General features: G+C 65.8%; 45 protein-coding genes, 3 tRNA genes and 1 pseudogene (1 of these 49 running past the window's edge). 23 read left to right on the top strand and 26 right to left on the bottom strand.

Annotation, left to right across the window (positions count from 1 at the left end):
- Positions 1–74: 74 nt before the first annotated feature.
- Both C489_RS16115 and C489_RS16110 read right to left on the bottom strand, forming a co-directional pair.
- Complete coding sequence (locus C489_RS16115; RefSeq protein WP_006432386.1) at positions 75–578, bottom strand: PaaI family thioesterase; 504 nt, start codon at positions 576–578, stop codon at positions 75–77.
- 92 nt (positions 579–670) lie between these two features.
- A complete protein-coding gene (locus tag C489_RS16110; protein ID WP_006432385.1) occupies positions 671–1,564 on the bottom strand; it encodes a hypothetical protein in 894 nt (297 codons plus the stop codon).
- A gap of 56 nt (positions 1,565–1,620) precedes the next feature.
- Between C489_RS16110 and C489_RS16105 the strand changes: the two genes are divergently transcribed.
- The 3 genes from C489_RS16105 to C489_RS16095 all read left to right on the top strand — a co-directional run bounded on the left by C489_RS16105 (position 1,621) and on the right by C489_RS16095 (position 3,670).
- Positions 1,621–2,343 carry a lipoyl protein ligase domain-containing protein gene (locus tag C489_RS16105; RefSeq protein WP_006432384.1) on the top strand — a complete coding sequence of 241 codons (723 nt, stop codon included), beginning with the start codon at positions 1,621–1,623 and terminating at the stop codon, positions 2,341–2,343.
- A gap of 93 nt (positions 2,344–2,436) precedes the next feature.
- The gene (locus tag C489_RS16100; protein WP_006432383.1) at positions 2,437–2,991 is read left to right on the top strand and encodes a methyltransferase domain-containing protein; all 555 of its coding nucleotides are present in this window, start codon (positions 2,437–2,439) and stop codon (positions 2,989–2,991) included.
- Between the two features lie 160 nt (positions 2,992–3,151).
- Positions 3,152–3,670 (top strand): DUF7529 family protein, encoded by a 519-nt coding sequence (locus C489_RS16095; protein WP_049890957.1) that lies wholly within the window; start codon positions 3,152–3,154, stop codon positions 3,668–3,670.
- A gap of 3 nt (positions 3,671–3,673) precedes the next feature.
- Here the strand turns inward: C489_RS16095 and nadC are convergent, their stop codons facing one another.
- Genes nadC through nadA form a run of 3 tightly spaced genes read right to left on the bottom strand, consistent with a single transcriptional unit; the run spans position 3,674 to position 7,220 of the window.
- Positions 3,674–4,540, bottom strand: a complete 867-nt coding sequence (nadC, locus tag C489_RS16090) for a carboxylating nicotinate-nucleotide diphosphorylase (protein WP_006432381.1) — start codon at positions 4,538–4,540, stop codon at positions 3,674–3,676.
- Positions 4,541–4,545: 5 nt separating this feature from the next.
- Positions 4,546–6,084 (bottom strand): L-aspartate oxidase, encoded by a 1,539-nt coding sequence (locus C489_RS16085; protein ID WP_006432380.1) that lies wholly within the window; start codon positions 6,082–6,084, stop codon positions 4,546–4,548.
- A 2-nt stretch (positions 6,085–6,086) separates the two neighbouring features.
- Entirely contained in the window at positions 6,087–7,220 is a 1,134-nt protein-coding gene (gene nadA, locus C489_RS16080; RefSeq protein ID WP_006432379.1) for a quinolinate synthase NadA, read from the bottom strand.
- Positions 7,221–7,424: 204 nt separating this feature from the next.
- Here nadA and gfo6 point away from each other — a divergent pair, with 204 nt between their 5' ends.
- The gene (gene gfo6 / locus C489_RS16075) at positions 7,425–8,495 is read left to right on the top strand and encodes a D-xylose 1-dehydrogenase Gfo6 (protein WP_006432378.1); all 1,071 of its coding nucleotides are present in this window, start codon (positions 7,425–7,427) and stop codon (positions 8,493–8,495) included.
- Positions 8,496–8,589: 94 nt separating this feature from the next.
- Here gfo6 and C489_RS16070 read toward each other — a convergent pair.
- Positions 8,590–8,661, bottom strand: a tRNA-Thr gene (locus tag C489_RS16070).
- Between the two features lie 97 nt (positions 8,662–8,758).
- Positions 8,759–9,508 carry a DUF7114 family protein gene (locus C489_RS16065; protein ID WP_006432377.1) on the bottom strand — a complete coding sequence of 250 codons (750 nt, stop codon included), beginning with the start codon at positions 9,506–9,508 and terminating at the stop codon, positions 8,759–8,761.
- Positions 9,509–9,568: 60 nt separating this feature from the next.
- On the opposite strand from C489_RS16065, the gene C489_RS16060 reads away from it, so the two are divergent.
- Positions 9,569–10,273, top strand: a complete 705-nt coding sequence (locus C489_RS16060) for an enoyl-CoA hydratase/isomerase family protein (RefSeq protein WP_006432376.1) — start codon at positions 9,569–9,571, stop codon at positions 10,271–10,273.
- Positions 10,274–10,378: 105 nt separating this feature from the next.
- On the opposite strand, the gene C489_RS16055 is transcribed toward C489_RS16060, so the two are convergent.
- On the bottom strand, positions 10,379–11,173 hold the full coding sequence (locus C489_RS16055) for an NAD+ synthase (protein WP_006432375.1): 795 nt from the start codon (positions 11,171–11,173) through the stop codon (positions 10,379–10,381).
- Between the two features lie 353 nt (positions 11,174–11,526).
- Here C489_RS16055 and C489_RS16050 point away from each other — a divergent pair.
- A tRNA-Gly gene (locus C489_RS16050) sits at positions 11,527–11,597 on the top strand.
- A gap of 82 nt (positions 11,598–11,679) precedes the next feature.
- Here C489_RS16050 and C489_RS16045 read toward each other — a convergent pair.
- The 5 genes from C489_RS16045 to C489_RS16025 form a co-directional block, all read right to left on the bottom strand.
- Positions 11,680–12,645, bottom strand: coding sequence for a transcription initiation factor IIB (locus C489_RS16045; RefSeq protein ID WP_006432374.1), 966 nt, complete (start codon positions 12,643–12,645; stop codon positions 11,680–11,682).
- 108 nt (positions 12,646–12,753) lie between these two features.
- The gene (locus C489_RS16040) at positions 12,754–14,271 is read right to left on the bottom strand and encodes a hypothetical protein (RefSeq protein WP_006432373.1); all 1,518 of its coding nucleotides are present in this window, start codon (positions 14,269–14,271) and stop codon (positions 12,754–12,756) included.
- 191 nt (positions 14,272–14,462) lie between these two features.
- Positions 14,463–14,891, bottom strand: a complete 429-nt coding sequence (locus C489_RS16035; RefSeq protein ID WP_006432372.1) for a universal stress protein — start codon at positions 14,889–14,891, stop codon at positions 14,463–14,465.
- Positions 14,892–14,971: 80 nt separating this feature from the next.
- Positions 14,972–15,334 carry a hypothetical protein gene (locus C489_RS16030; RefSeq protein ID WP_006432371.1) on the bottom strand — a complete coding sequence of 121 codons (363 nt, stop codon included), beginning with the start codon at positions 15,332–15,334 and terminating at the stop codon, positions 14,972–14,974.
- 1 nt (position 15,335) lies between these two features.
- Entirely contained in the window at positions 15,336–15,575 is a 240-nt protein-coding gene (locus C489_RS16025; RefSeq protein WP_006432370.1) for an amphi-Trp domain-containing protein, read from the bottom strand.
- 391 nt (positions 15,576–15,966) lie between these two features.
- On the opposite strand from C489_RS16025, the gene C489_RS16020 reads away from it, so the two are divergent.
- Positions 15,967–16,803: an NAD(+)/NADH kinase gene (locus C489_RS16020; RefSeq protein ID WP_006432369.1), complete on the top strand. Its 837-nt coding sequence runs from the start codon at positions 15,967–15,969 to the stop codon at positions 16,801–16,803.
- 11 nt (positions 16,804–16,814) lie between these two features.
- Here the strand turns inward: C489_RS16020 and C489_RS16015 are convergent, their stop codons facing one another.
- The 3 genes from C489_RS16015 to C489_RS16005 form a co-directional block, all read right to left on the bottom strand.
- Positions 16,815–17,483: a DsbA family oxidoreductase gene (locus C489_RS16015; RefSeq protein ID WP_006432368.1), complete on the bottom strand. Its 669-nt coding sequence runs from the start codon at positions 17,481–17,483 to the stop codon at positions 16,815–16,817.
- Positions 17,484–17,609: 126 nt separating this feature from the next.
- Positions 17,610–18,377 carry a hypothetical protein gene (locus C489_RS16010; protein ID WP_006432367.1) on the bottom strand — a complete coding sequence of 256 codons (768 nt, stop codon included), beginning with the start codon at positions 18,375–18,377 and terminating at the stop codon, positions 17,610–17,612.
- A gap of 413 nt (positions 18,378–18,790) precedes the next feature.
- Positions 18,791–19,711, bottom strand: coding sequence for a nucleotidyltransferase domain-containing protein (locus tag C489_RS16005; RefSeq protein WP_006432366.1), 921 nt, complete (start codon positions 19,709–19,711; stop codon positions 18,791–18,793).
- Between the two features lie 176 nt (positions 19,712–19,887).
- On the opposite strand from C489_RS16005, the gene C489_RS16000 reads away from it, so the two are divergent.
- Both C489_RS16000 and mptA read left to right on the top strand, forming a co-directional pair.
- On the top strand, positions 19,888–20,091 hold the full coding sequence (locus C489_RS16000; RefSeq protein WP_006432365.1) for a hypothetical protein: 204 nt from the start codon (positions 19,888–19,890) through the stop codon (positions 20,089–20,091).
- Positions 20,092–20,335: 244 nt separating this feature from the next.
- Complete coding sequence (gene mptA, locus C489_RS15995) at positions 20,336–21,262, top strand: GTP cyclohydrolase MptA (protein ID WP_006432364.1); 927 nt, start codon at positions 20,336–20,338, stop codon at positions 21,260–21,262.
- Here the strand turns inward: mptA and C489_RS15990 are convergent.
- Positions 21,259–22,062 carry a TrmB family transcriptional regulator gene (locus C489_RS15990; protein WP_006432363.1) on the bottom strand — a complete coding sequence of 268 codons (804 nt, stop codon included), beginning with the start codon at positions 22,060–22,062 and terminating at the stop codon, positions 21,259–21,261. The two genes, mptA and C489_RS15990, sit on opposite strands and share 4 nt — an antisense overlap.
- An 81-nt stretch (positions 22,063–22,143) precedes the next feature.
- On the bottom strand, positions 22,144–23,796 hold the full coding sequence (locus C489_RS15985; protein ID WP_006432362.1) for a DUF255 domain-containing protein: 1,653 nt from the start codon (positions 23,794–23,796) through the stop codon (positions 22,144–22,146).
- Between the two features lie 139 nt (positions 23,797–23,935).
- Between C489_RS15985 and C489_RS15980 the strand changes: the two genes are divergently transcribed.
- From C489_RS15980 to C489_RS15970, 3 genes and pseudogenes are all read left to right on the top strand, one after another.
- Positions 23,936–24,535 (top strand): FxsA family protein, encoded by a 600-nt coding sequence (locus C489_RS15980; protein ID WP_006432361.1) that lies wholly within the window; start codon positions 23,936–23,938, stop codon positions 24,533–24,535.
- A 77-nt stretch (positions 24,536–24,612) separates the two neighbouring features.
- Positions 24,613–24,686 (top strand) — tRNA-Ile (locus C489_RS15975).
- A 1,073-nt stretch (positions 24,687–25,759) separates the two neighbouring features.
- Positions 25,760–26,927 (top strand): annotated as a pseudogene (locus C489_RS15970) (M20 family metallo-hydrolase).
- A 167-nt stretch (positions 26,928–27,094) separates the two neighbouring features.
- On the opposite strand, the gene C489_RS15965 reads toward C489_RS15970, so the two are convergent.
- The 4 genes from C489_RS15965 to C489_RS15950 all read right to left on the bottom strand — a co-directional run bounded on the left by C489_RS15965 (position 27,095) and on the right by C489_RS15950 (position 30,614).
- Positions 27,095–27,454 carry a hypothetical protein gene (locus C489_RS15965; RefSeq protein ID WP_006432358.1) on the bottom strand — a complete coding sequence of 120 codons (360 nt, stop codon included), beginning with the start codon at positions 27,452–27,454 and terminating at the stop codon, positions 27,095–27,097.
- A gap of 166 nt (positions 27,455–27,620) precedes the next feature.
- Positions 27,621–28,019, bottom strand: a complete 399-nt coding sequence (locus C489_RS15960) for a hypothetical protein (RefSeq protein ID WP_006432357.1) — start codon at positions 28,017–28,019, stop codon at positions 27,621–27,623.
- A 466-nt stretch (positions 28,020–28,485) separates the two neighbouring features.
- Positions 28,486–29,262 carry an IclR family transcriptional regulator gene (locus tag C489_RS15955; protein WP_006432356.1) on the bottom strand — a complete coding sequence of 259 codons (777 nt, stop codon included), beginning with the start codon at positions 29,260–29,262 and terminating at the stop codon, positions 28,486–28,488.
- A gap of 188 nt (positions 29,263–29,450) precedes the next feature.
- Positions 29,451–30,614 carry an acyl-CoA dehydrogenase family protein gene (locus C489_RS15950; RefSeq protein WP_006432355.1) on the bottom strand — a complete coding sequence of 388 codons (1,164 nt, stop codon included), beginning with the start codon at positions 30,612–30,614 and terminating at the stop codon, positions 29,451–29,453.
- Positions 30,615–30,873: 259 nt separating this feature from the next.
- On the opposite strand from C489_RS15950, the gene C489_RS15945 reads away from it, so the two are divergent.
- The 4 genes from C489_RS15945 to C489_RS15930 all read left to right on the top strand — a co-directional run bounded on the left by C489_RS15945 (position 30,874) and on the right by C489_RS15930 (position 37,107).
- Positions 30,874–31,950, top strand: coding sequence for a TAXI family TRAP transporter solute-binding subunit (locus C489_RS15945; protein ID WP_006432354.1), 1,077 nt, complete (start codon positions 30,874–30,876; stop codon positions 31,948–31,950).
- Positions 31,951–31,958: 8 nt separating this feature from the next.
- A complete protein-coding gene (locus tag C489_RS15940) occupies positions 31,959–34,151 on the top strand; it encodes a TRAP transporter permease (RefSeq protein ID WP_006432353.1) in 2,193 nt (730 codons plus the stop codon).
- 108 nt (positions 34,152–34,259) lie between these two features.
- Positions 34,260–35,834, top strand: coding sequence for a long-chain-fatty-acid--CoA ligase (locus tag C489_RS15935; RefSeq protein ID WP_006432352.1), 1,575 nt, complete (start codon positions 34,260–34,262; stop codon positions 35,832–35,834).
- Positions 35,835–35,967: 133 nt separating this feature from the next.
- Positions 35,968–37,107 carry an acyl-CoA dehydrogenase family protein gene (locus C489_RS15930; protein WP_006432351.1) on the top strand — a complete coding sequence of 380 codons (1,140 nt, stop codon included), beginning with the start codon at positions 35,968–35,970 and terminating at the stop codon, positions 37,105–37,107.
- 181 nt (positions 37,108–37,288) lie between these two features.
- Here the strand turns inward: C489_RS15930 and C489_RS15925 are convergent, their stop codons facing one another.
- Positions 37,289–38,431 (bottom strand): thiolase family protein, encoded by a 1,143-nt coding sequence (locus tag C489_RS15925; protein ID WP_006432350.1) that lies wholly within the window; start codon positions 38,429–38,431, stop codon positions 37,289–37,291.
- Positions 38,432–38,952: 521 nt separating this feature from the next.
- Here C489_RS15925 and C489_RS15920 point away from each other — a divergent pair.
- Positions 38,953–39,837 carry a 3-hydroxyacyl-CoA dehydrogenase family protein gene (locus C489_RS15920; protein WP_006432349.1) on the top strand — a complete coding sequence of 295 codons (885 nt, stop codon included), beginning with the start codon at positions 38,953–38,955 and terminating at the stop codon, positions 39,835–39,837.
- 249 nt (positions 39,838–40,086) lie between these two features.
- Entirely contained in the window at positions 40,087–43,161 is a 3,075-nt protein-coding gene (locus C489_RS15915) for an FAD-binding and (Fe-S)-binding domain-containing protein (RefSeq protein ID WP_006432348.1), read from the top strand.
- A gap of 9 nt (positions 43,162–43,170) precedes the next feature.
- Here C489_RS15915 and C489_RS15910 read toward each other — a convergent pair whose 3' ends face one another.
- Both C489_RS15910 and ahbB read right to left on the bottom strand, forming a co-directional pair.
- Entirely contained in the window at positions 43,171–43,734 is a 564-nt protein-coding gene (locus C489_RS15910; protein WP_006432347.1) for a hypothetical protein, read from the bottom strand.
- Positions 43,735–43,814: 80 nt separating this feature from the next.
- Positions 43,815–44,855, bottom strand: coding sequence for a siroheme decarboxylase subunit beta (gene ahbB / locus C489_RS15905; RefSeq protein ID WP_006432346.1), 1,041 nt, complete (start codon positions 44,853–44,855; stop codon positions 43,815–43,817).
- A gap of 171 nt (positions 44,856–45,026) precedes the next feature.
- Between ahbB and C489_RS15900 the strand changes: the two genes are divergently transcribed.
- Both C489_RS15900 and C489_RS15895 read left to right on the top strand, forming a co-directional pair.
- The gene (locus C489_RS15900) at positions 45,027–46,094 is read left to right on the top strand and encodes an anthranilate phosphoribosyltransferase (RefSeq protein WP_006432345.1); all 1,068 of its coding nucleotides are present in this window, start codon (positions 45,027–45,029) and stop codon (positions 46,092–46,094) included.
- A 442-nt stretch (positions 46,095–46,536) separates the two neighbouring features.
- Positions 46,537–47,334 (top strand): enoyl-CoA hydratase/isomerase family protein, encoded by a 798-nt coding sequence (locus tag C489_RS15895; protein WP_006432344.1) that lies wholly within the window; start codon positions 46,537–46,539, stop codon positions 47,332–47,334.
- A gap of 494 nt (positions 47,335–47,828) precedes the next feature.
- On the opposite strand, the gene C489_RS15890 is transcribed toward C489_RS15895, so the two are convergent.
- Entirely contained in the window at positions 47,829–48,566 is a 738-nt protein-coding gene (locus tag C489_RS15890; protein ID WP_006432343.1) for a 3-hydroxyacyl-CoA dehydrogenase family protein, read from the bottom strand.
- Positions 48,567–48,703: 137 nt separating this feature from the next.
- On the opposite strand from C489_RS15890, the gene C489_RS15885 reads away from it, so the two are divergent.
- The 3 genes from C489_RS15885 to C489_RS15875 all read left to right on the top strand — a co-directional run.
- Positions 48,704–49,636, top strand: a complete 933-nt coding sequence (locus C489_RS15885; RefSeq protein ID WP_006432342.1) for a ferritin family protein — start codon at positions 48,704–48,706, stop codon at positions 49,634–49,636.
- 82 nt (positions 49,637–49,718) lie between these two features.
- Positions 49,719–50,882 (top strand): CaiB/BaiF CoA transferase family protein, encoded by a 1,164-nt coding sequence (locus C489_RS15880; protein ID WP_006432341.1) that lies wholly within the window; start codon positions 49,719–49,721, stop codon positions 50,880–50,882.
- Between the two features lie 76 nt (positions 50,883–50,958).
- Positions 50,959–51,509, top strand: partial view of a long-chain fatty acid--CoA ligase gene (locus C489_RS15875; protein ID WP_006432340.1) — the start only. The gene runs 1,120 nt beyond the window's last position; 551 of the gene's 1,671 nt are visible here — the first part of the coding sequence; the start codon lies at positions 50,959–50,961; the stop codon falls past the right edge of the window.

Here is a 51,509-nt window from a genome sequence, read left to right as displayed (position 1 = left end):
GTCTTGGAGTTCTTCGACAGAGATCTCGTCGAGATGGTCCATTGACTATAGCAACAATCTCTGAGCGGAAAATTCTAACGGATACTATAGTCGGAACGGAACACCCGGTACGCGCCCTGCCCGATCGCGACGGGTTTGGTCTCCCCGTCGGGAGCCGTGCTCTCGACGGTGATCTCGCTGACGCCGACGCTGCCGCCGACCCGGATCACGTCCGCGGTGGCAACAAGGTCGCTCGTCGCCGGCCGAAGGTAGTTAACGTTCAGGTTGATCGTCGCGATCCGCGCGCCGAAGGGGTCGTCCATGGCGGTCCGCAGCGCGAGGCCACCGACGGTGTCGATGAGGGTGGCCGCGACGCCGCCGTGGAGATCCGCCTGCTCGTCGGGGTCGGGGTTCGGCCGCGTGTTCGTCAGCTTCTCGTCGTAGGGAATCGACATCGTCATCGTCCCGTCGCCGACGTTGTCGACGGTCGTTCCGAGCCACGAGAGGAACTCCTGGTTCTCGTCGAGGAAGTACTGGAGCATCCCCTCGAGGTCGTCGAACTCCTCGAGCACGTCCATCGTCGGCGTGTCCTCGGCCATGGCCACCCGTCCGCCGGCGACGGTCTTGACAGCTACGTTTCTCGACGTGTCCGTTGTTCGGCGTTCATCCGATCGGGTGACCAGCGACGCGATCAGTCCTCCGTGCTCGAGCGAACCCGCACCCGAACGCGCTCCCCGCGCTCGAACGGCCGGTCCGGACAGATCAGCTTCGCGCCGAAGTCCCCGTCTCGAGCGCAGAACAGCGACAGCCCGGTGATCGGCTCGCCGTTCGCCGTGACGGTCACGTCGTCCCACGCGATCGTGCGGCCGTCGGCGACGCCGAGGCGGTCGCCGTTCAGCGAGACGACGGGGTCGCGGTCGCACTCCGCGTCGATCGATCCGCCCCGCTCGAGCAGCCCGCCGCCGTCGTAGTGTGGGAGCCCGCCGTCGAGGACGCCGCCGCTGTCGGCTCGCACACCGACGAATTCCGCGCCGGGATTCGGATGCGCCGGCGAATCGAGCACCGCGTAGGTCTCCCCGGTCGAGACGACGCGGCCGGTGCCGTCCCACTCGAGCGGCCGGACTGAAGCCCCGAGTTCGAGCGGGAGCGAGCCCGACGCGCGGTAGGGGTTCCGGTCGGGGCCGCGAACGCCGACGTGGAGGTGGTTGTCGACCCACGGCGCGAAAAACCCCGCCCGGACGAGCCGACCCAGTGAGTCGCCGCGGTCGACGCGCTGGCCGGCTTCGACCGACGGCTCGACGTGGAGGATTCGGACGGTCAGTCCCGAAAGCGGGCTCGAGGCCGCGGGCTCGAGCAGGATCAGGTGGTCGTGTTCGGGCGCGTAGGGTTTCGGCGGCGCACGGACGGTTCGGGTCTCACGGACGGTGCCGGCGACCGGGCTCGGCGCGGCAGTCGTCCGCCCGTCGACCAGCGTGCCGGGATAGCAATCGATCGCGCAGCCGCCGTCGTGGGCGGGGTACGGCGAGTTGTACAGCGAGAAGCGCGCGTACTGCGCCAAGACGGCCTCGGGAAGGGTGACGGCCATTCGTTGTCGGTCTCTGGAGGCGGGAGCGTTTAGGCCCACCGGGACCTACGGCCGCTATGCGCGTTTTTCGCGGCCGGGCGGCATCTATCGAGGCTGATCGCGACGCGAGCCGCCGGCTGCTCTCGGTCGCCGCCGGCGGCGAGCCGGCCGTCCGCGTCTGGACGCCCCACCGGCAGGTCGCCTTCGGCCGCCGGGACACCCGTCTCGAGGGGTTCGATCGCGCCCGCGAGGCCGCACGCGAGCGCGGGTTCCCGCCGATCGAGCGCGACGTCGGCGGCCGGGCGGTCGCCTACGACGGCGAGAGGACGCTGGCTTTCGCCCGCGCCGAACCGATCGCGGACTTTCGCACCGGGTCGACGGCCCGGTACGAGCGCGCTACGGCGGATCTCGAGCGAGCGCTTCGAACGCTCGGCCTCGAGCCGAGCCGCGGCGAACCCGAGGAGTCGTTCTGTCCCGGAACGCACTCGCTGTCGGCGACGGACGCGAGCGCCGACGGGAGACGGCGAAAGCTCGTCGGCATCGCCCAGCGCGTTCGGGCCGACGCGGCGCTCGTCGCCGGCGTGGTGCTCGTGGCCAATCGCGACGAACTCGCCGGGGTGCTCGAGGGAGTCTACGACGCCCTCGGGGTGGCGCTCGATCCGGCGACGGTAGGGACCGTCGCGGGGGCAGGCGGGCCCACTGATCCCGAGCCCGTTCGGGCGGCCATCGAAGATGCTCTACTCGGGGAGGCGGACGACCCGACCGGCGCGTCAGTCGAGCACCTCGGCGACGGGGGGTAATGACTCATCGCCATCCCGAAAACGGCGCGAAACACTGTCGGACACCCAGCCGCCAACCGAGAGAGTTTTCGACCCGCGAGCCGGTGGGAGACCATGGGAGAGCGATTCGACAACGTACGGGAACTCGCCGCGTTCGCCAAGGCCGTCGCGGACGCCGAGCGGGAACCGGTGGTCGTCGTCGCTGGCTGCGGCGCGGGAGCGACGGTCAAGCGGCTGTGCGAGCACGACGTGGCGGCCTACGGCTTCGACGCGTCGGGATCGGTACTGGAAACAGCGGAGCCCCAGGTTCGAGAGCGGCTGCGCGAGGCGGACATCCGCGACGAGGACCTGATCCCGTCGCTGCGCGAGGCGTTCGGTATCGACGCGATAGACGTGTTCGTCACCGAGTGCATGCTGTCGTTCCTGTCGCTCGGGGAGGCGAAGGAGACACTGGCCCGGATTCGCGAAACCGACGGCGTTGGGACGCTGATTCATCAAGTCCGAATAGATCCGCCCGTAGCGGCTCAGGAAGGGGAGGTCGATGCGACGATTCTGCCACCGGCGGAGTGGCAAGCCGAGTGTGATCCCGACGACGAGGACGTCTGGCGTGACGCGATGGAACGGCTCGATCTTCCACGGACGGAGGCGGAAGACCGCGACGGGGACTGATCGATCCGCGGTCGCGGTGAGGGGTATCTCGGCGTCGTCGGCCGTTGTCTGGTGTCTACGGGCGTTCGCGAGACCCAGTTCGGGAGAGTGGGGTAACGTTTTTCCGCTCCGGGTCGTCGCCCTCGAGTATGACGACACGAACGCGACCGGAGGAGATCCGATGACGGCGGAGGAGTCGGTTGAGGGTTCGAAGCCGTCGGGGCCGCTGTGGGACGAACTCCTCGCCGACGCGCGGACGATCGCGGAGGAGTACCGCGAGGACGGCTGGGACGCCGTCGTCCTCGAGCCGACGGCCGTCTCGCCGGTCGACACCGAGGAGCGGCTCGGACTCGAGGTCACGGTCTCATCCGAAGCGTACGGCGTCCTCGAGGACCTCATCGAGGAAGGCGACGTTACGATCACCGCGGCCGACGTGTACTATCGGCCGCTCGCGGACGAGGATAGCGACCGGCGAGTCGCGCTGACGGTCGAGCGCGACGAAATGAGCGAGACGGCCATTTTCGTGCCGCTGACCTACGACCTCACGGACTGCAGAGCCGTCTTCGAAACGGCGCTCGTCGAGGAGGAGCTACTGACCCACGTGACCGCGGCGGGGACGGAACGGTGGGTCAGCTTCTCACACGACGACCCGTCGCTGTTCCTCGAGGAAGCAGACGTTCGCGCGTGGAACGCGGACTGAGACTCACTCGCCGGTCCGAAACGACAGATCCAGCGACGGCGCGGAGTGGGTCAGTGACCCCATCGAGATCACGTCGACGCCCGTCGCGGCGTAGTCGGGCACGTCGGCGAGGGTGATCCCGCCGCTGGCTTCGGCCAGCACGCCCTCGTAGTCGGCGAGTTCGCCGACGGCGGCCCGCGTCTCCTCGGGTGTCATGTTGTCGAGCAAAACGATGTCGGCACCGGCCTCGGCAGCCCGCGGCGCGTCGGCGACGCGTTCGACCTCGACATCGATTTTCGTCGCGAACGAGGTGCGGTCCGCGAAGTGTTCGATCGCCCCCTCGAGTCCCATCTCGGCGATGTGGTTGTCCTTCACCATGACCATATGCGAGAGATCGAGCCGATGGGTGTCCCCGCCGCCCGCAACGACGGCACGTTTCTCGAGGCCGCGGAGGCCAGGCGTGGTCTTGCGTGTCGCAGCAATTCGGACGGTCTCGCTCTCAGTGCGCTGCTCGCGGCTTTCGACCGCTCGCTTATCTGAGGCGCGTTGCGCCTCGCGGGCGGCGTCGACGGCCTCCCGCGTCCGCGTCGCGATCCCCGAGGCGTGGCCCGCGAGGTTGACCGCGACGCGCTCGCCCCGCAGGACCTCGCGTGCGGGTCCCTCAACGCGAAGAACCTCGTCGCCGGGGTCGATTTCGTCGCCGTCCTCGAGTCGGTCGGTCACGGCTACGTCGAGGTAGTCGAAGACGGCCGTCGCGGCCTCGAGGCCCGCCGCGACGCCGGACTTTTTCGCGACGAGTCGCCCCATCGTCTCGCCCGGGACCTGATTCGTCACATCGTGGTGGCCGATGTCCTCGCGGAGCCAGCGCTCGACCTGTGTGTCGGTGATCATGGCCCTCAATCGTCCGCCGTCGGTTCGGCCGTCGACTCGTCGCGCTCGGTTGCGACGTAATGGCAGCCGACCGATTCAGTGTTTTCGCTCGCAGCGCGCGCGATCAGGAGGGCCACGACGCTGGCGTTCCGGAGTTCGTAGAGGTCTCGGGCCGTCCGCGTGCGGACGTAGGCGTCGACCTCGCCCTTGAGCCGCCGGAGGACGGCGCTCGCGCGGGCGACCTCGTCGGGGTCGCGCTCGAGCCCCAGGTACTCGTCCATCGTCCGCGTGAGTCGGGTGAACTTCTCGGCGGCGAAGCGGTCAGGAAGTGCGGGATCGCTGTCGCGGAGTTCGGGGGCCTCGACGGGGTTGGGCTCGAACCCGGTCGCGTCCTCGCCGGCGCGCAGTCCCCAGACGAGGCCCTCGAGCAGGCTGGTACTGGCCAGCCGATTTGCGCCGTGGACTCCGGTGCGGGCGCACTCGCCGACGGCGTAGAGCCGGTCGAGGCTCGTCCGCCCGCGGTCGTCGACGTCGATTCCGCCACAGAGGAAGTGCTCGCAGGGCGCGACCGGGATTCGATCGCCCTCGATCCCGCGGTCGCGGCACTTCTCGGCGATACCGGGGTACTCGGCGTCGAACTCGAGCGGGCTCACGTCCAAGATGACCTCGCCGGTTTCCTCGCGCTCGGTGTCGACTGCGCGCGCGACCACGTCCCGCGGTGCGAGGTCGCCCTGCGGGTGGTAATCCTCCATGAACCGCTCACCGTTGCCATTGCGGAGCACTGCACCCTCGCCCCGCAGGGCCTCCGAGAGCAGGAACGGATTCTCGCCGCCATAAGCCGTGGGGTGGAACTGCACGTACTCCATGTCCTCGATGTCCGCGCCGGCGAGGGCGGCCATGGCGATCCCGTCGCCGGTCGCGTCGTCGGGGTTGGTCGACCGGCCGTAGAGCGCGCCGATCCCGCCGGTCGCGAGGACCGTCACACCGGCGTAGATCGGGTGGCCCTCTGGCCGTTCATCGCTGACCACACCGTGAACGCGTCCCTCAGCGGTGATCAACTCGAGCGCGGCGGTATCCTGCCGGACCTCGATGCGCTCGTGGTTGTCGACGTGGTTGAGGAACGGCCGCAGGATGTGCATGCCGGTCGCAGCGTCGACGTGGAGGATGCGGGACTCGGAGTGGGCGGCTTCGCGTGTGTAGTCGAACGCCCCGTCCTCACCCTCGTCGAAGTCAATCTCGAGCGTGTCGACGAGCACGTCCTCGACGGCCTCGTCGGCGTTTTCGACGAGGGTCTCGACGGCCGCGGGATCGGCGGTGCCGTCGCTGGCGTCGATAATGTCCGCTTTGAGCGACTCGGGATTCCCGCGCGTAGTCGAGATGCCGCCCTGCGCCCAGTCAGTGCTGGCGTCGTCCGGTTTCGTCGCTTTGGTCAGGAGGAGTACGTCCGCACCCTCCCTGGCCGCCGCGAGCGCGGCCGCACAGCCCGCGATCCCGCTGCCGACGACGAGTACGTCTGCGCGTTCGCCGTCCGTCGTCGTCTCCGTGGCGGTGATTGTTTCGGTCATGATTAGATCTCGAGCATGCGATCGAGCGCGACGCCGGCGAGTTCCTTCTCCTCGGGCGCGACCTCGATCACGTTGTGTTCGCGGCCCGCGGCGAGTTCCTCGAGGACCCACGCGAGGTAGTTGGGGTCGATCTGGCGCATGGCGTTGCAGTCCATGCAGGCGTCGCCACAGAGCGGGACGACGTTCACCTCGGGGTGCCAGCGCTGGAGGTGATTCGTGAGGTGGATCTCGGTGCCGATCGCCCACGTGTCGCCGGGATCGGCGTTTTCGACGGTCTCGCAGATCGTCGCGGTCGATCCGGCCTTGTCGGCAGCCTCGACGACCTCGCGGCGACACTCGGGATGGACGATGACGTTGGCGTCCGGGTGATCCTCGCGGACCTGCTCGATGTGACCCTCGCGGAACCGCTCGTGGACCTGACAGTAGCCGTCCCAGAGGATGATGTCGCTCTCGGCGACCTCGTTGGCGTCCTTGCCTTCGGGGTCCCACGGGTCCCACTCGGCGATCTCGTCTTCCATCCCGAGCCGGTGGGCCGTGTTCTCCCCGAGGTGCTTATCGGGGAGGAACAGGACCTTATCGCCCTTGTCGAAGGCGTACTCGAAGGCCTCGTGTGCGTTCGAGGACGTACAGACGAGGCCGCCCTGACTCGCACAGAACGCCTTCAGATCCGCGTAGGAGTTCATGTACGTGATCGGGACGATGTCGGCGTCGGGCGCGGCCGCCGTGATTTCGGCCCACGCGCTGTCGACCTGCAGGGCCTCAGCCATTCCTGCCATCGGACACGAGGCCTCCATACTCGGGAGGATCACGGACTGGTCGTCGTCCGTGATGATGTCCGCGCTCTCGGCCATGAACGTCACCCCGCCGAAGATCACGTACTCGGCGTCCGCGTTCGCTGCCTCCTTCGAGAGCTGGTAGGAGTCTCCGATGAAGTCCGCGTGCTCGACGATTTCGCGTCGCTGGTAGTTGTGCCCGAGGATCACCACGTCGTCGCCGAGTTCGGACAGCGCCGCCTCGATCCGTTTCGTTCGTTCAGCTTCCTCGAGATCCCGATACCGAGGCGGGAGTTGTTCGAGGTTGTCGTATTTGAACAGACTGAGGTCGGTTTCCAGCTCCGCCGTTTCCATTTTGACCATCTTACGTCACCTGTGGGTTATCGCATATCACGGGCGACTATTGAATAACTTTTTCCTTCGAAAGGGTGTCATGGGTGAATACCACCGGTGGATAGTAGCGTCGAAAGCGAAGCGACTGTCGTTCATCGATACCGACCAGTTCTCGGTTGAGATTCTCTCGCAGACGTTCACTGCCACCTTTTTCGCCCGAGCCCTAGAGACGGTATGGCACTCGAGGACTGCTTTGCGAACTTCACGCAGCGGGACTGGGAGCAAAAATCGGTCGCAGGCACCGTTCGGCTCGCGGTGATCGGGATCGGCGGCTTCGCCCGCCAGCGCGCGCTGCCCGCGATCGCCGCGGGCACCTACTGCGAGACGACGGTGCTCGTCACGAGTTCGCCGGACCGCGCCACGGATATCGCCGCAGAGTACGACGTGTCACACGTCATCGACTACGACGCGTTCCTCGCGGGGGACCGCGCGGACGCCTACGACGGCGTCTATATCCCGACGCCGAACGCCTTTCACGGCCGGTACGCGACCGCAGCGGCCGAGTTCGGCAAGCACGTTCTCTGCGAAAAGCCACTCGAGACCACCCTCGAGCGCGCTCGGAACATGGTCGACGCCTGTACCGACGCCGGCGTCGTCTTGATGCCGGCTTACCGACTACAGACCGAGCCGACGGTCCGCCGGACCCGGGAACTCGTCCGCGGGGACGTCATCGGCGACGTGGTGCAGGTCCACGGCGGCTTTTCGCACCCGCTGCTCAAGCACGCGAGCCCCGAGACGTGGCGGCTCGACCCCGATCTGGCCGGCGGCGGCGCGTTAGTCGACCTCGGGATCTACCCGCTCAACACGACCCGATTCGTCCTCGACTGCGAGCCCACGGGCGTCTTCGCCACCACCCACTCGAGCGGCGAGCCCTTCGACCGGGTCGAGGAGCATGTCGCCTTTCAACTCGAGTTCGAGACCGGTGTGACAGCCTCGTGTACCGCCAGTTTCGACGCCCACGCCAGCAGCCAGCTCGAACTGGTCGGCACCGAGGGGAAGATCCACATCGAGTCGCCCTTCGGCGGCGTCGTCCCCCACGAGATGGTCGTCGAGAGCGGCGACGTGCGCACGGAGTACACCGGCCCCACGGTCGACGAGGTCCGCGAGGAGTTCGACTACTTCGGCTACTGCGTGCTCGCCGGAACCGATCCCGAACCCGACGGTGCGGACGGGCTGGCGGACCTACGCGCGATCGAGGCCGCCTACGAGTCGGCCGAGACCGGGTGTCGGGTGGGGCTCGAGTGAGACGATCCTCCCGAGCAGAAATAGACGGCTAACTCGCTCCTGTTGGTACTCGAGGTGTCCTATTGAGGAACGGTTTCGCGAAGAGATCAGAAAGAGCCTAGGCCGGGATTTGAACCCGGGCTCTCGTCCTTACCAAGGACGCGCTTTACCGCTAAGCTACCCAGGCGCGCACTTCTTCGTTGACCGGAGATGTCTTTATGGGTTTCGATTCACGCGGGCTGTGAGTCGGGTTATCGCGGTGCCGTCCCACAGTTGGCAGCGGCTCACGGATCCGTCGCCGAGGTTGCCCGGTCGACGTGGTCCTCGAGCGAGTGTTCTCGAGCCGAGGGCTCGAGGTCGCAGAGCGAGTCCTCGACGGGCGGAAACGAGGCCCCGGCGCTGTCCGCGAGGCCCTCGGCGACGGCGAGCAGGTGCGGCGAGGGGGTTTCGCCGACGGCGACGGAGCCGGTGAGGACGGCGAGTTCGAGCACGTCGCGCTCGAGGTTGGCGTCGAGCGAGGCGGGATCGCCCCCGCTGGCGGCGCGCTCGGCGCGGTGGGTCTGGTCGCGACCGAACGACTGGACGGTCCGGACGGCTTTGTCCGCGGCGTCGGTGCGAGCCAGCAGGTAGAAGCCGCGGGCGACGAGGATGTCGGCCGCGAGGATCGCGAGGTCGCCGTCGGCGGCGTCGGTCTCGGCCTCGGTCGCTGTCCACGGTTCCTCGCGGGCGAGCGATCGGGTCAGTCGCAGCCCTTCGTAGATGAGTTGGACGCCCGCCGCGTGGGTGACGACGCCGTCGAGGTCGCCGTCGGCCGCTCGGGCTCGGTTCCCGTCGTCTCCGTCGTCGAGACCCGCGACGGACTCGTCTTCGAGGACGTGCTCGGCTGCCATCATCGCGGCGCTCTCGAGCGTGAGTACCCCGGGGACCATCGATGCACGATCGAGGGTAGAGTCGATATAGTCGTGTAGCTGTGGTGGTTCGACGTCCGCGACGGCCTCGGCGGCGGCACGCCGACAGCTGTCGGCCTTCTCCATTAGCGGGGGGTTACGACGGAGGAGCCAAAGACCTTTGGAAACGCCCGATCGACTGCTGACGTGATCCACAGCGACGCCGACGGCCCGATCCGAACCGTGACGATCGACCGCCCCGAGGCCCGCAACGCCCTCACCGTCGACGGTCTCGCGGCCCTCGAGACGGCGGTCGACGACGCCGAGGAGCCAGTACTCTACCTGCGGGGATGCGGCCCCGCGTTTTCCGCGGGAGCCGATCTGAACGAGGTCGCGGCACTAGAGGGCGATCGCGACCGGGCGGCGGAGTTCGCGCGGCTGGGCCAGCGCGTGGCGCGGACGATCGAAGATTCCCCCGCGGTCGTCGTGGCGGGGATCGACGGGCCCGCACGCGGCGGCGGCCTCGAGCTCGCGCTGGCCTGTGACGTGCGGGTCGGCACCCCCGACTCGACGTACGGCGAGCCGGGGGTCGGCTTCGGCCTGTTCGGTGCGTGGGGCGGGACCGTTCGGCTGCCCCGCGTCGTGGGCGAGGGCGACGCCCTCGAGTTCGCGCTTTCGGGCCGCCCGATCGACGCCGAGGAAGCGCTGCGAATCGGACTGATTTCGCGGATCGAGGACGAGCCCCGATCGGTCGCCGAGGAGATCGCGGGCAACGCCGACGACGCGCTGGCAGTTCTGAAGCGCCGACTGCGAGACGATAGCGAGCGCGCCACACAGGAGCGCCGCGAGGCCGACGCCTTCGCTGACCTCGTCACCGCCCACGCCGACGATATCGACGCGCTGCTCGAGTAGGGGGAGGAATCGGAGCGCCGACTTGCCGATTCAACGAATCGACCGGTACAACCGGTCTCTGTAACAATTGCTCGAAGACGAGTGGCGGGCGTGAGCGCGGGCCGATTACTCGAGCGGGTCCGGCGCTGGTGGCGCGTTCCGCTTGTGCTCGCTGCGCTCGTACATCTCGCGGACCCGCTCGACGGTATCCGCGTCGACCTCGAGCAGTCGAGCGGTTGCCGTCGCGGAGAGCGGGCCGTCGATGTGGGTCGCGAGGATCGAGTCGAGCGCGTCGTAGCTGATTCCGAGTTCGTCCTCGTCGGTCTGGTCGGCCCACAGCTCCGCGGTGGCGGTTTTCGCGGCGAGTTCCTCCGGGACGCCGACGTGGCGGGCGAGCTGGCGGACCTGTCCCTTGTAGAGGTTCCCGATCGGGTGGCAGTCGACGGCCCCGTCGCCGTACTTTGTGAAGTAGCCGACGGCGGCCTCGCTGCGGTTGCCGGTTCCGAGGACCAACCGTTGCTCGTGATTGGCGACGAGGTAGTTGAACACCGCTCGGACGCGAGCGCGCGCGTTTCCGACCGCCTCGCGGTCGCCCTCGGCCTCCGGATAAGCCGACAACAGGGCGTCGACGATCGGCTCGACCTCGAGGACGTCGTAGGTAATCTCCAAGTCCTGTGCGACTCGCTCGGCGTCGCTCATGTTTTCCTCGCTGCTGACAGTGGCCGGGAGGACGAGCCCGTGGACGTTCTCGGTCCCGAGTGCCTCGACAGCGAGCGTCGCCGTCAGCGTGCTATCGATCCCCCCCGAGAGCCCGAGCACCGCACCGTCGGCCCCTGCGGCGTCGACCTGCCCCCGAATGAAGTCAGTGATGTGTTCGCGCTGCCGCTCGAGTTCCGCCTCCGAAAAGCGAAGGTCGATCATATGACCGGATACGGACGGCACGACCTAATAGCCTCCCCTCCCCGGAAAAAACTGACTGGATGGTCAATTTCAGCGAGCGCTCGCGACTCGAGACGACTCGGAAAAGGTCCGGGTGCGAGAATCGAACTGCGCGTCTCAGCCGCCACGGGCTGACGGTTGCCACTACCCCAATCCGGACACACTGTCTTGCTGCAGCTATCACTACCACGGTGGACACCACTACGTACGGAGAGTCTGCAGTTCCTGCAACTCGAGGCCGGATTCTTGTGACGGCGGAGGGAGGATCGCTCGAGAGCGCTACGTTGAAGTGTGATCGGAGGGTATGCTCAAGTGGAAGCGAACGCAGTAAACGGGCGCTGGTGGTCTAGTGGTAGGACATGAGCTTCCCAAGCTCATAGCCCGGGTTCAATTCCCGGCCAGCGCACTTCTCGAAGACTCATGCTTCGATAGCGACGGCTCTCCGATCGGTGTCGTCGATAGCCGCGGTCAAAACGGAGGAAGCCGACTTACTCGTGGATGCCCATCGCTTCGATCTGCTCCTGATACCGGTTGCGGATCGTGACCTCGGTCACCTGCGCGACGTCCGAGACCTCCCGTTGGGTCTTCTTCTCGTTACAGAGCAAGGAGGCGGCGTAGATCGCGGCCGCAGCGTAGCCGGTCGGGGACTTGCCCGAGAGGAGTCCCTTCTCGGTCGTGACGTCGATGATCTCGTTTGCCTTGACCTGGACCTCTTCGGAGAGTTCGAGTTCCGAGCAAAAGCGCGGCACGTACTTCTTGGGGTTGACCGGCTCCATCTCGAGGTTGAGTTCCTGGGCGACGTACCGATACGTGCGACCGATCTCCTTGCGCTCGACGCGGGAGACGGCGGCGACTTCCTCGAGCGATCGGGGGATGCCTTCCATGCGGCAGGCGGCGTAGAGCGTACTGGTCGCGACGCCCTCGATCGAGCGGCCGCGGATGAGGTCCTCGTCGAGTGCGCGCCGGTAGATCACGCAGGCGACTTCCCGGACCGAGCGGGGGATCGCAAGCGAGGAGGCCATCCGGTCGGTTTCCGACAGCGCGAACTGGAGGTTTCGCTCGCCGGCGTCTTTGGTTCGGATCCGTTCCTGCCACTTCCGCAGGCGGCGCATCTGATTGCGCTTGTCCGAGGAGATCGATCGGCCGTAGGCGTCCTGATTCTTCCAGTCGATAGAGGTTGTCAGCCCCTTGTCGTGCATCGTCTGGGTCGTCGGCGCGCCGACGCGGGACTTGTTCTGGCGCTCGGAGTGGTTGAACGCGCGCCATTCCGGCCCGTGGTCGATGTTCGTTCCTTCGACGATAAGCCCACATTGGTCACAGACGAGTTCCCCCTGATCCTCGCTTTTGACGAGCGTCCCGCCGTCACACTCGTCACACACCCGCTCGCGCTCCGATTCCTCCGTTTGTTCTGTCGTTTCAGGATCGCGTTCGCGCTGACGGGTGGGGCTTGCCATTTCATGTAGATAACGAGGTTGGAAGGACTTAAGGGCTCGCCACCGAAGACGCGCGGATCGAACGACAACAATGCCGTCGATTGCGGCAAGATAGGACGCGACGACGGCTCAGAGGTAGCCAAAGAGGGTCCCGGCCAACACGAGCAGCCACATGACCGTCCCGACCAGCAACATGTCGTTGAACTTCGAGTCGCGCGCCGCGCGCTTGGCCGCGCCGCCGGCGATCAGTCCGAGCGCGACGACGACGAGCATCCGCTGGGCGACGACGTCGACGGGAAGTGACGAGACGCCGAGCAGGCCGTAATCGAGCCAGACCGCGAGCGCGAGCGAACCGGCGGCGACGACCGCGGCGTCGAGTCGGCGCGTGAGCCCGCGCGCAATCAGGTAGGTCGCGGCCGGAATGCCGACCCCGATCACCGGGTACAACAGCGCGGCGATCTGGTGGGGGGTGAGGAACCCGGCCTGGCGCTCGAGGACGAGGCCGCCCATCCGGACGCCGAGATACAGCGCCAGAATGGTAAAGACGAGGAGGACGTGGCCGGCCTCGAGGCGGGCGTAGGCGGCCGCGAGTCGGCGGCGATCGACGTCGGTCAGGTGGTCGTCGATCGCGTTCGGCGCGCGCTGGGCCACGCGGTCGACGGGCTGTTCAGTGCCGCTCGAGGCATCGAGGCGGCGTTTACCGGCACCGACGCCGACGAGCGTCGGGACGACGAACAGCCCGGCGAGTTCGACGAGGGTCGCCCAGCCGTCGGCGTCGGCGGAGTTCCTGTTGTCGAGGTAGATTCGGGTCACGTCCTCCTGGACGTCGACCCGCGGGTGGTCCATGAAGTCGTTCTCGACTTTCGTCTGGGCGTCCTGCGAGCCGTGGACGCGGTGGCGGAGCGTAAACCAGTCGAAGTGCTCCGAGTGGGTCTGCATCGCGACCCAGTCGTCGCCCTCGTTGGGGCTCTCGTAGAGCCGGATGTGGTACCGCTGGCCGTAGTAGTCGCCGTCCTCGAGCTGGCGGGATTCGGTTATCCAGTAGCCGCTCTCGTTGGGGCCGGGGTCGACGTAGGCGTAGCGGGTCCCGCCGTCGGCTTGGCCCCAGTCGAGGTTGGGGAGAGAGCCACGCGGTTCGTCCACCTCCTCCTCCTCCTCGTCGGTCGCGTTTTCGGCCGAGTCGTTGGCCGCCGAGTCGTTGGCCACCGTTTCGTTTTCGGGCTCGGGTTCGGATGCGGGTGCGGGTTGGTCCCCGTCGGCGGTCGCGTTGGCCGGTTGGGTTTCGTTGTCGGATTCGTTCCCGCCGGTGAGCGAGTACGTCTCCGGGAGCGCCTCCTCCTCGGACTCGTTGATCTCCGACCAGTCGCCGTCGTCGGCGTCGGTCAAGACCCGCTCGACGTCGGCGAGGTCGCCGCGGACGACGACGTTGACGGGGCTTCGCTTCTGGAACCCTCGAGTGGGGCTGAGATACTCCCAGAAGCCGCTCTCGGAGTCCTCGAAGGACACGAGATCGGGCGCTGGCTCCGTCTGAGCCGGCTGCTCGGAGGCGACCTGCTCGGTCGATAGCGACAGCAACAGCGACGGCCCGCCCACGAGTACGAAGGCGAGAACGAGCAGAACGGCTGTAATTACGATCGAACGGCGCATCTCCGCGTCACTAGTGACGGAGCACACATCAAACCATGCGGTACCGTTCCGGCGTGTCCCGCTCGAAAACAGCGGCGGAGCGGGCGACGGCCCTGATCATAGTGCCGGCAGGAATCGTCTTCGACCGCACTCGAGTCGACCAGCGATCGACCATCGGAACCCCCGTCGATCGGATATCGAACCGCTGGCTATCAGACGTCGGGTCCGACGGTGGTGACGGGGACCGGAGCGTCGCGGACGACGCGCTGGGAGACGCTCCCAACGACGTTGCGTTCGTACTCGTCGCCGCTGGTTCCCATGACGATCAGATCGACATCGGCGGTCTCGGCGTAGTCGACGATGCGCTCGGCCGGGTTGCCCGTGTCGACCGCGGTCGTCGTCTCGAGGCCGCGATCCGCGGCGCGGGTCGCCGCGTCGTCGGCCGCCTCGCGGGCGGTCGCCTCGAGGTCGTCGCGGACGCGCTCAACGCGGTCGTCCTCGAGGACGAGGAACGCGCGGTCGTCGACGACCGAGAGGACGTGGAGGGAGGCGTCGTGTGCGGCTGCAGCGTCGATGGCGTGGGCGGCGACGGTCGCCGCGTGGTCGCTGCCGTCCGTCGGAAAGAGGATCGTCTCGTACATTGCTGTCTGGACGATAGTCTCGAGCGGACGGCAAAAGCAGTTGCCCACGTTCTTTCGGTGCGGGAATACCGGCGACGGGCTCAGACGCCCGGAATGCCGAGCGCGTCGGGGGTGACGAAGCCGACCACGGCGAGCGCGTAGAGGATCCCGACCGCGACGATCCACGCGACGAACCCGATCGCGGCCGCCGAGCCCCAGCCGCCGGGATACCGCCAGTTGATGACGCCGACCCAGATGACCAGCATCAACAGGACGCCGAGGATGGGGACCCATCCGACGAAGAAGCTCGTGATCGCCCACGCGGCCGCGCCGATGAGCGCGGTCACCGCCGCGTTCACGAAGCTCGCGTCCCTGTCTAGCACCAGCCGCGCGCCTGCCAGGATCCCGATCGTTCCGACCAGTAAACTCAGGACGAAGATCAGGATGGAGTCCGCGGCGGCCATGTTAGGGTTTCCAGCTCAGTTCGATCTCGACTGTCTCACGGTTCCCACGGAGCATCGAGGAGCGCTCGACGGTCTCGACCGAGACGTCGATGTTGTGGGGTGGGTTGAGCGACACGTTCTTGTTCCCGACCCTGATCGAGACCTCCTCGCTCTCGCCATCGAACTCCGTCGCGAGCTCTTGGAGGTACGCGGCGAGTTCCTCTCGCGGCAGCGTTTCGTCGGCTGTCGTCCGTTGGGCCATACACGACTATCGGACACCTACCCGCAAAAGTATGGAGCCTGAACATGTCGATACGTCGCTCTTACTCGATGGAATCGTACTGTAACGCTCGATTGACCGAAAAGAGGATGATGCGATTCGATCAAAAGTATCTTTGTTGATACATTACCCCCGTGAGTTCGGACGGGTTCGTCTCCCGGAGCGGTTCGCGTGACGGACCGTCCGGGTCTCGAGCGGTAGACCGGTCTCGCGGAAGTCGTCCAGCCGGGCCGGTGGCGGGACGGAGACGGTACCCTCGTGACTCGAGGGCCGGCACGGGAGGTCCGTCTCCGGCGTCGACCCGCCCGAGAGCCGCGCTGGCGCTCGCCGGACAAGCGTGGCTTTTTGACGACGGGGCGGGTAGCCGCCGACGATGGACGTCGCCGTCGGCATCGTCGCCCAACGTGACAACGAGCGTGCACAGGAACTCGCCGCCAGCCTCGTCGACGCCCTCGAGCGCGAGGGGGCGAGCGTCGTGGTCGACGAGGCCACCGGCGAGGCGGTCGGGGCGACCCCCGTCTCGGTCGCCGCGATGGCCGGTCGGGACCTCGTCGTGAGCATCGGCGGCGACGGGACGCTGTTGTTCGTCGCCCGCGAAGTCGGCTCGACGCCGATCCTCGGGGTCAATCTCGGCGAAGTGGGCTTTCTCAACGCCGTCGCGCCCGCGGATGCGCTCGGCGTCGTCACCGATCTCGTGACGGACCTCGATCGAACGGGGACCGTCGAGGGTCGAGAGCTATCGCGACTGCAGGCGACCGGCGTCGACGGGGACTGGACGCTCGAGCCCGCACTCAACGAAATCGTCATCCACGGCCCACGGCGGGGACACGGCGGCGGGGCGACTATCGAAATCGACGTCGACGGCCAACGGTACGCCGAGAGCCACGCCGACGGCGTGCTCGTGGCCACGCCGACGGGGTCGACCGCATACAACCTGAGCGAGGGCGGGCCGCTGCTGCACCCGACGGCCGACGCGCTCGTCGTCACGCAGATGGCCGCGACCGAGGCGATGCCGCCGCTGGTGGTCGAACCGGACACCGAAGTAACACTCACCGTCACCGGGACCGACACCGCGTACGCGATCAGCGACGGGCGCAACCGCCAGCGCCTCGAGCCGCCGGCGGCGGTCTCGGTCTCGCTCGCGAGCGAATCGGTTACGCTCGCCGGGCCGCAGGCGAATTTCTTCGACGGCCTCGACAAACTCGAGTGAGTCGGCCGCGTCTACCGACGCCCGCCGGAGCCGTCGCCCTCGACGAGTCGTTCTAAGTGCTCCGGCGGGACCGCGCCGCGGGCGACGTGGCCGTCCGAGAGGAAGGTCGGAACGCCGGTAACTCCCTTCTGCTGTGCTTCGGTGAACAGATCCTCGAGTTCCGTCTGGATACCCTCGTCGGCGACCGCGTCGCGGATCTCGTCGGTCGGCAGATCGATGTCGTCAGCGAGGTCGGCCAGCACGTCGACGTCGCCGATGTCGCGTTCGTCCTGCCACAGCGCCGTGTAGATCGCCTCGTCGAACGCGGCCCACTGCTCGGGGTATTCCTGCTTGACGTACCACGACGCGACCTGTGCGTTGAACGAGTCCACATCGGACGCCATTTCGTGGGCCATCTCGACGCCGTACTCCTCTTGGAGCCGGCGGACGTTCTGTCTGGCCTGCTCGTAGTACTGGTCGTCTTTCCCGTCGTCGACCTCCTGGTCGATCGACCCGTCGGGGTTCCGCTTCCCGTGTCGCAGGTCGAAGGGGTGCCACTCGACGGTCAGCGGCTCGTCGCGCCCCTCGCGGTACTGCTCGAGCGAGCGCGTCCCCAAGTAGCAAAACGGGCAGACGTAGTCGGCGTAAATTTCGATGCGATCGGTCGTCTCCGTCGTCGATCCGGTGTCTGCGTCAACCATAGCACCGCTAGGAACCCGTGCCGGAAAAGTCGCCGGTCACCGGCAGCCGACGTGCCGTGGCTCGAGACGAGGTGCGGACCCGGTCCGGCCGGCGGGAAAAAGGGACAGACCCGCGGCCGTCGCCCGTTAGCTCTCCGATCCAGTCGCCGGCGCGTCGGCGGCGTCGGTATCCGCGTCCGTCACGTCCGGCAGGTTCGGATCGCGGTAAGGGTTGCGCCCGTAGGCCGGCAGTTCGTCCTCGAGTTGTGACTTGAGCACGCGGCGCAGCCGGTTCAGGCTCGTCGTATCCAGCCCGTAATCGGCCGCGAGTCGCTGGAAGGTCTCCTCGTCGGTGATGTCGTGAGCGCGGTACTGCCCGAACAGTTCGTCCATCCGGTCCGCAGAGAGTTCCTGTGCGTCGATGTCGTCCAACCCGAAGTACTGCTGGCGGTCGACGTCGACGACGTGGCGGATCACCACCAGCGCGACCTTCTCGATCGCGCGCTGGCTCCCGAACTCGGTGAGGTCGATCTCGTCCATCACGCCGAGCGCGAGATCGCGCTGCCACGGCGTCACCTCGAGGGCGTTACACAGCGCCTGCGTGGTTCGCAGGCGGTCGAGGTGGTGGGCGCGCTCGCTGTAGCCCGGCGTCGCCGCGTGCTGTTCGTCGTGGAGGCGACGGACGCTCTCGGAGAGGTCCGCGTCGGGCGATTCCGCGCGGCCGATGACCGTCGCGCTCGGCGTGACGACGCCCCACTGGCGGACCGTCGAATCGCGCTGGACGTCCGCTCGAGAGAGCGAGCCGGACCCGGGACGGGTCTCGAGGCGGCGCTCGCCGCCGGACTCGGGGTCGATACCGTCCGCGGCCGCGGCTCGCTCGGAATCTGGACCAGGGTCGGCACCGTCGTCTTGCATCGTCTGTCGCTCGGAGGGGGAGAGTGAAAAAGGCTCGCTCCTTTCAGTGCACCAGTTCGACGGACAGACAGCCTTTCTAACACGTCTCGGACGAACCGCGTCGATCAGTACCGGGCGCTATCGCTCGGTATTCGATGTGAGTGGTCCGCGAAAAGCCCTTCGTAGCTTCACCTTGTGACCAGAGACACTTAAAGAACGAGCGCTCGAGTCAATCGGCGTCCGTCGCGACCGATACGCCGGCTCAGTGAGCGACCGGTCGAAACAGCGAGCGCGCCGTGTGGAGATAGGCGCTCGACCGCTGGTATCGCGAGCGGCGTCGCTATCCGGTCGAGACACAGTCGGGAAGGAACCGTTCTCCCGTCGTAGCTACATCTTGTGACCAGAGACACTTAAAGGAGCGACGCCGGCACGAGCTATCGGACCGCGGCGACCAGTTCGTCGATGAAGTCGTCCAATCGATCGGTATCCGGGCCGTCTCGAGCGTGAGTGGCGGGATCGATCGCTTTCGGTGGATGAGCGAAGTCACGACCGACGGCATCGCCGATCTCGGTCGCGCCCTCGCCCGCCCGTTTCCGCTCGAGCAACTCGCGAGCGCGGTCGATCCGGTCGGCGTCGAAGGACGCGGGGGCTTGCTCGCACAGGAAGGTCTCGAACTCGAGCGCGGGCAGGTCGTGTGCGCCGCGTTCACCGGTCGCTTTGAGGTAGTAGGCGGACATGGCCGCCCGACAGATCGTCAGGTTTCGCTTCACGGTCGGCTTGGTCTGGGTCTCGCTGAATCGGTCGTCGTCTGCGGGAACCGTCATCGTCCCGTCGTCGGTTTCGACGGTGTACGCCCCATCGCCCGACTCGAGAATCGGAAAGAGTTCGTCGTCAGTACTGACCAGATGGTGCGAGACGTACTTGCGGTAGTTGCTCGTCGCGATCCCGCGCCACGCGTGATAGAGGTCGATCGGGTTGTACGCGCGTTCGACGTAGGCCGCGAGGTCGGCGGGGTCGTACGCGCGCCGGTAGCGGATCGGACTCCGCAGCAGGTCGAGCGCCCCGTCGTTCGAGTCGGCGAGCAGGCGCGCGAAGGTCCGGACGTCCCAGCCCTGATACTCGAATTCGCCGCGGTCGTCGACGAGGGTCTCGGGCGGCCCCTCGAGGTGGGCGTAGCGCCGCAGATCGGTGGGCGCGAAGACGAAGCCCACGTCGTAATCGCTGTCGGGACTCGCCGCGCCCCACGCGTGGCTCCCGCGGGCGACCGCTAGCGCGACCGCGATGTCGTGCTCGTGTTCGATCGCCGCGAGGTGATCGTCGACGGTCTCGTGGACGTGGGTCGGAACGGAAGACATAGCTGTGGCTCGAGGGGAGAGAATGAAACCCGAGAAGGCCGGGTGACGAATGCCCTTCGTAGCTTCACCTTGTGACCAGAGGCACTTAAAGAACGGAGCAGAGCGGACGCTGTCGGCAGCCCGAAACTCGCTGTATCGCCCCAGACTGATATGCGACCCCACACACCTGTGAGATAATGTCCGCCCTCCGATCCGCACTGCTCGAGTGGGACCGAAACCGGATTTCGCGGGTGCTTCTCGCCGGACTCGCCGTCTTCCTCGCACGCCGTGTCACGGACGGGGTTGTGACTGGGGTGGGCGCAACGTTCCTCTTCCTGTTCGGACTCGCTCTCGCGTGGGAAGCGATGAAACGGCTCTTCGGTGACTCGTGCGGGTCGTGACTCCGCCGGTCGCTGGGACTGGCCCGTCTGCCGATCGACCGGGAACCGAAAAGACGGCGACGCGACTATCGGCTGTGAGTTACTGACCGCAGAACGACTGTCCTCCCGTCATAGCTCTACCTTGTGACCAGAGGTACTTAAAGAAACGACGGCTCGCTCGAGGCGGTGTCGAGGGCCGATCCTCGCCGGGCCGACGACTACTGGTTCCGAAAGGTTGAATCGCCCGCTGCCCTGAATGCGGCCAATGAGTCATCAGTTACCGGACGTGCAGGCGGCGTCCCCTGACGTGACCGTCGGCCTGAGTCAGGTCGGCGTCACCGGCGTCGACAAGCTCGTCAAAATCGCCCGCGAGGGCAAGCGACCGATCGTCCTCACCGCCGAGTTCGAAGTCTTCGTCGACCTCCCCGGCTGGCGCAAGGGCGCGGACATGAGTCGCAACATGGAGGTCATCGACGAAATTCTCGAGGACGCGACCCGCGAGGAGGCCTATCAGGTCGAAGAGGTCTGTGGCGAGGCCGCCGAACGGCTGCTCGAGCGCCACGACTACACCTCGAAGGCGGAGGTTTCGATGGAGGCCGAGTTCATGCGCCGCGAGCAGACGCCGGCAAGCGACCGCGAGACCCAACACACCGTCGACATCGTGGCCTCGGCGACGGCGACCGAGGAGGGCACTCGCGAGGAGATCGGCGCGCGAGTCACCGGCATGACCGTCTGTCCGTGCTCACAGGGAATGTCGACCGCCCGCGCAAAACAGACCCTCGAGGACTTGGGCGTCGAAGAGGAGACGATCACGGCGTTCCTCGATGAGGTGCCACAGCCGGGTCACTCCCAGCGCGGTCATGCGACGCTAACCGTCGAAGCGGGCGGCGATCCGTCGGTCGATCTGAACGACATCATCGACATCGCCCGGGACTCGATGAGCGCCCGGATCTACAACCTCGCCAAGCGGCCCGACGAGGACCACATGACCTACGCGGCCCACGCCGACGCGAAGTTCGTCGAGGACTGCGTGCGCGCGTTAGCCGAGGGCGTCGTCGACGAGTTCGACCACCTCGATGACGACGCGGTGATCACGATGAGCCAGTCCAACGACGAGTCGATCCACCAGCACAACGCCCACGCCGAGCGCGTCGTGGAAATGGGGACGCTGCGCGACGAAGTCGCCGACTAAAATTCGAGCGGTTCCGCTTCCTCCCACCGCGGGACGAACTCCTCGCGGACGTTCGCCGCGAACTCGGGGTCCTTGAGATCGATCATACCGAAGGCCTCGCCCGAGGTGAGTGGGTTCGGCACCTGAATGCAGATCTCGACGCCGTCGATGATGTTGAACGAGCCCGTCACGTCGTCGTTCGTGCGAACCTCGAAGTCGTCGAGTTGCTGTAAGGTCTCCCGGTAGCGCTTGCCCACCTCCTCGGACATCGCGGCGACCATCTCGCGGGTCATCAGGAGTTTGACGGAGACGCCGCGGCCGATCGCGTCCTCGAGTTGGGCGGTGATCTCCTCGCTGACCGCTTGCATGTCCCACTGCGGGGAGGGGTGGGAGGATACCATCACGATATCGCGGTCGGCGGCCGCCAGCCGCTCCAAGAGCAGGTCCATCGTCTCCTCGGGGCCGACGGCGGCGGTCCAGAACTGTTCTTCGACCGGTTCGGCCGCGTCGAGCTCGTCGGACAGATCGTCGACGATCGACTCGTACTGGTCGGCCTTCTCCTCGAGTTCGCGTTTCTTGTCCTCGAGCAGCCGATCGAGGGCCGTCGAGGGTTCGACGGCGACGTATTTCTTCGGCCGGCTCGCGGTCTGGCTGCGCACGAGGTTGTACTGTTCGATGCTATTGAGCACGTCGTAGATCCGCCCCATCGGCACGTCGCTCGCCCGCGACAACTCCTTGGCCGTTGTGGGGCCGGTGGTCAGCAGCGAACGATAGGCTCGAGCCTCGTACTCGGAGAGCCCGAGATCCCTGAGAGTAGCCATGTGGGAACGCAACCCACTGGAGAAACATAAACACTGTGGTAGTTTGGCGATTAGACGGGTTCGACCGGTAGGGACCGAGTATCAGCCGTGAATCGTCTGAACCCGTTCACTCAACTCGTCGGGAGTTTCGGCCGGAGCCGACACGTGGTCGCCGCGTTCGACCCGTGCGGTCCCCGGCTCGAGGTCGTCCGCGTCGGGGACGACGACCTTCTCGTGGTCCGCGAGCCGGAGCGCCGCGCGGTGGAGGTCCGAGCCGGGATCGGCGGCGACCCGGATCACCAGCGGCCCCTCGAGCAGCCGGGAGACGGCCGTCGCGTAGCGGGCGATCTGGACGCCGAATCGGTCGCTGGCTCCGGCAAAGGCCTCGAGGGTCTCCCGCGCGAAGTCGCGGTAGCGGTCGTCACCGGTGAGGACCGCCAGATCGATGAGCGCGTCGGCGAACGCGACGTTCGCGTCGAGCGGTCGCAGCGGGCGATCACAGAGGCCGACGCCCTCGGCGGGCCCGTCGAGGAACGAGTCCTCGTCGTGGAGCCGGTCGATCGTCGCCTCCGCGACGGCCGTCGCATCCGCGATCGCGTCGGGCTCAAGGGTGCTGGCAGCCGTCGTCAGCGCCGCGAGCGCACGCGCCTGATTCGTGAGGAGCGGAATCGCGTCGCCGTCGGCGTCGCGTTCGACGGCCTCCTCGCGTGCGTGGGCGACGATCCCCTCCTCGTCGAGCAGGTCCTCGCGGAGCGTCGCCAGCGCGCGTTCGGCGTACCGGCGAGCGCGCTCGTCGTCGGTATAGGCGTAGTACGTGAGCAGCCCCTCGATCGCCAGCGCGTTCGGGCCGGCGAAGACGCCTTCGTCGACCGGCGGCTCGGCGGCGGCCGCTCGATCGGTCGCATCGAGGCTGTACGCGTCGTCCTCGCCGGGTGCCTGACTGTTCGCGAAGGCGTCAGCCTCATCGTTCCACAGCGTCGTCGTCAGGAACTCGACCGTGCGCTCCGCGGGGGTTCGGTACTCGTCTTTCCCGGTGTGGAGGTAGGCGTTGGCGAACGCGCGCACGAGCGCGCCGTTGGAATCCAGTAGCTTCTCGCGTTGGAGTCCCGACCAGTCGCGGTCGGTGGCGAAGCGATAGAACCCACCGTCGTACTCGTCTAACAGGTTCGCGCCGACCGCGTCATACGAGCGCAGCGCCATCTCTCGGTCCCGCTTGAGCGCAAACTCGAGGGCGTCGGGCAGCGGGAACTTCGGGGTCTCTCCCCAGCCGCCGGTGGTCTCGTCGTAGGTGTCGGTGAGGTGGCCGAGCATGCCCTGCTCGATCTCGGCGGTCAGCTCGCCCGCGGGCGGGTTGTCTTCCCGGAGCGGGCGCGGAACCCGGGCCGCATCGCTGCCTTTCGTCTCCCACATGGTTCGGACGCTGTCGAGGACCTGCCGCATCCCGTCGGGGCCGAGGTAGCCCGCGCCGGTCAGGACCCTCCCGTCGGGTGCCAGAAAGACCGTCGACGGAAAGCCGCCCATGTTGTACCGATCGCGGACCCGCGGATGGCGGTCCACGTCGACCCGCACGGGAACGAAGCTATCGTTGAGGTTGGCCGCGATGCGGGGCTCGGAATACGTCTCCTCGTCCATCTCGTGGCAGTGATCACACCACGTCGCGGTCAGCGAGAGCAAGACGGGGCGGTCGGCCGCCGCGGCGTCGTCGAAGGCCTCCGGTCCCCAGTCGCGCCACTCGACGCGGGTCGTATCGTCCATACCGGACCGACGGACGTTGCGAGGGTAAGCCCTTCGTTCGCGTAGGCCACGACCCGCTCGGCTCCGACCTCGAGGCGGCGCGATTCCGTTGCTGGAACGAGAGTAAAAGATTTTCACCGTTCGGCGACTATATCGGACTATGCTCCGGTGGATCTTCGCGCTGTTGCTCATTCCGTTTCTCGACGCCGTGTTACTCGCGGTCGTCGTCACCCAGTTTAACTTTCTGAGCTGGGTCGGGATGATCCTGCTCGTCGTCCTGACGGGCCTGATCGGCATGCTCCTCGTCCGCGCCGAAGGCCGGCGGACGATACGAAAGATGCAGCGGACGATGGCCGAGGGCAAGCCGCCGACCAACGAACTGCTCGACGGCGGGCTCCTGATCGCCGCCGGCGCGTTCCTGCTCACTCCCGGGCTCGTCACCGACGCCATCGGGTTCCTGCTCGCCGTTCCGATAACGCGGATCCCGATCCGCGCCGTGCTCAAGCGCTACGTGATCATCCCGTACGCGGACAAGAAAACGGGCGGGTTCGCCAGCGGACAGGTCTGGACGTTCGGCTTCCCGAACGACGGCCCAGCGGAGGGGAACTCCGACTCGAGCGGCGGCGAGACGTACGACCTCGGCGACGACGCCTACACCGTCGACGGCGAGGGCTCCGAGGACGCCTACTCGATCGACTTCGGCGACGAGCGCACGGACGACGCGGACGACGAGCGAGACGACGACCCCCTCGCTCGGTAGCGATTCGCACGGGTCCGAGAGAAAGAAACGCTTAAACGTCCCACCGAGCAACTATCGAGTGCGAAGGAAGGCAGTGCGGGCCAATAGCTCAATTAGGTTGAGCGCCACTCTGATAAGGTGGAGGCTCTCGGTTCAAATCCGAGTTGGCCCATTTTTGCTGCGAACAATGCAAACGTAGTGAGCCGTGAGCAGCGGAAATGCAGTCAACTCGGATTAGAATTACGGCAGACGCATGCTCACGAGCGAAGCGAGTGAGACCGTCTTCAGGTGGTTCAAATCCGAGTTGGCCCCATACTTTTGCCGCGACTTGCTCCGTGAGCCAAGCGTAGCTGTGGCTATAACGGGTTGATGGAGGCTAATAGACACCCGCGAACGCAGCCAGTAGAGCCGTCTGCAGCCAGTTTGGACCCGATGATAGTATCTCGGTTCGGAACAGTTCGTGGACACTCGAGACCGTCTGGTCCGGTTCGTAGTCGTTGCTAACCCGATCGGGCAGACTGATCAACTCGCTATTACACACCTAGTGGAGCTCAGTATAGAACTAGAGTCGTCCAATTCGCACAGATATATCACTATTAGATACAACTCAGGTTAGACATAGTTGGTGGTCACTAGTTGCAGAATTCACGATCCAATTGGAAAACGAGTGCAATCGAAAGCCCGCGAGATCGGTCACTCCGACTCGCGTGAGACGTGGTCATTCATGCGTCCAGCAGATGACCAGTGGAACCGGTCGTACGCCACAGATGTGTTTTCCTACCACAGAAACACTGTATTTGATGACAGAGTCTGAGTGAAAGACGTTTATCTCCGGTTTTGACCACTAAACAGGTTTGGTCCAATTCGAGATATCGCCTCGAGACAGCAACTCGTTCAGACGAGGGTCCATCGATGACAGTTCCGATCTCGAGAGACGAAATTCGAGAATGGTAGCCCTGTTTTCTATATACGTATATCGATAGGACCTACAATATACCATATTTTGCACTGTTTAAGCACACCAGTCTACCGATCTCAGAACGACCGTAGAAGTTCACTTGTATCGATATCTATCGATCGAATCCACAACAGAACGTACTCGATCAGATGGCTCTCCTCGAGACAGTCGAAACAATTCGAACCATAAATGTAGAACGCGCAACTTTTCTGCCAACGTTCATTTGGGGGCCAGTTGTCATGTCGTGTGTGACAATCACGCTCGAGCGCGATCGGTTCGTAGAGACGATGCGGGAACAGGCCGAAATCGGGGGTACTGACAACGGTGGCCTCCATCGAGTGACACTGAGCGACGAGGACAAAGCAGTCCGCGACTGGTTCGTAACGCAACTCAAGGACGCCGGACTCTCCGTCCGGATCGACGAGATGGGGAACGTATTCGGCCGCCGAGAGGGGCGTCGGAGCACCGAGCCCGTGCTCGTCGGCTCGCACCTCGACTCCCAGCCCAACGGCGGGATCTACGACGGCGCGTTGGGCGTCGTCGCCGCGCTGGAGTTCGTCCGCGCGCTGAACGACCGCGGTCTGGAAACCGAGCGTCCCGTCGAGATCGTCAACTGGACGAACGAGGAGGGATCGCGGTTCCAGCCGGTCTTACAGGGCAGCGGCGTCTGGGCCGGCGCGCTCGACCTCGAGGCGGAGTACGCAAAGACCGACGAGAATGGGCAAACCGTAGAGTCGGAACTTGAGCGGATCGGGTACAAGGGGGACCATCCGGCAGCGCCCGCCGAAGCGTACGACTCCTACCTCGAACTCCACATCGAACAGGGGCCGTCCCTCGACGAGACGGGCGCAGACGTCGGCGTCGTCACCGGTATCGTCGGGCTCACGTGGGGCGAAGTGACCTTTCGGGGCGAGGCGAGCCACTCGGGTGCGACGCCGATGCACCGCCGCAGCGACGCCCTCGTCGCGGCGTCGGACCTCGTTACGCAGGTGCGTCGGATTCCGAACGCGATCGGCGAACGAACCGTCGGGACCGTCGGTTCCGTCGACGTACAGCCAAATTCGATTAACGTCGTTCCCGGCGAGGTGACCGTCAGCTACGGGTTCCGCGATCCGGAGGCAGCCGTAATCGACCGCGCTGAGGAACGCGTGCAACGAGAAGCGGCAGCGGCCGCCGACCGCGAAGGCGTCGCGTACGACCACGAGGATCGCGCGCGAGCCGAGCCGGTCTCGTTCGACGATCGCTGTGTCAACGCGGTCGAACGCGCGGCGGCAGCGTTCNGGCGTCCACGACGCGACCCACGCCAACGAGGTGTGTGACGCCGGGATGGTGTTCGCCGTCAGCGAGGATGGCAAGAGCCACACCGAAGACGAGTTCACCAGTTGGGACGACTGTTACAGCGCCGCGAACACCCTCGCGTCGGCCGCGCTCGCGCTGGCGACCGACGACGCGTGAGCCGAGAGTACCCCGTCCCGTCGAGACGGAGTCGTCCCATCAGCCTTGCAAATTATACGGCCGTAGGTGTGTAAGGGAGAGCGTAACGTCCCGACGAGAATCACGTTCGAGACGACTGAAACGAAAGCCGAACTGGGAGGCGACGACAGTTCGTTTCGGACGGGGACTCACGGTATCAACGGCGTGAGCAGCGGTTCGCGAGAGACCAGGAGGACGACGTTGTTGCTCGCGAAGACGGCATACAGGACGACGGTCGCGGCCACGAAGGCGATATCGAACGGCCGCGAAAGGACGTAGCCGATCGCGATCACGAAGCCGGCGTAGATAACGGCAGCGAGGACGACGCCGGCGAGTCCGAAGAGCTCGTGCAGAAACACGGTCACCGGATTCAGTTCGTACGCGTAGGGGACGACGAAGAACATAATCGTCGCGACGAGATCGACGAACCAGACGCTGAAAAACGCGGCGCGGAGGCTGGTGGTACCCGGCCTGTCCAACCCGATTCCGATCGAGGACGTTTCCACCATCGTATTCGGACGGAGTGGACTGCGAGCATTACGCCTTTGACTTGCTGTTTCCGGGCACTGTGAGGGGTTCACACCATCGATATCGACGGCGACGACACCGGCTGTAAACGGCCGCCGGAGGGCCGTTCACGGGGTTCGTTTCGGCCGGTGTTCTCCGGCGTTTAACTCAGCCGTCGGCCGAGAGGCGTTCGAAGTCGGGGTCGGGACACCCGTTCGGCTTCGCCGGGACGTATCGGTGCGCACGTAGCTCGCCGTCAACGACGGCGGTCAACAGGATGTCATTCGCCGCGATCGCCTCGAAGCGATCGACCGGAAGCACGAGCTGGTCGACAACCGCCTCGCCGTCCTCGAGCAGGAGAACGACGTGTTCGTCGTCGACGATACGGTCGACGACCCCGACGTACAGATCGGTGCCGTCGAGTTCGTCGTCGATCGCAGCGTCGGGTCGTTCGGACGAGTTGCCGGTGCTCGCGCCGGCTGCAGCCGGCGTGGCGAGCGTACCCGCCCCGAGCACACCGAGCGTTCGAAGAACTGTTCGTCGCGATCGCCGGGAGTGATCCGACATACCCCTGTTGGCCGCGGTTTGATTGATAAACCCTCGTCCAACCGGCGGTTCCGTGCTGTATAGTGGGCATAGAATTCCGTCGCAGTAGTGGGACTGGTATGGTTCTCGAGCTCGTCGTCTCCGTTCTCGAGATCCGCCATCCGAACGGGACAGTGAAGTGTTGGTTCCGGACCCAATCGGTTTGTCGGTCGGACACTGAACTAATCGTTTCGGAAGCCGAGGAACGTCGTTTCGATGAGAAGGAGAGTCTATCCGTTCTCCGGGAGATACGGCCTGGATATTGGAATATCACTCCCGATTTGAGGGAGCGACTACGAATATCTATCCGTATTTTCCCTGTAAGATGCCGTCGGCCGGCCGGCGTTTCATCCAGTAAAATACGGGTTCCGACGGACGGTTTAGTCGCCGATCAGCGAATACGCACAGTCAGTCGACCGGTTTCGGCAGCCGCTTCGATTTCGACACATCAACCGTATGCGAGCGTGACTCTGATCTCGCCCGCCTTGTCCCGGAGTCGCGTCGGGAGATCGTCGTGGACGTACTCGTCCGTGAATCGGCTGGTCGGCCCGAAGACGGCCAGCGAACCGAGGAACTCGTCGTCGGGCGTGTAGACGGGGACGGCGACACCGCGGAGCCCGTCCATGTGTTCCTGATTGTTCACCGCGTACCCGCGCTCGCGGATCGACTCGAGTTCCGAAAACAGCGCGTCGGAGTCGGTAATCGTGTTCGACGTGATCCGCTCGAGGCCGACCTCGTCGATATACTCGCGGACCGCCTCGTCGTCCCACTCCGCGAGAATGAGTTTTCCCGAGGCCATCGAGTGCAGCGGCCGTCGCTGGCCGAGCATCGTGTTCGAGAGGCTGCCATAGCGGTGGACGTAGACGGCCTCGTTGTCCTCTTCGACGATGAACACCGCTCGTTCGTCGGTCTCCTGTCCGAGTTCGAACACCGCGCGCTTGGCGGCCGTGTATCCCACGTTTCGGGACCGGGCTTGTTCGCCGAGTTCGACGAAACGGAACCCGACGTAGTAGTTCCCGTCGCGCTCGATCACGTAGCCCAGATCGGTAAGCGTTTGCAGGTGTCGGTAGACGGTGCTCTTCGGGAGGTCGGTCCGCTCCGTGAGGTCCGCGATCGTGACGCCCTCCTCGGCTTTGAGCGCCTCGAGGAGCGCGAACGTTTTCCGAGTCGTCGAGACGCCTACGGCGTCGGCGTCGACCTCGGTTTCGTCCCGATCCGTATCCATATACGATGATATTCACACGTCGCAATCAATGTTCCGGATACTGGGACGGGGACATCACTTAGTGGAACGGACGTTGCAAATCCGGACCGGTGTCGGCGAGGGCGGGCCTCGAGTCGATCCCCGAGCGGAAACCGCGAAGAGACGCAGAGAGAAGCCGAGAAGCGAAGACGGGCTGCCGGATCGCGTCGTTACTGGTAGGCGGGAATGCCGGTGAACTCCTCGCCGAGGACGAGCGTGTGGATGTCGTGGGTCCCCTCGTAGGTGTAGACCGTCTCGAGGTTGGCCATGTGCCGCATCGGGGAGTAGTCCGTCGTGATGCCGTTCCCGCCGAGCATCTCGCGGGCGATGCGGGACTGATTGCGCGCCATGCGGACGTTGTTTCGCTTCGACATCGAGACGTGCTGTGGCCGCATGTCGCCGCGTTCCTTGAGCTCCGCGAGGCGGTAGGCAAGCAATTGGGCCAGCGTGATCTGGGTGCCCATCTCCGCGAGCTTGCGCTGTTGGAGCTGGAACCGGCCGATCGGGCCGCCGAACTGGTCGCGGTCCTTGGCGTACTGGCGGGCCTCCTCGAAGCAGTCCCGGGCAGCGCCGACCGCGCCCCAGGCGATGCCGTAGCGGGCCTGCGTGAGACAGGAGAGCGGGCCCTTCATGCCCTCGACGCCCGGAAGGACGTTCTCCTCGGGCACGTGGACGTCGTTCAGCCCGATTTCGCCCGTGATCGAGGCTCGCAGCGAGAGCTTGTCGTCGATCTTGTTGGTCGAGACGCCGTCGCGGTCGGTCTCGACGAGGAACCCGCGAACGGGGTCGTCATCGGCCGACTTGTCGCGCGCCCAGACGATGGCCACGTCGGCGATCGGCGAGTTCGTGATCCACGTCTTCGCGCCATTGAGGACGTAACCGTCGCCGTCGCGCTCGGCGCGGGTCTCCATCGCCGACGGGTTCGAGCCGTGTTCGGGTTCGGTGAGACCGAAGCAACCGATCGCCTCGCCCCGCCCCATGTCCGGCAGCCACTCCTCTTTCTGCTCCTCGCTCCCGTAGGCGTGAATCGGATACATCACCAGCGCGCCCTGGACCGACGCCATCGAGCGCAGCCCCGAGTCGCCCGCCTCGAGTTCCTGCATCAACAGGCCGTAGGCCGTCTCGGAGACGTTCGGCGAGCCGTAGCCCTCGAGGTTGGGGGCGTAGAAACCGAGTTCACCCATCTTCGGGATGAGTTCCTTCGGGAAGGTTCCCGCCTCGAAGTGGTCGCCGATGTCGGGTTTGACGTGCTCTTCGACGAACTCCCGGGCGGTGTCCCGGATCATCCGCTCTTCTTGGTCGAGGTCTTCCTCGAGCTGAACAAAATCCAGCATACGTCATACTTCGGCAAGGGTGCAATAGGCGTTGCGGTACGGATTATCAAGCGGCAGATAGGCGCATAATCCGACGTCGAACCGTCGTTTCTGATGCACGGACGGAACCGACAGGAGGTGAGGCTACCTCCCGTCAATTGGAGCCGTCCCGTTTGCTTCCATCGGAGCGAGTATATCGTGGATATTGATTCGAACGCCCGGCATGCGATCTCACGAGAGAGCGGAAGGATTATAATAGCTAAGTATGAAGGGGCGTCTCATGGTGGAAGAGCGAACTAACATCTCCAAGGACACGACTCGACGATCACTCCTCGCAGCAGCCGGCGTCGGAAGCGCGACTGCACTCGCCGGCTGTATCGGCGGTCAGTCGAGCGGCGGCGGCGGCAACCAGAACCTCGAGACCCTATCGGACATCAACGAGAACACGTCGGTGTCACCGACGCCAAGCGGCTCCGGAACGGCTCCGGCGCTCGAGCGTGCGCTCGATCACGCGACCGACGGCTATGACCGCGTGAGTACGAGCTACAGCGAGCAAGGCAACGCGATCAACGAGAACCAGCTCGACGTCGGCGTCGGGACGCTGATGAACTTCTCGATCACGCCCAGCTGGCTCCAGCAGACGGCAAGTACGGTCGACAACCTCCGCGTCCTCGACGTGAGCGACGAGACCGAACAGGCCTGGAACGACGACGACCGGCTGCTGATCCAGCCTGCCGAGACGGGCCAGATCGAGAACGTCGACGCCCCGGAGGAGGTCCCCACGCCGACGTTCGCGTACAACTTCGTCTCCCGGGCCGACCTCGAGTACGACACGGTCTATACGTTCCTCGAGACGCTGTACGAACAGAAATCGGAACTGGCGGAGTACGCCGGCCTGCTGGCGACCCACGAGGAAGACGACTTCTGGGTGGAGAACATGTACGACGGCGTCCCCTTCCACGACGCCGCGGCGGACTTCTACGAGGAGATCGGCGTCTGGAGCGACGAGTTCGAGCGCGCCGGCGGCAGTACGAGCGGCGGCGCGACCGGCGACACGGATGTCCGGATGCGGACGTCGACGTCGACGACGACGGCCTACACCGCCAACCAGGGGATGGCCAGTGCCGTCAACAACGCGACCAGCGACATATTCGTCGAAGCCCAGACGAGCGAGGGGACCGAGGCGAACCTCGGTGCGCTCGACCAGGAGGACGCCGAGATGGTGTACATCCAGAACTGGTCGGCACAGGAGGTTCAAGACGGAGCCGGTTCCTACAGCGAACTCGGCTTCGATATGGCACAGATCGTCCACTTCTACGATCTGCCGTGGTTCTTCATCGCCGCCGGCGGTAACTAACGGAATCAATGTCCGAAACATACTCCGATCGCGGTCTCCCCGAGTTAGCCCTCGGAGCCCTCGTGTACGCACTGGGAGTCATCCTGACGGGATACACAGTCCTGTACGCCGTGTCCCTCGTGGGCGGCTGGCCCCTTACCGGCCTCGTCGAGGAACCGCGCTGGGTAGTCCGGGACAAACGATACATGATCCTCTTTTTCGGCATGGGGATCACGCTGTACTACCTCGACTACGTCTATCAGCAGCTCACCGACGAGGCCGCCGGCGTCGATGTCGAGGACGACGCAGCGACGTCCGCATCGGCCGGCGAGAGCGCCGACGGTGCGCTCGAGCGAGCGCGACGCGTCTGGAAGCGAGTCGATCCGTACGTCGCCCTCGTCCTCGCCCTCGCGGCGCTGTACACGATGTACCACGTCTACACGAACTTCAGCCGACTCGACGGGGAAGCGTACATCCTCGGTTACACCACCGCCGACCACGTCGTCGGCGTGGTGTTGATCGCGATGGCGGTCGACACGACCCGTCGGGCGTTCGGTACCACGATCGCGGCCGTCGCCGTCGCGGCGATCGCGTACGCACACACCGCGGTTGGCCCGCGGCTGTTCGGCGTCTTCCAGCACTCGGGCCAGAGCTGGGAGCAGATCGCCGAGAACGGTGCGATCGCGCTCAGCGGCGTCTACGACGGTACGATGATGGGGATCGGATCGACGTGGGTCGCGATCTTCATCATGTTCGCCGGGATCGCGAAGGCGTTCGGCCTAATGGAATTCGTCCGCGAGGTGGGCGAAGAGCTCGGGACGAGCCTCCGGACCGGCGTCGTCCAGATCGCCGTCATCTCGAGTATGATCATGGGCTCGATCACCGGCAGCGCGGCGGCCAACACCGCGACGACCGGCAGCTTCACCATCCCGATGATCAAGGACCAGGGCGTCGACGACGATATCGCCGCCTCGATCGAGGCGGTCGCCTCCGCGGGCGGCCAGATGCTGCCGCCGGTGATGGGCGTCGCCGCGTTCCTGATGGCCGACATCATTCAGGTCCCGTACCTGGATATCGTCAGGGCGGGCGTCATTCCGGCAGCGCTGTTCTACTTCAGCGTCTGTCTCGCCGTCCACTTCACGATCCTCAAGTTCGGCTGGATCTCGAACGACCTCACGTCGTTCAGGTGGCGGCTCCTCCTCAACGGACTCCACTTCGCGATCCCGATGGGCGTCCTCCTGTATACGCTCGTCTATCTCCGGTACACGCCACTGTCGTCGGGCATGAACACGATCTTCGCGATCGTCGGCGTGATGTTCGTCCGAAACTTCGTGGTCGGCGTCTTCGACGTCGGCTCCGACGAAGTGACGGCGGAGGTCTTCGGACGGGAAATACGGGGTGACGACCCGCTCGGGAACCTCGCCGCGACGGTTAAGCAGACCTTCGACGGGTTCAAGCAGGGCGGGACCGACATGGCACCGCTCGTCGGCGTCCTCGCAGCTATGGGCGTGATCGTCGAACTGCTCGAGGGAACGGGGCTGACGGCCCGCGTCGCGACGTCGATCGTCAGCCTCGGCGACGTGAGCCTGCTCGGGTTCGGCGGCGGGCTGTTCGTCGTGTTGTTCCTCGCGATGATCGCCAGCATTCTGTTCGGGCTGGGGATGCCGACGCCCGCGGCGTACATCCTCGTGGCCATCCTGGTCGCGAAACCGATCACCGAACTGGGGACCCCAGACATCGCGACGCATATGTTCGTGTTCTACTTCGCGATGCTGTCGGCGATCACGCCGCCGGTCGCGATCTCGGTCGCGATCGGGGCGCGGATCGCGGGCGCGGGCTTCCTCCAGTCGGCCAAGCAGGCGCTCCGACTGGGCGCGCCCGGGTTCGTCATCCCCTACGCGTTCATCGCGAACGAGAGCCTCATCTACTGGTCGAGCGAGACGTTGCTCGCGTTCCCCACGGTACTCGCCGGTACCGTCGCCCTGATCGTCGCGACGATCGGCTTCGACGGGGCTCGAGACCTCTCGGCACCGGTTCGGGGCCTCTACATCGCCGCTGCGTTCTGTGCGATGTTCGGATCGCTCGCCCACGTCGCGATCCAGGTCGTCGCCGCGGCCGCCATCGTCGGCGTGTTGCTCCACGCCCGCTTCGTCGTCGGTTACGAGATGCCGACCAAAGAGGGTTCGGAGGCCGATATCGAGACGACGTCGACCACCGACTGATCGCGGCCCTCTCCGCCGGACTGGCCGCCCGTTTTCTCGAACAACCGAAATAAATTGGATCGATGAGTAACAATCCTTTTGTGGGCCTCAGACGACCATACACAAGGTATGACAAATCTCGTGCGGGACGTCGGCGGGACGGTCGATGCGAACCCGGATTCGGCTGCGATCGCCTACGACGGCGCAGAACTGAGCTACGAGGAGTTCTGGACGCGAGCCGGACAGTTCGCGCAGGCGCTCGAGGACCGCGGCATCGGCGAGGGTGACCGCGTCGGGATCTACCTGCCGAACCTGCCCCAGTTCGTGACGGCGTTCTACGGCACCCTGCGTGCCGGCGGGATCATCGTCCCGATGAACCCGCAGTACAAGGCCCGCGAGATCCGCCACATGCTCGGCGACAGCGGGGCGAAAGCCGTCGTCGCGCTGGCTGATCTGGTGCCGAACGTCCTCGAGGTACAGGACGACACCGACGTCGAACAGATCGTTAGCGTGGGCGCGGACGTCGACAGCGCGACGGCGTTCGACGAGTTCCTCGCCGAGGAGACCAAGGAGACCGTCGACCGCGCGGACGACGATGTCGCGGTCCAGCCGTACACGTCGGGGACGACCGGGACGCCGAAGGGCGTGCTGTTGACCCACCACAACCTCGCCTTTACGACGCGGGCCAACGCGAGCGTGCCGCCAGGCGGCTTTCAGGCCTCCGACCGACTCATCGGCACGCTCCCGCTGTTCCACATCTACGGCATGTCCGTCGTGATGAACGGCGCGATGTACAGCGGCGGCACCTACTACCCCGTCCCCGAGTGGGACGCTCCAACGGTGATGGACCAGCTCGAGAACGACGACATCACGATCATGTTCGCCGTTCCCGCGATGTTCAACGACATGATCAACCAGCCCGACGCCGAGAGCTACGAGTTCGAGGCGCTTCGCTTCGCCAACTCCGGCGGCTCGAGCCTGCCGGTCGAGGTCTTAAACCGGTTCGAATCGCTCTGGGGCGTTCAGCTCAACGAGGGCTACGGCCTGACCGAGACGAGTCCGGTCACCCACGCCAACACGAACGACGCCCGGCGGAAGGGCAGCATCGGCCGGCCCCTCGAGGGCGTCGAGGCGAAGATCGTTGACGAGGACTTCGACGAGGTCCCGCGCGTCGAGGAGGGGCCGATCGACGAGGAGGAAGCGGCGATCCACGAGATCACGGGCGAACTCGTCATCCACGGGCCGAACGTGATGAAGGAGTACTACGGCCTGCCCGAGGCCAACGAGGAGGCCTTTACCGACGAGGACGGCAAGCGCTGGTTCCACACCGGCGACATCGGCTACTGGGACGAGGATAACTTCTTCTACGTCGTCGACCGGGAGAAGCACATGATCGTCACGGGCGGCTACAACGTCTATCCGCGCGAGGTCGAAGAGTTGCTCTTCGAGCACGAGGACGTCGCCGACGCCGCCGTCGTCGGGGTGCCGGACGAGCGCCGCGGCGAGACCGTCAAAGCGTTCGTCGTGACCACGCCCGACGCCGAGGCGACGCCCGAGGACATCAAGCAGTACTGCCTGACCAATCTCGCGGAGTACAAACACCCCCGCAAGGTCGAGTTCGTTCAGGAACTCCCGCGAACGACGACGGGGAAGGTCCAGAAGTTCGAACTTCGCGGCGACGACGCCGACGACGTCGGCGAGTAATCGCGAGCGCGCGCCGCTCGATCTCTCGCGATCCGTTCGTTTCCATGCTTACGGGCCGTTCGACGGGATATTAACAAAAACAAATTTCGAGCATATCCGAAGCTACTTTGTAAGACGACACCAAGCAAACGATATGGCATTCCAGCTGTCAGCCGAGCACGAGGCGATCCGTGAGGCCGTCCGCGAATTCGGTGAAAACGAGATGGTTCCGGTCGCCGAAGAACACGACCGAGAAGGCAAGTATCCCGAGGACCTTCGCCGGAAGGCCGCCGAGTACGACTTCGTCGCGCCGAGTATCCCGCTCGAGTACGGCGGTGCCGGGATGGATAAGATCGCCAGTACCATCGTCACCGAGGAACTCTGGCGCGCGGATCCGGGAATCGGCTCCGCGATCGGCAGCGCCGGCTTCGGCTCGAACATGATCATGGAGTTCGGCGACGAGTGGATGAAAGAGGAGTGGTTGCCCAAGATCGCCAACGGCGAAATCGCGTCGGTGTCGATGATCTCCGAGCCCGCACACGGCTCGAACGTCGCCGGCATCGAGACGGTCGCCGAGAAGGACGGCGACGAGTACGTCGCCAACGGCAACAAGATGTGGATCACCAACGGGACCGTCGCCGACGTCGGCGTCCTCATGGCCAAGACGAGCCCCGGCGAGGGCCACAAGGGCATCACCGCCTTCCTCGTCGAGATGGACTGGGACGGCATCACGACCGACAAGATCAACAACAAGCTCGGGATCCGCGCCTCCGACCTCGCGGAGGTCGTCATCGACGACGTCCGCATTCCCGAGGAGAACGTCATCGGCGAGGTCGACAAGGGCTTCTACCAGCTGATGGAGTTCTTCGCCGCCGGTCGTGCCAACGTCGCCGCGCAGGCCGTCGGTGCCGCACAGGGCGCGCTTGACGCCGCCATCGAGTACGCCAACCAGCGCGAGCAGTTCGACCAGAAGATCTCCGAGTTCCAGGCCATCCAGCACAAGATCGCCGAGATGGCCACCAAGGTCGAGGCCGCCCGCTCGCTGACCTACCGCGCCGCGACCCAAGTCGAGCAGGAAAACCAGGACATCGCCGCACAGTACTCGAGCATGGCGAAGTACTTCGCGAGCGAGATTTCGGTCGAAGTCGCCGACGAGGGCATTCAGGTCCACGGCGGCTCGGGCTACGTCACGGACTACCCCGCCGAGCGCTACTACCGTGACGCTCGCATCACGAAGATCTACGAGGGCACCAGCGAGATCCAGAAGAACATCATCGCCGACCAGATCCTCTGAGCGGGCACGCCACAGCGTAGATCGATCTCTTCTCTGCAGTTTTCACAGCTCTTTCCAGTCCGTTTCAAGACCCGTCTCGTGAGACGGGTGTCTGAAGCGTGAAATCCACTCGAGTCCGCTCTCGAGTAGTCGCGAGACCAACGACGAAGATAGCTCGAGACGCGAACAGAGCGGTACTCGCCTACTGCTCCGGGACGCGGAGTTCGACGGCAGCACCTTGACCATAGCCGACACACATCGTCGAGAGGCCGAGGCCGCCGCCCCGGCGCTGGAGTTCGTGGATCAGCGTCACCGGAAGACGAGCGCCGGAGGCCCCAAGCGGGTGGCCGATTGCGATCGCGCCGCCGTTGACGTTGAACGTCTCGTCGTCGAAGCCGAGTTCGTCCCGGCAGTAGAGCGTCTGGCTGGCGAAGGCCTCGTTGAGTTCCACGAGGTCGTAGTCGTCGGCATCGCGGCCGTTTCGCTCCCAGATGCCTCGCACCGCCGGCACCGGACCGATGCCCATCACCGTGGGGTCGACGCCGGCGACGTTGTGATCCTCGATTTCGGCCATGATCTCGAGGTCCCGCTCCTCGGCGAATTCGCGGCTCGTGATCAGGACGCCCGCAGCGCCGTCGGAGACCTGCGAGGCGTTGGCGGCGGTGACGGTACCGTCCTCCTGAAACGCGGGCGGGAGGCCGGCGATTTTCTCCGCGGTCGTGCCGGGTCGGAGCCCCTCGTCCTCGGTGATTGTGCCCTCGGAAGTCTCGATGGGGACGATCTCCTCGTCGAACTTGCCCGCCTCGGTGGCCTCGCAGGCGCGTTGCTGGCTCCGGGCACCGTACTCGTCTTGGGCCTCGCGGGAGATGTCGTACTCGCGGGCGACCTTCTCGGCGGTCTGGCCCATCGCGAGGCCAGCCGCGTCGTACTGCTCGGCGATGCCCGCGTAGGAGTCGATCTCCTTTCGGCGCTCGTTGCGGGACATGTTCTCGACGCCGCCGGCGACGATGACCTCGCGCTGGCCCGCTCGAATGGCGTCGCTTGCGCTCATGATAGCCTCGGCCGAGGAGGCACAGAGCCGGTCGATGGTGGTTCCGGGGACGCCTTCGCCGAGATCCGACAAGAGGGCGATCACCCGGGCAATGTTGTTGCTCTGCTCGTTGACCTGCTTGGCACAGCCCCACCGGATGTCGTCGACGGCCTCGCCCGCGAGGCCGGTTCGCTCGAGCATCGCGTCGACGAGCGGGACCGACAGTTCCTCGCTGCCGGTCTCGGCGTAGACGCCGCCGTGTTTTCCCTGGGGAGTTCGGACTGCCTGGACGATAACTGGCTGGCGATCGCTCATTGCTACTGAGTGACTCGCGCTCCTGAACTAAAGTAGCTCCGTTCCTCGCGATCCGATCCTCGGGTTACAGACGCAGCATTTCACCGTCGTGAGCAGACAGGTGCTACACACGGGTAGAAAAGAGGTGCCCAGAAAGCCCCGAGAGGGCTCGAGTCGGGGAACTCGCTTCGCTCATCGGCCGCCGGCCTGCGGTGCGTACGTCAGCCGCCTTCCTCGAGCCCGCTCGCCCCTTTCAGTCCCGCCCGGCACAGCGCCACGTCCTCCCCACCCGACTGCGGTCCTCGCAGTTGCTGCGGTCCTCGTCCATAGGGAGACGCTCCGCGTCTCCCACGCCTTCGCTCTCATGTTCGCGAAGACCTCGCGCACCGTCGTCGATCCGTTCTCACTACCGTTCGAACGTGATCGACAGCGCACGCCGGATGGTCCGAGAAGACTGCGTTTCGGACCGTCGTCACTCGAGACGGCGCTGGGACATCGTCCGAAAGGGAACGCTTTTGATCGCTTCGTCTGTGGGTTCGCACATGCAAATCGCAGTCCTCGGAGCCGGGAGTATGGGACACGGAATCGCACAGGTCTCCGCGATGGCGGGCCACGATGTCGTCCTGCGGGACATCGAGGAGGAGTTCGTCGAGGACGGCATCGAGGGGATCCGCGAGAACCTTCAGGGCGGCGTCGACCGGGACAAGCTCACCGAATCGGAGATGGAAGCGGCCTTAGAGCGCATCGAGGGGACGACGGACCTCGAGGCGGCGGTCGACAACGCGGCCCTCGTCGTCGAGGCCGTCCCGGAGGATATGGACCTCAAGCAGGACGTGTTCGCGGACATCGAAGCCGCCGCGAGCGAGGACACCGTTATCGCCTCGAACACCTCCTCGCTGTCGGTGACCGAGATGGCGAGCGTCCTCGACCAGCCCGAACGAGCGGTGGGACTGCACTTCTTCAACCCGCCCCACATCATGGACCTCGTCGAAATCGTCATCGCCGAGCAGACCGACGATCGCACCGAGAAGTTCGCCGTCGACTACGTCCGGGGCATCGAGAAAGAGGACGTGGTCGTGCGTGATACGGCCGGTTTCGCCACCTCGAGACTCGGCCTCGCGCTCGGCCTCGAGGCGATCCGGATGGTCGAGCAGGGCGTCGCCAGCCCGGCAGACATCGACGAGGGGATGGAAATTGGCTACGGGCACCCGATGGGGCCGCTCGAGCTGACCGACCATGTCGGGCTGGACGTGCGCCTGCACATCGCCGAACACCTCCGCGAGGAACTGGGCGAGCGGTTCAAGCCGCCCCAGTCCCTGCGCCGGAAGGTCCGCGCGGGCAACCTCGGCAAGAAGACCGGCGAGGGCTACTACGTCTGGGAGGACGGCGAACGCGTCGGAATGAGCGGCGAGTGGGGCGACGAGTAGTCCGACCCCTACTAGTTAGGCGCGGCGCTTGTTTCGGTTCCGCTCGTCTTTTCAGGTACCGTCCGATCGCTCGGGCGGCGGCCCCGGGGGCGCACGTGGGAAAACGACGGGGCCATTTTCGACTCGGTCACCGACCGCAGCGGAACTCGCGTTCCGACCGGACGGAGTCCGAACCGTCCGGTCGTTTGTCACCGGTCTCGACCCTCGCTAATGCGGACGCTTTTAGCCACCCGTGAGTAAAGCTCTCGTATGGCATCGGAGCCGAGCGCCGACCCGGCCGCCGACCGGCGAGCGAACTACGACTACCGGAGCGACGATGTCGATCGCCCGGCGCTGGTCGCGGACCTCGAGGCACTCGTCGACTGCGAGGTCCGCGCGGACTCCTACTCTCGCGAACTGTACGCGACCGACGCGAGCCCCTACGAGGTGACGCCGATCGCCGTCGCCTTCCCCGAGTCGACGGCCGACGTGTCCGGCATCCTCGAGTACTGCGCCGAACGGGAGATTCCCGTCCTCCCGCGAGGTGGCGGGACGAGCCTCGCCGGGCAGACGGTCAACCGGGCCGTCGTGCTGGACTTTACGCGGCATATGAACGAGATCCGTGAGATCGATCCCGAGGACCGCACGGCGACGGTCCAACCGGGGACGGTCCTCGGAACGCTGAACGAGGCGCTCGCCCCCCACGACCTCAAGTTCGCCCCCGACCCCGCGTGGGGCGACAAGAGCGCCATCGGCGGCGCGATCGGCAACAACTCGACCGGCTCGCACTCGCTACAGTACGGGAAAACGGACGCCTACGTCGAGGAAGTGGAGGCGGTCCTCGCCGACGGTACTGTGACGACCTTCGGCGAGGTCACCCTCGAGGAGATCGGCGAGAGGGCCGATCCCGACGGCGACCTCGAGGGCCGGATCTACGCCGAGGTCGACCGAATCCTCGAGGAAGACGCGGATCACATCGCGGAGACCTATCCCGATCTCAAGCGCAACGTCTCCGGATACAACCTCGATCGCCTCGTCGCGGAGGCTCGCGGGGAGGAACTGCCGGGTGGTGAGGAGACCGGCGACCCGGGCACCGTCAACCTCGCGCGGCTGCTGGCCGGCAGCGAGGGGACCTTAGCGATCGTCACCGAGGCGACTGTCTCGCTCGAGCAAATCCCCGAGACGAAGGCCGTCGCCCTGCTCTGCTACCCCGATCTCCACGAGGCGATGCGAGATGTCGAGACGATCCTCGCACACGACCCCGCCGCCGTGGAGGTGTTAGACGACGTGCTGATCGACCTCGCTCGCGACACCGCGGAGTTCGGCCCCGTCACCGAGATGCTTCCGGCGGGAACCAACGCCGTTCTCTTGGTCGAGTTCTACGCCGAAGACGACGAGCACGGGAGAGAGCAGGTCGCCGGCCTGCTGGCCGACCGCGTGCCGTCGGCGACGCCGACGGCCGAGCCGGCCGCCGACGCGCCGCGGAGCGATAGCGACCCGCTCGCCATCGAAGCCCTCGAGGCCTACGACGACGCCGAGCGGGCGAAACTGTGGAAGCTCCGCAAGTCCGGGCTGCCGATCCTGCTCTCGCGGACGACCGACGAGAAGCACATCTCCTTCATCGAGGACACCGCGATCCCGCCGGCACGGCTCCCCGAGTTCGTCGAGCGGTTCGAGGAGATTCTCGAGAGCCACGACACCTACGCGAGTTTCTACGCCCACGCCGGCCCCGGCGTGCTCCACGTCCGCCCGCTCGTGAACACGAAGACAGAGATCGGCCTCGAGCAGTTGCACGGCATCGCGGACGACGTGACGGACCTCGTGGTCGAATTAGGGGGGTCGGTTTCGGGCGAGCACGGCGACGGCCGCGCCCGCACCCAGTGGAACCGGAAACTCTACGGGGACGATCTCTGGGAGACCTTTCAGGACCTCAAGACGGCGTTCGACCCCGACTGGCTTCTGAATCCCGGACAGGTCGTGTTTCGGGAGGACGACCCCACCGACCTGCGCGAGCACCTGCGGTTCGACCCCGACTACGAGTTCGACGCTGGCTTCGAGCCCGCCCTCGAGTGGGAGAACGACAACGGCATGCAGGGGATGGTCGAACTCTGCCACGGCTGTGGCGGCTGTCGCGGCGAGCAGGAGACCACCGGCGGCGTGATGTGCCCGACCTATCGGGCGAGCCAAGAAGAGATCACGGCGACCCGCGGCCGGGCGAACGCGCTCCGGCAGGCCATGAGCGGCGATTTGGATCCCGACGAGGCCGTCTCCGACGAGTTCGTCGAGGAGGTGATGGGGCTCTGTATCGGCTGCAAGGGCTGTGCCATCGACTGCCCGAGCGAGGTCGACATGGCGAAGCTCAAGGCCGAGGTGACCCACGAGTACCACCAGCGAAACGGCGCGACGCTGCGCGATCGGCTCTTCGCCAACGTCGCGACGCTCTCGAAAGTGGGGAGCCAACTCGCACCGCTGTCGAACGCCCTACCGAAGCTCCCGGGCGCGCGCAAGGCCCTCGAGGTGGCCGTCGGCATCGATTCGGATCGGCCGCTGCCGACGTTCCACGCGACGACGTTCCGGGACTGGTTTCACCAGCGGGGCGGCGCTCGCGTCAGGGAGGCCGACGCGACCCGCAAGGCCGTCCTCTACCCCGATACCTACACGAACTACAGCCATCCCGAGGCGGGGAAGGCGGCGGTTCGCGTGCTCGAGGCCGCGGGCGTCCACGTCGCGGTGCCCGACGACCTCGGCGACACCGGTCGGCCGGCGTTCTCGAAGGGCTTCCTCGAGAAGGCCGAAGACGCGGCCCGCGAGAACGTCACCGCGCTCGCGCCGCGGGTCGCCGAGGGCTGGGACGTGGTCGTCATCGAGCCCTCCGACGCGGTCATGTTCCAGTCCGATTACCTCGACCTGCTCTCCTCGGAGGCCGCCGAAACGCTCGCCGGCGCTACTTACGGCGTCTGCGAGTACATCGACACCTTCCGGCTAGACGAGGACATCGCGTTCGACGCCGGGTCGGCGACGCGGGATCTCGTCTATCACGGCCACTGCCACCAGAAATCCGTCGCGAAGGACCACCACGCCGTCGGGGTGCTCCGGCGGGCCGGCTACGCCGTCGACCCGCTCGATTCGGGCTGCTGTGGCATGGCCGGCAGTTTCGGCTACGAGTCCGAGCACGCCTCGATGAGCGACGCCATCGCCTCGATCCTCTACAAGCAGGTCGACGAGAGCGCGGGCGACCGCGTCGTCGCCCCCGGTGCCTCCTGTCGCACCCAACTCGAGAACCGGCTGGGCGTGCCCGAGGAGCCGCCGACGCCGATCGAAGTCGTGGCCGACGCGCTCGAGTGAGGAGCTCGGTCAGTCGTCGGTCCCGGACCCTCGAGCGACGTTCTCGAGGGCACGATCGCCCAACAGGAGGACGACGGCGGCCCCCACGAAGTTGAAGACGAGATCGAGCGCGGTGTCCCGTTTGCCGTAGGTGACTAGCACCGGTTCGACGCCGAGTCGCTTCGCCGTCGCGTGGATGGCGTACTCGAAGAGTTCCCAGCAGCAGCCGGCGACGGCGACGGTCGCGACGACGCGCGGGCGGGGATTCTCGTCGCGGCGACGGGCGGCCGCGAAGGCGAGGCCGCCCACGAGCGTCGACGAGTGGGCGTGGGTCAGGTGGTCCCACCACCAGACATCGTCGTAGGGGCCGAGCATGCCGACGGCGTGGGTGAGCATAGCGACATCGACGTACGCGCGCTGCCACGGCCGGAACTCGAGGCCGAAGACGCGTTCGACGGCGACGGGGGCGTACGTCGCCGCGAACCCGACGACGGCGTTGACGACCGCGCCCGGATCGCGCCGGCGCACGCCCGCGATGACCACGGCGACGAGTCCCGCTCGGACGCCGCGTTCGACCGCTCGCTCCCCGTTCATTGCGGGATCCGTCGGAGCGCCGACTGATAAAAACACCGTTCGATTGGGTCGGCCGACGGGAACGGTCGACTCGTGTCCCGCTACGCGCCGAGCAGGTCGTCGTAGCGCGCGCCGGTCTGTTTCAGCGTCTCGGTGGAGTAGAGTCGCTCGTGGTCGACGGGGAGGTAGTCGGCGGCGAGTTCGTCGATCTTCTCGTCGACGGCCGCGGGGTCGCGCCCGTGGATCATCGTGAACAGGTTGTACGGCCAGTCCTGCTCGGGCCGGCGAGGCCGGTGATAGCACAGCGTGACGTAGGGCAACCCGCCCGCGCGCTCGCCCCACTCGTCGAGGGACTCGTCCGGCACGTTCCAGACGACCATGCAGTTGGCGTCAAAGCCCGTCACGACGTGGTTGACCACGCAGCCGATCCGCTTGATACACCCCGTGTCCCGCAGCCGTTCGAGCGCCTCGAGGACGTCCGCGACCGCGTAGCCGACGTTTTCGGCGATGTCGCGGTAGGGCGTCGCCGACAGCGGGAACCCGTTCTGGATCTCGAGCAGGAGTTCCGCCTCGAGCGGGGAGAGGTCCCCCGTCGCGGTCTCGCTGATCCGGGTCGCCGAGGAGTCGGTGCGGTCCGCGAGCGATTCGCGTGCAAAGCGGTCGGTGTTGACGACGGGGAACTCGAGGTCGATGTAGTAGTCGGTCAGCATCGGTAGGTTGAGGACCGTACAGCCGGTTCGGTCCTCGATTTCGGCGAGGATATCGTCGCGAGCGTCCCGCGAACCGGCGGTGACGACGAACCACATGTTCCACTCGTGGTCGCGGGCGTAGTTGTGGTTGACCTGCCGGTAGTCGTTGATGACGGCCGCGACCTCGTCGAAGCGATCCGCGGGCGCTCGGACCGCGGCGAGGGTCGACGAGCCGATGACGGGCGGGTTGAGGACGGCACCGAACCGGCGGACGATCCCCGACTCCCGGAGGGCGCGAACGCGGTCGACCGCTGTCGATTCGTCGATCCCCAGATCGGCGGCGACGCGGCGGAACGGGCGCTCGTCGATCGGGAAGCCGCTCTGATAGCCGTCGATCAGGGCTGCGTCCACGTCGTCGATGGCCTCGCGCCAGTTCCCCGACAGGGTGCTCATTGGTGGCCCTAGGGAGAAGACCACCGTATCGTTTTCGGGTCATCCCGAACCCCGGGAGGTCGGTTGGGTTTCCGGTAGTCCATACTGCTGGTGATGAAAAACCTATTATTCGACGGCGGAGTGAGTACCGGAAACGGGGGATTTTTGCGCCGTCCGTCCCAACGAGTGCACATGGCCCAGGCAACACAGGAGTTCGGCGACTGGCCGCTGAAACGGCTGATGACAGACGTTGTCGGTTCCGGCCCCAAATCGGCCGACGACATGGACCGCGAGCAGGCCCGCGAGGCGTTCCAGCGGATTCTCGCCGGGGAGCCCGACGAGACCACGCTGGGCGCGTTCTGGCTGGCCAACCGCTGGAAGCGCAACAACCCCGAGGAGCTGGCGGCCTACACCGATGTGATGCGCGAGGAGTCGGTCGTCACCGCCGAGCCCGACGCCGACCCGGTCGACTGCGGGGCGAACTACGACGGCAAAGACACCTCCGCCATCCTCGGCGTCGGTGCCGGCATCGTCGCCGCCGCTGCGGGCACGCCGGTCGTCGTCCACTCCGGCGATCGCGTCCCCTCCCAGAAGGCGACCCCGTACAAACACGTCCTCGACGAACTCGACATTCGGACGGAACTCGAGCCCGGGGAAAGCGCCGACATGGTCGACGAGACCGGCTTCGGCTTCTACTATCAGCCCGCCTTCAACCCGGGGATCGACGACCTGTGGGACCGGCGCGACGAGATGGGCGTCCGGACCTTCGTCAACACCATCGAGACGATCGCGAACCCCGCGAACGCCGACGTCCACCTCGGCTCGTTCTACCACCTCGCGTTCGCGAAGAAGCTGACGGACACGCTCAAGGAGAGCGACCGCCTCGAGTACTCCCGTGCCATCTTCTTCCAGGGCATGGAGGGCTACGACGACATCCGCCCCGGCTACACGAAAGTCGCCGAGTGGGACGAGAGCGAGGACCTCGAGGACTACGAGGTCGAGACCGCCGAGTACGCCATGGACATGGAACGCGACGACCTCGCCGTCGACGATATCGCGGCCGACTCCGCGACGATCACGACGGAGGTACTCGCCGGTGACCGCGAGGACCACTTCGCCGACGCCATCGCGCTCAACGGCGCGTTCCGGATGTACGCCCGCCAAGACGTCGAGAGCTTAGACGAGGGCCTCGAGCAGGCCCGCGAGGTCATCGCGGACGGCAGCGCGCAAGCGGTACTCGAGGAGTTACAGGCGTTCTGACCGGCCGGGTCGTCTCGCGTTGACCCTCGCTCCTTGACTCTCGACTCCCGCACTGTACACTGGCCACCGACCGGAGCCGGTATGAGTCATAAATTCTACTATCTGCCAGTTCTGTCATTTGTAGAGAGAGCACAGATATGATTTTAGCCTGTTAGGACTCCGTAGAAGGCCGCATTCGGCTCTGTCTCAGCTATTCCTGGATCGATACTCGAGTGTCAACTGAAGAGCACCAGCACGGGGTAGCAACCGCATCGGCCACCGCTATCGATGGTATCGGATCTCATTCGCGAGTGCAACCGATCGTGTTCAATTTGAAATAGCTGCCTCAACATACCAATTTCTATACCCCTATTCGACAAGTGCGCCGACGGTCGAGAGGCGATCGACCCCCGACCTGCGAAAAACAGGACACCTTTTTGATCGGTGGCCGAGACCAGCACCCATGGACGAATCACTCGAGACGGTTCTCGTGCAGTTCGACGACGACAGCGGCATCGGCACGCTCACGATGAACCGCCCGGACGCGCTGAACGCACTGAACGGCCAGCTCAGAGACGACATCATCGCGGGGCTCGAACTGCTCGAGGAAGAGAACGCGGACGCCGACGGCGTCGCGCTGCGCGCCGTGGTCCTCGAGGGAGCCGGCGAGAAGGCCTTCTGTGCCGGGGCGGACATCGGCGGCTTCGCCGACGAGTCGGCGGGCGACTCCTCGGCCCGGTCCCACTACGAGGTGATCAGGGACTTCCCGGCACCGGTCATCGCAAAGATCGACGGCTACTGTCTGGGCGGCGGCCTCGAGACCGCGCTGGCGTGTGACTTCCGGCTGGCCAGCGAGGGGAGTACGTTCGGCTTCCCCGAAGTGAACCTCGGCATCCTCCCCGGTGCCGGCGGGATCCAGTACGTCGAGAAACTCGCCGGCCCCGCGGTCGCGAAGGAACTCGCGATGACCGGCGAGCACATCTCCGCCGAACGCGCGGGCGAGGAGGGCATCGTCACCCACGTCTACGCCGACGACGAGTTCGGAGACGAGGTCGACGCGTTCGTCACCGACCTCGCCGGACAGGCCCCGCTGGCGATTCAGGGCATCAAGAAGTCCGCGACTATGGCGGTCCAGACGGGACTCGAGGAGGGACTGGCGTACGACCGCCAGCTCTTCGAGGGGCTCCTCGAGACCGAGGACCACGCGGAGGGCGCGGCGGCGTTCGCCGAGGACCGCGAGCCCGAGTTCGAAGGAAAGTAGCGGGACGGCGGGCGACTGCCGTCTCACTCCCAACTGATTTTCCACCTGCGGTGGCGCGCGCTGTGGCGCGGGAGGACCAACGAACCGCGACGCAACGCTGCGCGAGGGATGAGCGAAGGAACGGAGTGACTGAGCGTTAGCGCGGGACCTGCGGTCCCGCGAACCATCCGAACGGCGCGGAGCGCCGTGAGGAGAAATCGGCTGGGGAGGACGTGGAATTCTTAGTTGCCACGATAGCAGCGCACTCTATTTTGGTCGATGGCACTCGTCGAGCGATATTTAGAACACGAGTGAGAGCGTCCTGCTATCGTGGCAACACGGGGGGACCACGCCCTCCCCAGCCGATTCGCTCGCTCCAAAGTCGCTCGCTCATCCCTCGCGCAGTATCGAACCGCAGTTCGCTCGCCGCTCACTGCGGTTCAGCGCGCGCCGCCACATCCCAATTCATCAGTCGGAGACTGAAGCGAATCTGCAATAGCTCTCGAGACCGATTGTCAGTCCCACTCCTCGCCGAGGCCGGCCAGCGAGAACGGGCCGACGGGGAGGTTGTACCCCTCCTCGAGCGCCGTATCGACCTGTTCTTTCGTAGCGATCCCCTCGTCGACGATCTTCGTGGCCTCTTCGCGCATCGCCGCGTGACACCGGTTGGCGAGGAAGCCGTAGGAACCGGGATCGTCGTCGATGGTGACCCGGGTCTTCCCGATTTCGTCGACCAGTTCCTCGGCGCGCTCGACGACGGCCTCGTCGGTCTCCGGTGCCTGAACGATCTCGACCATGTCCATGACCGCGACCGGGTTGAAGAAGTGCGTCACCGCCACGCGCGAGGGGTCGTCGACGGCGTTGGCGATCGAGGTCACCGAAAAGCCGCTCGTGTTCGAGTACAGCGGCTGGTCGTCAGTCACCTCGTCTAAGTCGCGAAAGACCTGCCCCTTGATCGCTAAGTCCTCGGTGACCGCCTCGATCGTAAAGTCGGTCCCGTCGGTCGCCGCGTCGAGGTCCGTGGTAAACGTCATCCGATCGAGGACCTCGTCTTTCTCCGCCTCGGAGAGATAGCCACCCTCGACGGCGTCCTCGAGGCCGTAATTCCCCGAGATAACGCGTTCGCGGGCCTCCTCGGCCAGTTCCTCGTTGATCTCGCGGACGGCCACCTCGTAGCCGTTTCGCGCGAGAACCTGTGCGATGCCAGCGCCCATGATGCCGCCACCGACGACGGCAGCACTCTGTCGTGCCATGCCAGCAACCTTCACAGGTATTGACTTAATTCTTCTCACGAGCGGAATCGGGCCGGTGATCGGGCTCGCCGTCGAACGGACTGGACGCGACCGACACCGGCCGCAGATTTAATAGTTAGCTCGCCGATGTTTGGTGCATGGCAACGGAGTACACGCCAACGGAGATGATGGACCGGGAGTCCCGGTCGAACCGCTACTATCGCAACGCGGTCGAGCGCCACTGGGATCCCGGGGAGATCGACCTCGAGCGGGACGTCGAGAACCTGCTCGCATTCATCGAGGCGTCGGAGTCGTACGACCGGGAGTCGTGGTACGGCACCCTCAACGGCATTGCGAAGTTCGGCGCGGGCGAGGACGCGGTCACCGAGGACCTCGCGCCGCTGGGGACCGTCCTCGATAACATCGACGACCAACTGTTCCTGACGACCCAGCTGTACGAGGAGGCCAAGCACGCGGACTTCTTCGACCGCTACTGGCGCGAGGTCGTCTGGGCAGTCGAGGACGAACTCGGCTGGGAGCGATCGAACCCCCGCCACGAGCGGTGGTTCAACGACCCCTACATCGAACTGTTCGACCGCAACCGGAAAGCGCAGTTCCGGCTGCTCGAGGCTGACACGCCCGAAAACAGAGCGAAAGCGTACTGCCACTACCACCTCACGGTGGAGGGCATCCTCGCACAGACGGGCTACTACGGGATGCAGACCTCCTACGGCGGCGAGTTCGAGGGGCTGCCCCACCTGCCGGGGCTCGTGCAGGGCTTCACCAAGATCCGCAGCGACGAGGGCCGCCACGTCGGCTTCGGGATGAACCAGCTCAAGAAGCTCATCGCGGAGGGGGTCGACCCCCGCCTCATCGAGGAGACCGTCGAGGAACTGCTCCCGCTCGTTCAGGGCATCACCGAAGACGAGCGGTTCCAGCCCGACGACCCCGCGGACCGAGCCGGCCTCGAGTCCGGCGAACTGGCCGAGTACGCGATCGAGAAACACGCCGATCGGATGCGACAGATTACCGATGCCGCGGCCGACATTCCCGACGTCGACGACCTGGTGCAACTCGAGGGCGACGACTGAGAACGGAGACGGTGGTTCGGCGGGCGATTCATCGAGTGCCCGGCGACGGTAGGCTTTTGGAACCCGACAGGGACGTGGTACCATGCGACTCGATTCGGTGCGGATACTCGATCTGTCGCGGCTCCTGCCGGGGCCGTACGCGACGCAACTGCTCGCCGACGCGGGCGCGGACGTAGTGAAAGTCGAGGACACCGACGCGGGCGACTACGCCAGACACACGCCGCCGACGACGGACCGCGGCGTCGGCGCGTTGTTCGATAGCGTCAACCGCGGCAAGCGCAGCGTCGCGCTCGACCTGAAATCGGGGGCCGGCCGCGAGGCGTTCTACGACCTCGTCGAAGAGGCCGATGTCGTCTTCGAACAATTTCGGCCGGGCGTCGCCGACCGCCTCGAGATCGGGTACGAGACGCTGGTCGAGTACAACGAGGACCTGGTCTACTGTTCGCTGTCGGGGTTCGGACAATCGGGGCCGTACGCCGAACGCGCGGGTCACGACCTCAACTACGTCGGGATCGCCGGGTTGCTCGACATGACTCGCGAGGACGAGGCGATGGCTCCCCAGATTCCGGGCTATCAGGTCGGCGACCTCGGCGGCGGGCTGTTCGCGGCCTTCTCGATCGTCGGCGGCCTTCTCTCGCGGGAACTCGGCAACGGCGGCGAGTACATCGACGTAGCCATGACCGATGTCGTCGCCTCCTTCTCGCAGGCGGTTTCCCACGAGGCGCTGACCGGCGGCGACCCGCGGCCCGGCGAGACCGCGCTCACCGGCCGCTACCCGTGGTACGACGTGTACGAGACCGCCGACGGGCGATACGTCACTCTCGCTGCGCTCGAGCCGAAGTTCTGGGAAGCCTTCTGCGAGGACGCGGGTTGCGAGGATCTCGTCGACTATCACGGGAGCGAGGACCCGGCCGAACTGGAAGCCGTACGCGAGGAACTGACGGCCCTGTTCGCGGCGCGCACGCGGGACGCGTGGCTCGACGAACTGAGCGACGAGGCGATGGTCGGGCCGGTGTGTACGCCGGCCGAAGCCCTCGAGCACCCGCAACTCGAGGCCCGGGGACTGATCGAGCGGCCCGACGACGCGCCGCCGCGAGTCGGCTTTCCGGCAGTGGGATCGAACGTCCCCGAGCGCCGCGACGAGTCGGTGCCCGGCCACGGCGAACACACCGACGAACTGCTCGCCTCAGTGGGGTACGACGAGGGCAAGCGAGCCGCCCTCCGCGAGACGGGAGCCATCCGCTGACGGGGCGTCGGACCGTCACGGCGGCAAACTCGTCCCAAATGATAAGGTACTGGACAGAATAGTGGCGACGGCCATGATGGGTGTCCAGTTAACACTTGACAAGCTCCTCGAGCGGGCGGTCGACCTGTACCCGGACCGGGAACTGGTGACGAAACTGCCCGACGGGAGCATGCATCGGTACACGTACGCCGACGCGGCCGACCGAATCAATCAGCTTGCCGGCGCGCTCGACGACCTCAGGCTTGAGGAGGGCGACCGGGTCGGCGTCGTCGCGACGAACCACTACCGGCACTTCGAACTCTACTTCGGGCCGGCCTGCTCGGGGCGGTCGATCCACATGTGCAACATGCGGCTGCCCGACCACCACTTCGTCCACACGATCGACGACGCCGAGGATCGCGTGCTCTTCGTCGATCCCGGCCTCATCGAGAAGGTCGAGGCCAACACCGACGACCTCGAGACGGTCGAGCAGTACGTCGTCCTCGACGACGAGGTGCCCGAGACCAGCCTCGAGCCAGTAACGGACTACGAGTCGCTGCTCGAGGGCCAGCCGACCGACTACGAGTGGCCGGAGATCGACGAGGACGCGGAGTACGGGATGTGTCACACCTCGGGGACGACGGGGCT

The sequence above is a fragment of the Natrinema versiforme JCM 10478 genome (assembly GCF_000337195.1).
Taxonomy (GTDB): domain Archaea; phylum Halobacteriota; class Halobacteria; order Halobacteriales; family Natrialbaceae; genus Natrinema; species Natrinema versiforme.
Note: the sequence above shows the minus strand (reverse complement) of the source record. Positions and strands in the feature narration are given on the sequence as shown.

Excerpts from the sequence above, each read along its gene's own strand:
- nadA (WP_006432379.1), bottom strand. The coding sequence starts at position 7,220 with ATGGTCAAAATGGAAACGGCGGAGCTGGAAACCGACCTCAGTCTGTTC.
- C489_RS15930 (WP_006432351.1), top strand. The coding sequence starts at position 35,968 with ATGGCATTCCAGCTGTCAGCCGAGCACGAGGCGATCCGTGAGGCCGTC.
- C489_RS16095 (WP_049890957.1), top strand. The coding sequence starts at position 3,152 with ATGACGGCGGAGGAGTCGGTTGAGGGTTCGAAGCCGTCGGGGCCGCTG.
- C489_RS15885 (WP_006432342.1), top strand. The coding sequence starts at position 48,704 with ATGGCAACGGAGTACACGCCAACGGAGATGATGGACCGGGAGTCCCGG.
- C489_RS15880 (WP_006432341.1), top strand. The coding sequence starts at position 49,719 with ATGCGACTCGATTCGGTGCGGATACTCGATCTGTCGCGGCTCCTGCCG.
- C489_RS16010 (WP_006432367.1), bottom strand. The coding sequence starts at position 18,377 with ATGCAAGACGACGGTGCCGACCCTGGTCCAGATTCCGAGCGAGCCGCG.
- C489_RS16085 (WP_006432380.1), bottom strand. The coding sequence starts at position 6,084 with ATGACCGAAACAATCACCGCCACGGAGACGACGACGGACGGCGAACGC.
- C489_RS16020 (WP_006432369.1), top strand. The coding sequence starts at position 15,967 with ATGGACGTCGCCGTCGGCATCGTCGCCCAACGTGACAACGAGCGTGCA.
- C489_RS15940 (WP_006432353.1), top strand. The coding sequence starts at position 31,959 with ATGTCCGAAACATACTCCGATCGCGGTCTCCCCGAGTTAGCCCTCGGA.
- C489_RS15985 (WP_006432362.1), bottom strand. The coding sequence starts at position 23,796 with ATGGACGATACGACCCGCGTCGAGTGGCGCGACTGGGGACCGGAGGCC.
- C489_RS16005 (WP_006432366.1), bottom strand. The coding sequence starts at position 19,711 with ATGTCTTCCGTTCCGACCCACGTCCACGAGACCGTCGACGATCACCTC.
- C489_RS15890 (WP_006432343.1), bottom strand. The coding sequence starts at position 48,566 with ATGGCACGACAGAGTGCTGCCGTCGTCGGTGGCGGCATCATGGGCGCT.
- ahbB (WP_006432346.1), bottom strand. The coding sequence starts at position 44,855 with ATGAGCACCCTGTCGGGGAACTGGCGCGAGGCCATCGACGACGTGGAC.
- C489_RS15960 (WP_006432357.1), bottom strand. The coding sequence starts at position 28,019 with ATGTCGGATCACTCCCGGCGATCGCGACGAACAGTTCTTCGAACGCTC.
- C489_RS16100 (WP_006432383.1), top strand. The coding sequence starts at position 2,437 with ATGGGAGAGCGATTCGACAACGTACGGGAACTCGCCGCGTTCGCCAAG.
- C489_RS15910 (WP_006432347.1), bottom strand. The coding sequence starts at position 43,734 with ATGAACGGGGAGCGAGCGGTCGAACGCGGCGTCCGAGCGGGACTCGTC.
- C489_RS15935 (WP_006432352.1), top strand. The coding sequence starts at position 34,260 with ATGACAAATCTCGTGCGGGACGTCGGCGGGACGGTCGATGCGAACCCG.
- C489_RS16065 (WP_006432377.1), bottom strand. The coding sequence starts at position 9,508 with ATGGAGAAGGCCGACAGCTGTCGGCGTGCCGCCGCCGAGGCCGTCGCG.
- C489_RS16045 (WP_006432374.1), bottom strand. The coding sequence starts at position 12,645 with ATGGCAAGCCCCACCCGTCAGCGCGAACGCGATCCTGAAACGACAGAA.
- mptA (WP_006432364.1), top strand. The coding sequence starts at position 20,336 with ATGAGTCATCAGTTACCGGACGTGCAGGCGGCGTCCCCTGACGTGACC.
- C489_RS16015 (WP_006432368.1), bottom strand. The coding sequence starts at position 17,483 with ATGGTTGACGCAGACACCGGATCGACGACGGAGACGACCGATCGCATC.
- C489_RS16105 (WP_006432384.1), top strand. The coding sequence starts at position 1,621 with ATGCGCGTTTTTCGCGGCCGGGCGGCATCTATCGAGGCTGATCGCGAC.
- C489_RS16115 (WP_006432386.1), bottom strand. The coding sequence starts at position 578 with ATGGCCGAGGACACGCCGACGATGGACGTGCTCGAGGAGTTCGACGAC.
- C489_RS16055 (WP_006432375.1), bottom strand. The coding sequence starts at position 11,173 with ATGATCGACCTTCGCTTTTCGGAGGCGGAACTCGAGCGGCAGCGCGAA.
- C489_RS16000 (WP_006432365.1), top strand. The coding sequence starts at position 19,888 with ATGTCCGCCCTCCGATCCGCACTGCTCGAGTGGGACCGAAACCGGATT.
- gfo6 (WP_006432378.1), top strand. The coding sequence starts at position 7,425 with ATGGCACTCGAGGACTGCTTTGCGAACTTCACGCAGCGGGACTGGGAG.
- C489_RS15915 (WP_006432348.1), top strand. The coding sequence starts at position 40,087 with ATGGCATCGGAGCCGAGCGCCGACCCGGCCGCCGACCGGCGAGCGAAC.
- C489_RS16110 (WP_006432385.1), bottom strand. The coding sequence starts at position 1,564 with ATGGCCGTCACCCTTCCCGAGGCCGTCTTGGCGCAGTACGCGCGCTTC.
- C489_RS16030 (WP_006432371.1), bottom strand. The coding sequence starts at position 15,334 with ATGGCCGCCGCGGACTCCATCCTGATCTTCGTCCTGAGTTTACTGGTC.
- C489_RS15895 (WP_006432344.1), top strand. The coding sequence starts at position 46,537 with ATGGACGAATCACTCGAGACGGTTCTCGTGCAGTTCGACGACGACAGC.
- C489_RS15925 (WP_006432350.1), bottom strand. The coding sequence starts at position 38,431 with ATGAGCGATCGCCAGCCAGTTATCGTCCAGGCAGTCCGAACTCCCCAG.
- C489_RS15950 (WP_006432355.1), bottom strand. The coding sequence starts at position 30,614 with ATGCTGGATTTTGTTCAGCTCGAGGAAGACCTCGACCAAGAAGAGCGG.
- nadC (WP_006432381.1), bottom strand. The coding sequence starts at position 4,540 with ATGATCACCGACACACAGGTCGAGCGCTGGCTCCGCGAGGACATCGGC.
- C489_RS16040 (WP_006432373.1), bottom strand. The coding sequence starts at position 14,271 with ATGCGCCGTTCGATCGTAATTACAGCCGTTCTGCTCGTTCTCGCCTTC.
- C489_RS15965 (WP_006432358.1), bottom strand. The coding sequence starts at position 27,454 with ATGGTGGAAACGTCCTCGATCGGAATCGGGTTGGACAGGCCGGGTACC.
- C489_RS15955 (WP_006432356.1), bottom strand. The coding sequence starts at position 29,262 with ATGGATACGGATCGGGACGAAACCGAGGTCGACGCCGACGCCGTAGGC.
- C489_RS15990 (WP_006432363.1), bottom strand. The coding sequence starts at position 22,062 with ATGGCTACTCTCAGGGATCTCGGGCTCTCCGAGTACGAGGCTCGAGCC.
- C489_RS15920 (WP_006432349.1), top strand. The coding sequence starts at position 38,953 with ATGCAAATCGCAGTCCTCGGAGCCGGGAGTATGGGACACGGAATCGCA.
- C489_RS15980 (WP_006432361.1), top strand. The coding sequence starts at position 23,936 with ATGCTCCGGTGGATCTTCGCGCTGTTGCTCATTCCGTTTCTCGACGCC.
- C489_RS15945 (WP_006432354.1), top strand. The coding sequence starts at position 30,874 with ATGGTGGAAGAGCGAACTAACATCTCCAAGGACACGACTCGACGATCA.
- C489_RS16025 (WP_006432370.1), bottom strand. The coding sequence starts at position 15,575 with ATGGCCCAACGGACGACAGCCGACGAAACGCTGCCGCGAGAGGAACTC.
- C489_RS16035 (WP_006432372.1), bottom strand. The coding sequence starts at position 14,891 with ATGTACGAGACGATCCTCTTTCCGACGGACGGCAGCGACCACGCGGCG.
- C489_RS15900 (WP_006432345.1), top strand. The coding sequence starts at position 45,027 with ATGGCCCAGGCAACACAGGAGTTCGGCGACTGGCCGCTGAAACGGCTG.